A 57,347-nucleotide genomic window follows, 5' to 3' on the forward strand; every position below is an offset into this window, starting at 1 on the left:
GCGCTTACATAACCTTGGTGAACGGCTCCGTGACGAATCAACTGACGCTTGTGGAAGTGAAGGAACGGCTTCAGACGTATCGCGAACAGCTCGCGTTGACCGGCCGTCAATTAGGCTGGCCCTACGCAGAAGCGGCATTCCCGTACAGCATCGAGACCAAACCCGGCGAGGAAGACCGCTGGTTTTATTTGAAAGGCCAAGACCCGCTTTACCGGTATATCTTATTCGGCGTTGGCACCCGACATGGCGAAGACGCAACCGCATCCGGCGCGCATTACATCCAGATTACGTTGCCCGACGACGCCACGCACGGCGATAAAGCCAAGGGCAATGAGCTTTGCAAGCATCTGGCCAAGAGTCTAAAGGCTGAGCTGCGTCTCTTTAATGGACGAACGATCTATTATAATCCGCGCAAATAAACATGCCTTCACGCGTTCGTGAATGCATCTGCCGCAGCCAAACCAACGCAAAACACCGGAACCTCAAGGTCCCGGTGTTTGCTGTTGTATCGCTTATTAAGCCTGTCCGTTCTCGCGCGCCGCGATTTCGTCGTAGATGCGCGTAACGCGATCCCACTCCGCATCGTCTTCGATCCCTACGAGGAAGGCTTCGTCATTCTCTTCTTCAATACGGAAAATAACGCCGTCAGCCTCCGGATCATTGCGGTCAATCAGGACAGCATATGCTTGCTCTTCCGATTCAAACGTGTAGACCATAACCATCTCACGCTCGGTTCCTTCTTCGTCGGTTACAACGAAGACATGCTCCTCATGCTCGTGGTCTTCGCCACATCCGCAATTGTCGTCATGTTGATGCTCGCTCATGGTATACCCTCATTTCAAAGTCTGATTGCTTTCGTTCGTATCGTAACATGAGAGGTATTGCCCGGTCAAACAAAAGAGCCTTCGCGAAGGCTCCCGCCGAAGGCTTGAATACCGCGTTACTGCGCGGTAATGACTTTCTCCGAGACGAGCTTCCAATCGTCGCTCGCGTTCAGCTTCATATAGAAGCGCACCGCGTACTTCCCCGCTTGATCGAAATTGTACTTGACGTCCCCTGTCCGGAACCAGAAGTTGTCCTTCGAAATTTTCTCATTCTCCGATTGGATCACCTTCTCCGTGCCTCCTGGGTCGAAGATCGACACTTTCACGGCCGAGATGTCCGTCGTCAAGCTATCTACTTGGGCAAACACTTTGAATGTATACTTGTTGCCTTTGTTCACATTGCCGAATATCGTTGAGTCCTGAAAAAGGAACATATGCACATTCGGTTTAAAGATGGAAACCTTCTTCGCGCCTTCATCCCAAACGACGATCGACTGCAGCGTGTTCGCCAGCTGTCTGATGGCCAAGTACGTCTTGCCCTCCGCCATGATGCCCGCGTCGTCCAATTCCGTACCGTTGAGGATGACCCTTACCTTTTGTGCTGCCGAGTCGGCAAATATCATCGTACCGCCCCATAACGACATCACCAGCAGCAAGACGAGAAGCCTTCTGAACCTCATGATCGTAACCCTCCATCCCGTTTGTCTGGATGAAAGGTTATACTCCGGCGCGTCCCTAAAGTTGCGCTGGCGATCAAACTTTTTTATTGTAAAATACCGTAGTGGGGAGAAGAAAACACATGCTTATCAAAATGCCACGACTGCCCGTGCAGACCGCACTCGACCAGTCTTCCTATTGCCTAGCCCCTTTCCCTTGCCTATACGTAAGTGCGCGTTAGGATGCAGGGCACACCTTTGCCGACCGCCCCTGGCTGCTGCATGCTCTCCAGATAGCGCATGCCTCTGGCGCAGGGCGTTTTGCACACCTCGCACGTGCTGGACAATACAACTCTCAATACCGCTTGCTTGCGCTCATTGGCATGCTGATTTTTTTTCGCGGCTTTCGTGCCTTTTCCTTTTGCTTTGCTCATGACGCGTCGACCACCTGCCCCGGTTTCGATGAAAAGCTGATGTATTGTATGCCGCGGCGGGTGGTTGGGTACCGGAGCTAGGATATCGACACGATCATTTATTTCTCGACAATTAGCCTTTTCAATTTGCCGAGGAAATGATAAATTGGGTAATAATGCCCAACGCTCAAGGGGGAGCCATCGAAGTTGAACATCCAAATGCTCGGCACCGGATCGGCGTTTGCCAAACGCTACTATAATAACAATGCGCTTTTGTTTTCGGGTGGACAAACCGCCATGCTGGATTGCGGCATTACTGCGCCGCTGGCTCTCCATCAGCTTAGCAAGACGTTTAACGATATCGATGCGCTTGTAATCAGCCATATTCACGCCGACCATGTAGGCGGCATGGAGGAATTCGCGTTTCAACGAAAGTTCGTCTACCAACGGAGCTTACCCCTGTTCGTTCCCGCTCCACTGATCGAGCCGCTTTGGGAAACGACGTTGAAAGGCGGACTGATGCAGGAAGACCTCCGTTCTTTGGACGACTATTTCGATGTTCGCCCGCTTCAGGAAGGCGAAAGCTGTGAGATTATTCCCGGTCTCACCATTCGGCCGATTCGAACGAAACATATTGCGGGCAAGCCTAGTTATTCGTATGTTATGAACGGTTCCTTTTTCTATTCGGCCGACATGAAATTCGATGCGGAATTGCTGCATGCGCTCGTCGCGGAAGGCTGCGAAGTTATTTTTCACGATTGCCAGCTCAAGCCGCCCGGCGTCGTCCACACGACGCTTGAACAGCTGCTCAGTCTCCCGGTTGATTTGCAAGAGCGGATATGGCTGATGCATTATGACGATACGAGGCCGCATTACGAGGGAATGACAGGAGCCATGCGGTTCGTGGAACAGCACCATGTCTATTCGTTCTAGCCATGCCCCTACACGATTCTATATGAATGTCGAGAGCCCGCGCCAAAAAGGCGCGGGCTCTCTCTGCAGTCGGTTAGAACGTCGGCAAATTATCCAAATTATTAGACGGGTCGCCGTCCGCATCGCCGCGTATATACGTTTCGCCGTCGCGTCCCTTGAACGCGTTCACGCCCGCGATTCGGCCTGCCTGCACTTCCTGCAGCGCTTCGTTGTAGGCGAGCAATCTGCCGGACGAGGTCTGGAATGCGGTTAAATCGCCGTCCCCATTTTTTTGTACGGCCACGAAAGTTTCCCGATTGTCCACCGGAACCGCTCCCGCAGCCGCTTGAGGGAATGAGTTATCGTCTGCCGGCATCGCTGTCTCCTCCTTCGGCTCGCAGCTTCTTGTGCTGCCAAGCTCTCGCATGTTAGCATCCCCTCTCGGCGCTTCTCTTATCCGAGTAATTCAAGTATGATAAGAGGAACACCTCGCACGTGCGCAAGGAGATGAGAATCCGATGACGACCGTATATGTGCTGGCCATCGTCCTAGTTCTGGGCTTGACCGGCCTATTCCTTTGGGTCACCAGAAAAGCCTACTCCCGCAAATGGGAAGACGACGAATAAGTCAAAATCCGGCCCTCCTTCATGGACGCCGGATTTTTTCGTTGCAGCCAGTATAGACCAACCTGAATACAACTTTATTGCTGTATGAGCAAGCGTCCGTCTCGTTATATCGTCATCTACGTCACGGTCCATCGTGCTGAGATCTGAAATCTCGTTTCTATAGAAAAAGGAAGCCGGTAGATCATGTTATTTGCAGCTGAGAACCGCCTTATTTTCTTCGATGCTTGGTCTCTGACCTCGATACCTTTCGTCGCCAAACGAACGGTTCGTCATAAGAAAACGTGTCCTGAATGACCATCCTCGCCACGCACCAGCTAACCACCCCGACAATCCCGAACAGCGCAATAAGCCAAACTGCCAAATGGGCCGCTTCCATCGCCTTCACCAACCTGCCTCTCACCGCCGATAGTTATCTATACATATGAGGCGAGCGCGCGATTTAGTATCCGACCGGTCATTGTAGAACGTACATATTTGAACATTTTGCGACCATACTATGCGAAGAACCCATTCTTAAACAGCTGAGGAGGCTTTTTCGTGTTGGACCAATTAGAAAGCAATTATGATTGCGCGAATGCATCGAGCGATCTTCATCAACTGAAGCAGCAGCTGGATGCCCTATATGCCGCGGAGGACAGCAGCTCGACCGAGCAGCAGGAAGCGATCAACCGGCTCGAGAACCAAATTCGATTCATCGCCAACAAATGCGATATCCCAAGCGCTAAAGGCTAACAGATTGCAGCCAATGGGAGCACGGCAAACGCGACTCCAGTGACAGAACTATCTGTCGCCTGGAGTTTTTTATTTTTTTATTAAAAAGTGTTGACTTCCGCTTTCAGACTTGATATATTATTAATTGTCACTGCGGAACAAGCACAAAGAAATATACGAAATGATCTGTTAGCTCAGCTGGGAGAGCACCATCTTGACAGGGTGGGGGTCAGTGGTTCGAGCCCACTACAGATCACCATATTTGATCTGTTAGCTCAGCTGGGAGAGCACCATCTTGACAGGGTGGGGGTCAGTGGTTCGAGCCCACTACAGATCATACGTTTAGAAAACCCTTGGTAACAAGGGTTTTCTTTTTGTTATTGTTCCCTCGGCAGAAGGCCAAACCACGGCTTCTCGTTCTCGCGCTCTGCTGCCAACACACCTGCGACGATCTGCTCCATGTGCACAATATGCTGCGCGATCGTGTCCTCTTCGTCCTTGACCCGCCCTGTCGCTTCCCTTCTCCGCCACAGCATATTCGACGTATCGGCATCCAGCAGCTTCCGGGCAAGCATCCGTGCCGGATCACGCTTCGCCGCCACCAGATCATGAAGCAAATATCGATATTCAGGGATAACGCCGACGATGATCGCGTTCTCCTCCAGAGTCCAGTGGGTATTTCCAGGCATTGGCGTTACCTCCGTTTCGCTTATAGATGTATTATACGGCTTGCAGTGGGATTTGTCTTTAACACATGGCATGACCAAAAGCCGGTCCTTGGGGGACCGGCTTTCGGCGGTAAAGTACGTGCTTTAGATTTTAGGAGTAAGCAACGGCGCTGTCCCCTTCATGTCCATTCAGCAATTTGCATACAGCCTTGAAGTGTTTGTCCGACATGGTACAAAACTTGGAATTCGAACTTTTCGGCCATTCAAAATAAGCTAACCGGCTCGCTTGCTCCAAATAAACGATGCAATCAAGATTCACTACAATATTCCGGTCAACCGTACGAAAATTGTAACCGGTATTGTTCAGTACTTCTTCCCAATATTTGAGAGTCCCTGGGAGATAGCATTTTAAATCTCTAGTATGTACTATTATCGCATCGTTAAAACTATCTTTCTCAATGTACAAGATATATGTGATATCTATTGGTGGAGCAAGTCCTTTTTTTCCAGAAACGTCTAATGCGGCAGTTAGGTATTTATTACGCAGCACTTTTAACCACCCCTGGATAAGATATTACTTGAGAAGCTCATCTGGTGTTTCTGGTTGATGAACATATAACCAACTTGCTGTGTTCACAACCAACACCGCTATCCCCGCTAACACTGTTGCAAGAAAATGTAACGTTCTTCTTCTCAAACGCATTCACCCCCTCCAACGAATTAACGTTAGGGCTTGAACGAAGAATGAAGCTGTTACTACGGGGTTAAGCATCATGAAGCTGGATAATACTAGTAGTATACTCCCAATTTTAAACCATCGGAAGTACTTTGGAGAAATTCTTGTCTGTCTTTCGATAATTGAAGGCGAAAAAATAACGACCAGAAATAAAGAGATGCAATTTAATATCAAGCATTGTGTTTGATCCAATGAGGCAAAAGATAATAAAGTAATAAGTAAAGTCGAAACAATAATACATAAGACTCCTGATTTTAAGTGATACCCTCCCGAAACTTGGCGAAGTACCGCAAACGATACCAATGCTAAAAGAACCTCAATAAATCGACCATTTATTATGCCTAGTATCATTGTTGATATGAGAATACTTGCAGTATTAATAATTAGCTGTATCGAATAGGACAAGACTGCCTCGCTAGCGGGATGTTCGGACTTATCCTTCAATACTTTAGCCATCTTCAATGAAATGTTTTCGATCATTCGGACGAAGCCTCCTTCTTAATGGAATACACCAAAAAGATAATAAGCGCTACGACGAATCCGAATACATTGGCATAAATGTCTTGAAAATACATCATTGCCACCAACGCTAGAATAAAACCAATAATAATTATCGTAACGAAAAGCTGTTCACCTTTGAATCTCCACTTTTCAAAGTCAAAAGTAAAACCTAAACCTCTCTTATATAAATACCAACCTATACCGGTTCCAATGACACCAGTTAAGAATTGAAGTAAATACCCTTTAAACTGATTCGTGTTGACTTCCACAATAGTAAAATTACATATCAAGACAATTATTGTTTGCAATACAGCAAAACCCAAAAACCCAACAATAGTCATAAAAATAGATTGAATAAACGGGAGCCTCGCTATTGTTTTGAAGAATAGTAGAGTTATCACAATATTAACGATTGGAGCAATATAGGCTAAGCTCGATAACTCTTCTCTCGTGAGCAAGTTTTGCAAATTAATGATTTCAATAATGATTAACGAATGCATGAGATAATGTTTAAAGTTGTATCTGAATAAATATAGTGCCAATGCATACATTGAAACACCTTCAATAGTTGAAAACAGCATAAACCCTAAGAAATCCATAGCGCACCGTCCCTAGATTATATATCTCAGCTGTCGATTAGCAGAACGGAAAACCTACTATTGCTCTTACTTCCGCTAACTACTATTACTATTTTGCCTTCTATCATCGTCTCTTCAATCCAGAGAGGACGGTTTCTCGTTTCAGCAAATTCAATGCAGCTATTTTTTACCTCCAATGCTGGAGTTTCTTTGTTCCCAAGTTATTGCACAGCTTTTGATATATGTTACGAGCTCCTGTATGAAATGACTGATGCTCCCCCGAATTCCTCAGCGATTCCCACATACCTATAAAGCTTCAAATTATCACCTACCAATTACCTATAGCTGCTATTCCTAATATACGATAACGACGTGTATACATCAATAAGTTGTAAAGCCTGACTATAAATAACCCTATCTTTTCAGGAGGGGATTCACAGAACATGTCGAATAATCACGTTTTTTTTCCAAATCTCTCCAAAGTGTACTCAATCGAAGCCATTTGCGAACAAGCAACATTTTCGACCTCAAACACGTCTAACAGTTATTAAAGAAACTCACATATGAAGAGGTGACATTCATGAGAAAATTATTATTAGCCGCAAGCATTGCCCTGCTTGCCTTCACGACCGCTCAAAGCGCCTTCGCGTTCTCCGATACGAAACAGGACCCGAACGCGGCCAAAATTGAACAGCTCCAGCAACAAGGCATCGTATCCGGAAGTAAAGACGGCAAGTTTCTTCCGAAAGAAAGTCTTACCTTTGCTGCAGGACTGACATTGATTACAAAAGGCCTAAAACTTGATTTTGGCGACAAAGTATTCATTAAAGCGCCGCAAGCGACCGATTACTTCGATACGGTCAACGATAAAGCCTGGTACGCGAACGCCTTCGTCTTGGCAGGCATCAATGACCTCGGAGTGCCACGCAACGTGAACCCGGCAGCCATCATGACCCGGGAACAATTCGCACATTATCTGTTTCGGGCGATGATCGCCAAGCAAGAATTAGCTTTTATCGAAATCTACAAGGTCATCGGCGACGAGAAGGATGTTACAGCCGGCTATATGGGTAGCATTCAAAACTTGCTCATTGCAGACATCGTCAAGCTCGACGCCAGCCAGAACTTCAACCCGAAGCTGCCAATTACGCGCAGCGAAGCAGCCGCTTGGACGCACGATGCGATCGCTTATTTGAAAGCGCATGACGAGCCAAACGAAGAAGAGAGGCCGCAGTCGCCGTTGCACGATCTTGCACTCTCGACCAAAGCCGTGAACGAACGTATTAACGCAGTGACTATAACGGCACAAGTTCCTCATCCTGGATACGGCATCCGCATCGCATCGATCACGTTCGAAGGCAGCCGGGCGATTATTCACGTCGAACCGGTTCTGCCGAAGCAGGGTCAAATGTATCCTCAGGTCATCACCGATGTTAACGTCACGACCTATGTCGACGCTGTCTACAAACCCGAACTCGCTGGTGGTTCGAGTTCCTCATCTATCGCTGGTTCAGCAAGCAGCGAAGCTGCTGCCCAATAAACCAAGCCTACGTTATCCCCGGCCAACGAAAACGACCCCTGACGTCTGTAGAGCAGACTCAGGGGTCGTTCTCGTATACTTATAAGTCTCTTTAATTAACCCTCTTCCCCCACAGCCGCTTCCAGCTCCGCGAGCATTGGCAGGCACCAATCGATCTCCTCCTGCCCGTCCTCCCGCAGAAAAGCATTCGCGCGCGAGAAGGGACGGCTGCCAAAAAAACCGCGGTGCGCGGCAAACGGGCTTGGATGCGCCGATGCAATGACACAATGGCGGCTCGTATCGATTGAAGCCGCCTTATCTTGCGCGTGCTTCCCCCATAACAGGAAGACGAGCGGCTTCTCCCGCTTGTCCAGCGCGGCGATTACCGCATCAGTGAAGGCCTCCCATCCGATCCCTTGATGAGATGCCGGCTTGCCGGCTTCCACCGTGAGTACATTGTTGAGCAGCAGCACCCCTTGCTTTGCCCATGGCAGGAGATGGCCATGATCCGGAATCGCGCAGCCAAGATCGTCCTTCAGCTCTTTATAGATGTTCTGCAGCGATGGCGGCGTCCGTACGCCCGGTTGGACGGAGAAACTAAAGCCATGCGCTTGTCCGGGTCCATGATAAGGATCCTGCCCGATGATCACCACGCGCGCGTTCGAATAAGAGGTATAATGCAGCGCGTTGAAAATATCGTGCATGTTCGGATAGATGTTCTCCTTCCGATATTGCTCGGCTAGAAAACCTCGCAGTTTTTGATAGTACGGCTTGTCCAGCTCACCGTTCAACACGGAAGCCCAGTCGTTTTTGAAAATCACACTCATTCGGTATCTCCTTTCAACAAAAAACTCCTTCTCCTCTGAAGGCGTTCAGATCGGCGAAGGAGCAGCATAATTGGCTAGCATGGCGTATGTAACGATACCGGACTTATCCAAAAAAGTCAACCGGCGCGGTTACGGCCAGGCGAATTTAGAGGGAGTCCCACAGTACCCCGATTTGCTCCTTCTTCTGCTGAAGCGCAAAACGTTCGATGGTCTGGATGATACCTTTCGCCTTATCATGCAAAATGCCGTATTCTTGCATCGCGTGCGTTAACCGATCCGGGTAAGTAAGCGAAGAACGATATTGGATCGTCTCCTCGACAATGACAAAGTCGTGCGTCTCATGTCCGTACGTTTCGCCGTATCGTTCTCCGGGAAGTTGGAGCAGCTGATGCTTGGAGAAAACAGCCCCCAGTTTGCCGAGAATAATTTTGAACGGGTCCGCGAAAAACTCCGGTAACTTACTTAAATACGCCGGATACGTCTTGTCATTCTCGTTCAGATGCCACCACAACGAGGAACGGTTGAGGTGCGCGTCGACATGCATACCGCTGTTGGCCATTAATTGCCGCACGTCGTCTTTCACAGCCTTCAATTGCTCACCGGTCATGAGCGCCGCTGCATCCGGATTGTTCATTACGATCTGTCTCGCTTGTTTCTCATACCATTGCCTGGTGAACTCAGCAGCACTGCTTAAAAAGTACCGTTTGATATCCTCCATCTTGTTCTTTATGTCTTCCAGCTTTGCATTCTCTTGCTCGATCAACAACTCGTAATTCCTGTCAACTGCCGATGACCTCATGATGCTGTCCCCAATCTCTCTACGATTATCCATTCTCAATGGATATTTGTAGTTATTATAGACTAATTCACAAGACTTGGGAATGAGTGCAACCACTAGCAGATAATAAAAAACACCTAGATTCGCAGTATGCTTAACGCTCTTCAAGTTCGCCCCCTGCTGGGATAGACTTGGTAAAAACACAAAAAAAATAGAAACCTTGATTTCTCAAGGCTTCTATTCGTGATGCCACCGAGGACGGGGTCGAATAAGGAATGCGTATTATAGTCTGTTGACAAGCAGGTTCATTTGCTCAACCCTCTTTACCATCTCAGCTGTAGATGCCGCCGTCTGCTCTGCTCCAGCTGCTGTCTCCTCCGTCACTGCGGCGATGTTCTGAATGCTGCTTTGCACCTCAGAGCTTTGGGAGGCTTGTTCCTCACAAGCTGCTGCGATCTCCGAAATACGCTGCGAGGTGTCTTGAATCGTTTCCTTAATCTCCTCGAACGCTCTGCCAGCCTTATTCGATGCTTGGTTGCCGGCTTCCGCTGAAACGACAGCTTCCTTCGTATTCTTTTGAATTTCTTTAATCAGCGTGCTGATTTCCTTCGTCGCTACGCTGCTTCGTTCTGCAAGCTTACGTACTTCATTAGCAACAACCGCAAACCCTTTGCCTGCTTCGCCGGCGCGTGCCGCTTCTAACGCAGCGTTCAAGGCAAGCAGATTCGTCTGTGCGGCGATTTCATTAATGACACTGACAATGTCACCGATCTTCTCCGAGCTGTTAGCTAGGTCGTTAATTTTGCTTGAAATCTCTTTCATGCCGTCCAAGTTCTCCCGAATGACTTCATTCCCGTTCATCGCATGCTTGACGACCTGTTCAGATTCAAGGTTAACACGCTCGGTGTTCACCGCGATCAAATGAACGGCTGCCGACATCTCGTGGACCATGGCGTTCGACGTTTCGACCGATTGGGCTTGCAGCTGGTTGCCGCTTGCGATTTGTTCGGTGCTGGCCATAATCTCCTGCGAGCTGGACAGCAGGTCCGAGTTGAAGGCAACAATCTTCTTCACGATACTCAGAGTCGAACGATAGACTACCAAGCAAGTCAGGATCCCCAGCAGAATGGTAATGATCATAAGCACCGTTATCGTGCGAATATCCCTTGTAATTAGCGCATTCAGTTGGTCGACCTTATTACGCGCATTCTCATCTTGGTTCGTCGCAAGCTGGCTTGCAGCATCGATCGCAGCCGTGAGATGAACACGACCATTGATGGCCGCTTCCTTCGCTTTTGCTAAATTGTTTTGACTGCCAAGCTCCGCAATTTTATTGATGATCGCGGCATACTGTTCGCTTTCCGATTTGATTTGGTTATAAAGCTGCTTATTTTCCTCTAATACCAACAGCGTCCCCAACGTTTGCAGCGATTGAACTAATTCACTGTTCTTTTTTTGCGTGTCATCCATCAGCGTTTTGTCATCAAACAGGAGGTAACCACGCATCCCTGCACTAATTCCGAACAGCTCTGTTTTCACCCGCTGAGCCTCAATCTGCGAGCGTTGGATCCGATTTGTAATATCTCCCACGTCGTTCTGCATATGGACCAGTCGGATTAGAACCATAACGGACAATACCGTCAATAACACAAGAATTAAGGACATACCGACGATTAATTTTTTACGCACGTTAAGCTGATTAAACCATGCCATGTACCATTGTTACCTCCTATAAATAATCAGCTCGTTTGCTGTACTATTTATATCGTCGGATAAAATGGTCGGCATGACAGAGAAATATTGTAAAGAGTGCAGTCGGTTTTTCGTTTATGGATGAGGCATTTAAACAGCAAAAAAACCTTGATTTCTCAAGGTTTTCTCATGATGCCGAGGACGGGGGTCGAACCCGTACGGTGGTCACCCACCGCAGGATTTTAAGTCCTGTGCGTCTGCCAATTCCGCCACCCCGGCATATCGGGACATTCTCTAGATGGTGGGCCCTGAGGGACTCGAACCCCCGACCAATCGGTTATGAGCCGACCGCTCTAACCAACTGAGCTAAGGGCCCTCGCGATAATTTATCGAAAGGTTGGTTGCGGGGGCAGGATTTGAACCTGCGGCCTTCGGGTTATGAGCCCGACGAGCTACCGAGCTGCTCCACCCCGCGTCAGTACCAACAAACTAGAGCGCCATCAATGACGACAAGATTAAATATACAATAGGCGGACCTTGAAAGTCAACCCTTTTTTTATGGCAAGAAGCGGACGCCGTAACGCCCTTTGCGGGACTGAAACACTTCGACTTCTTTGGGACAATCGTACCCGTACACCCACCAGTCGTTCTCCATCCGCCGTACCAGACAGCCCGCTTGGAACTTCGTCTCGTATAACCTGACCCAATACACCCATCGCATCATGCGTGCATCCCTCCTCATCTTCATGAGCATAGATTACCCCAAGATGCGGAAAAACAAGCATATGCTAGCGGCAAATCACGACTTCGCACGCAAGCCCCCATGGCGGCTTGTAACGGCCCAAAATCCCCATCACTCTCCCCTTCCACGTTGAGAATAAAGGTGTAAAAGAGAAAAGACCGCGCCTGCGCGCGGTCTTCCAAGTCTTATCCCTCAACTGTCCGTTCTTACCTTAACCTAGCGGACGAACAACGCCGTCACCGGACGCGCCATCGTTCGTACGTTTAAGCGCCTCATTGCCTTTGGTCTCCCAATCCTTCAGCGCTTGCTGCACGTTCATCTTGCCTTCGATCACCTGTTGGATCGCTTGCGTGCCCATGTACTGCGCTTCATAGATGCCCGGCTTCTCGCGGGACAGCTTCTCCATGTCGAGATTGGTCGGCGGTACCGGCTTCAGCGTGTAGAAGGCCTCTACGTTGTAGTCCTGGCCATCGCGAGGCTTGAGCATCGATTTGCGCGCGATCAGCTCATACGTGCTGCGGGACTTAAGCTTCGCCCATTCCTTGCTGTTGTTGAACGCGATGAATTCCCATGCGTCATCCGGGTTGGCCGCTTTTGCGTTAATCCCCATCAGTGCGCTCAAGTTGATCGAACTGCCATAGCCCGGATTCTCGGTATGCTGCGGCATCATCACAACGCCCCAATCCACGGACGGCACTTTGCTGTTCTTCGCGTTCTGTTCCTTCGCTCTAGTCAGCTCCGTAATATACTCGTAACCGGCAACCATCATGCCGACGCGGCCGTTAATGAACAAGTCGCCTTGGTACGGGTTCCATGCCTGCTTGCCATCGGTCGTACCCGTGTCGTACAAGTCTTGGCCGGATGGAATAATTTTGTCCTTATACAGCGGCACGAACGTGTTAAAGACTTTCTCCCACTGCGGACCCGTTACCGACATCTTCTCGCCTTTGTCGTCGAAGACCTTCATCTGCAGCGCCGGCAGGTAGTACTGCTGCATGTCGTTGAATGCGTCGCCGCCCCAACGGTTCATTTGCAAGCCGAAAATCCGTTTGTTCCCCTCGCCTTTGGCTAGACGCTTCGCGCTGGCGAACACGTCGTCCCACATCATGCCGTCCTTCGGTACCTCGACGCCAGCGTCCGCGAAGATCTTCTTGTTGTAGTAGAGCGCCGACGAGTTGAACGTTGGTGTAAGCGCGTAGATCGCGTTGTCGCCCGCTTCCTTGATGCCGTCGATAACGGTCGGCACATAATCCTCGATATCGAATTCTTTCTCCTGAATGATCGGATCGAGCTGCTTCAGCATGTTGTCCTGAACGAGACGCTTCAGATAAGTTGTGCCCGAATCGAGAACGACGACATCCACCGGATTGGTCCCGTTCAGCAGCTCCTTCAGCTTGTCATACGGATCGGGCTGCGTGACCGGCTTGCTCGGGTCCGTCTGTTCTTGGAACCGCTGATCGTCGTAATTCATTGCGCTGACAATCTGAATGTCCAGCTCCGGATGCATCAGCTCGTAGCTGTCTGTATACTGCTGACGAAGATATTGCTCGCTGTCCGGACTGGAATAGATGAAGCCGATCCGCAGCACCCGTTTCTCCGCGCTCGTATCCGATCCGCTGCTGCACGCCGCGAGCGCCGATCCCATCAGCGTCAGCGACAAGCCCAGCACCGCCGTCTTGCGCATCCTTGCTCCCCATGTTGTGTACATATGCTTACCCCTCCAATGATTTTGGCGTCGTAATGATAATACGCTCGCCGTCGAATTCCATTGATGCTTTATCCGTAATGTTCAGCGCCGTCAAATAGTGCTTCGGGATCTGCAGTCTCCCGACGCGGTCAACGACCACGTATTCTTCGTGCACCTGACCGATGCCGCCGTGACCGACCATGCCGTGCGCCTCCGCCTCATCCAAGTTCGGATTGCGCTTAATAAACTCGGTGCTCGTGAGACCGTCGCGGATCGCCACGACGCGGTCCACCTTGCCGGCTAACGACAGGTCGTGCGTTACAATGACGATCGTGATGCCAAGCTCGCGATTAAGCCTGCGAAAAATATCCATGATCAAATCCGACGTCCGCGAGTCTACCGAACCCGTCGGCTCATCCGCCAGCACAAGCTGCGGCCGGTTCGACAAGGAAATCGCCATCGCGACCCGCTGCTGCTCCCCCCCGGAGAGCTGATGCAGCTTGTTGTGCATCCGCTCCTTGAGCCCGACCCACTCCAGAAGCTGGCGGGCGTACGCCCGATCCAGCTTGCCGGAGAGCATCATCGGCATCTCGACGTTCTCGATCGCCGTCAAATACGGCAGCAGATTGCGCGCGTTGTTCTGCCAAATGAAGCCGACCGTGTCGCGCTTGTATTCGACAAGCTGGTCATCCGTAATCTTGAGCAAATCCCACGGCCCAACCTTGACCGAACCGGCGGACGGCCGGTCCAGACCGCCCAGAATGTTCAGCAGCGTCGATTTGCCACTGCCGCTGTTGCCGATGATCGCCATCATCTCGCCATCCTGCACGGTCAGGTTCAAGCCTTGGAGCGCAACGACTTCAAGATCGTCTGATTTATAAATTTTAACGAGTCCTTCGCATTCAATCACTTCGTCTTAACGCTCCTCTCCCATCTTCACGGCCTGATGCACGCGAAGACGGCGGATATGAACGAGCAGCAGCGACGCGCCCATCACCATCATGCAGGCGACGACGATGTACAGTTGGTTCGTATCCTTCGAATCGAACACGACGCGGAACGGCGGCACCGAATTGGTCACGTTCTCCGCCGTCTGCAAGAAAGGCAGGAACAGCAAGCTCGTAATCTTCCCGATGACGATGCCAAGCACGATCGACAAGCCCGCGGTAAATATTTGTTCGAGCAGCAGCATGCCGGTCAATTGCTTCCGCGACAAGCCCATCGCCCGCAGCACGCCGAACTGCACGATCCGGCCCGATAGGTTGAAGAACCAATATAGAATGTAGCCGACGAGCGAGACGAGAATCGATACCAGGAAGCCCAGACTTAAGATTCCGAATACGCCGCCGCGCGTAGGCAGCTTCGACTGCGTCACCAGCTCGGTGCGCACATCCTGGACCGAAGCAAGCTCGATTCCTTTGTTTTGCAGCGCAGTGATAATCGGCGCGGTCTTCGCGCCCGGCTTCATCTTCAGCCAGACATCGTATTGAATAATCGGCACCTGGTCGTAAATATAATCCAAATTCGCGATGACGAACGGCGATTGATCCGGATACTGACTCGGCCAGTACGGTACGATACCGACGATGACGAATTCGAGCATCCCGTCGGTCAAGCCGACCGATACGCTATCGCCCAATTTGAGCTGGTACTTCTCCGCGACATTGGATGGCACGATAGCCGCCTGTTCGTACATGCCCAAGTAATTCAAATAGTTGAACGGATGGCGCTCGTACAGGTCATTGCGGAACCAAGCCACTTTGGCAAAGTCGACGTTGTCGATGCCGACCAATGTGCCTTGACCCACAGAACGGCCGGATACGACGACGTTGCCTTTGGTCTGCAAGACGCGGGCAGCTGCCTCAACGCCATCCAGCTCGCGGAATATCTCGAACGGCGGTTCGGAATAAATCGTGCGGGTCGGCACCACGCTGCCGCCTTTGCCGCCGCCCCCGCCGTTACCGCCTTGGCCTCCATTACCGCCCTGATTGCCGCCGTTGCCGCCTTGACCGCCATTACCACCTTGGCCGCCGTTGCCGCCTTGGTTGCCGCCGTTATTCACAAGCTCAGTCGTTCCTTCCCAGACAGTCTGAACGACAACGTCCGTGCCGAACTTATATAACGTGCGCTCCGTGGAGTTCAAGTCGATCGTACGCGCGGCAGATGCGTTGTAGACGCCGAGTCCGAGTGTAAGAATCAACAGAATCATGAGCGGATAATATCCTTTGGACGAACGCGACAGCTGCGTCAGCGTCAAGTATAGCGGGACCGGCAGCAGCCGACGACCGAGCCAGTTGAACAGCTTCAGCATCCAAGGGAACACGCGCAGGAAGAATAGTCCGAGCGCGAAGATCGCAATGGCCGGAACGAAGAACAGGAACGGCTGCACGTTGAGCTGATCGGTCGTCATGCCGCTCTTGAACGTAATCATCTGACGCTCGTTGAAGAGGTACCAGCCGTATGCGGCAACCCCTAGCAGCAGCACGTCGACGAACCAGCGCTGCCAGCCTGGCTTGCGGTCCGATCTTGCCAGCGCCTGCTTATAACCGACGATTGACGAACGCGCGTAGACTATGGCAGGGACGATTGTCGCCAGCATCGCGAGCACGACTGCACCCACGCCTGCCAGAATCGCTTCGATGCCAAAGCCGATCGGAATCGATTTGCGGTCGACGAACGCCAGGAAACCGTTCGCGGATCCGATGCTCTTAGCCATGAACCAGCCGAGCATAGGGCCGATCACGAGCGCGACCAAGCCGAGTATCAAACCTTCCAAGAAATAAATCCGGATGATCTGCCACGTGCCCGCTCCCCGGCTTCGCAGCACCGCGATGTCGCTGCGCTGTTTATCCAGCGATTGTCTGGCATTCATCGCGATGAAATAGAACACCATCGCGATCATCGGCGCAGCGAGCGTGAAGAGCAGCGCCTGCAGCTGCAAGCTTTGCGTCCGGAACTGACCGAGCAGCTTCGCGAAGGAAATCTCGACCTTCGTGTCCTTAAGCTTCTGGTACAACTCCACATTCAGCCGGTCAAGGGTACGGCCGAGCGGGGAAAGCTGACTGGTCTGGATTTCCTTCAGATCGAATGCATAATACCAGTTGGCGGTATGCACCGGAACTTTGCGCTCCGTCACCAGCCCTTTCGTAAAGGCGTTCTCCCCGATAATTAGTGTATTCATGATACCTTCGAGTCCTTGGTACCAATAAGCGCTCGTCTCGTCGAGCGGCTTGTAGGCGCCGACGATTTTGACTTTCAGGTTCAAGTTAAGCCCGCCATAGATCGGATAGTAGAACACGTCGCCGATATGGATATCGCTGCGGTACATGGCCTCTTCCATCATGACCGCCTCGATCATGTCGCCTTCGCCAATGGAATCGGCGAACCAGCGGCCCTGCGCCAGCTCCGCGTTCTTGTCAAGATCCGACATCGTCATGATCGACATCTGCCTAACGCGGCTCGCGTCTACTTTCTCGGGATCTTCCGGCGTAATCTCCGTGCTTCGGATCATCATGTTCTGCACGAAGGTGCTATGCGGGAACCCGATTTCCATCGGCACATCTTCCTTGATGTAGCGCGTTACCTCGGCCAGACTGGCCGGATCCGTCTTGCCGCCGCCTACCGACTGATAACGCATCAGCAGCGAGCCCGCGGGCAAGCCGCCGCCCTCCTGCTTCAGCGATTCGCCCACGACGCGCTTAAGCGCGCCGTCCGCGTACATCGGGATGCTCGTCGCGAACGCTACCGCGATGATGAGGCCGACAAGGGAACTAAGCGTCAGCCAACGGGTATTCCACATTTTGCGGAACAAAAATCGGATTAACGGCATCCCCATCAGCTATCGACCTACCACTTTCTGCCCTGGCGTCAAGCCTTTCACGATTTCGATTTCCGTCGCGGTCTGCTGGCCGACTTCCACATCGACTTCCCGTTTGCCTTCCGCTTCCACGACTTGCACATACGTGCGCGAGCCGATCGTACGCAGCGCGGAAGGCGGAATGACGATCGCGTTCTCCTTGCGCTTCGTGATGATGTTCAGCGACAGCAGACTGCCGCGCGTAACGCCGGCCGGGATTTTATCCAGCGAGACGAGCAGATATTTCTCCGGCCGTTCAATGTTCTGGCCGTTGTTGCCGCCGATCCCTCCGTTGCCATTGCCGTTCCCGTTGCCATTGTCTTCCGTGATGATCGGCAGCTGTTTCACTTTGCCCGTAACCGTGCCGCCGTTATTGATCTCGACGGACACCGGCATGCCAACGGTGACGCCCTTCAGCTCGTCCTGGGTCATGCTCGCGGCCGCCACGAGGTCGGAGCCGTCGGCGATGACGCAGATCGGGTCATAGGCTTTGATCTGATCGCCCTTCATGACGTTAAGCTGCACGATAGTTCCGGCGAACGGCGCAACCAAGGTCGCTTTGTTGATCTCTTCCTGCATGTCGGCGAGTTTCTGGCGATTCTCCTCGAAGTTAATGACCGCCATCTCGTACGCGATCGGATCCATGGTGTCGCGATCGCGAAGCGTCTTCTTCATGTCGACTTCGGCTTTCTTGAAGTTCAGCTGTTCGGTCCGGAGCGTCTTCCTTAAATCATCCACGTCCAGCGAACCGATGACCTGGCCCTTGGTTACTTTCTGGCCGGCCTTGACGTTAAGCTCCTTCAACCGTTTGGTGTCGAGCGTAAAGTAAAGCGTCTCTTCTTTCAGGGAAATCAGCTTGCCGCTGCCCAGCACCTTCGACTCCAGCGTCGTCGTCGTCACCTCGTACTCCGGTTTCTTGGCGATGGCCGGCGGGTTGATCTCAGGCAGTACCTCTTCCTCGGCCTCCTTCGGCAGCAGCGAGCAGCCGCTGGCAAACAGCATGGACGCGCTGAGCAGCACCGCGGCCGAACGCTTAAATGAACTTTCCGTCAACCATTTCGTAAACATGATCGGCAACCTCCAAAATCGTGGGATCGTGCGTAGTCATACAAATCGTAACCTGCTCCGTCTGGATGATCGTCCGAAATACGTTCATCACCTGCGCGGCCATCTGAGAATCCAGCTCGGCTGTCGGCTCGTCGGCCAGCAGCAGCTTCGGCTTGTGCGCGATGGCCTTAGCGATCGCCACGCGCTGCTGCTCGCCCCCGGACAGCTCGAAGGGCCGATGGTGCATCCGCTTGCCCAAGCCGACCAGCTCCAAGCATTCCGTCACCCGCCCCTTCCACTGGTTCCCCGGTACGCCTGCCATGCGAAGCGACAACTCGACATTCTCGTAAGCGGACAAGAGCGGCATCAGCGCGAATGCCTGGAAAATAAACCCCATCTGCTTGCGCCTGACGACCGTCCGATTGTCATCGCTCATGTCATGGAACGGCAATCCGCGAAAAAATATATGCCCCTTCGACGGCTGATCCAGCCCGCCGATCATGTTCAGCAGCGTCGTCTTGCCCGACCCGGAGCGTCCGCGCAGCATAACCAGCTGCTTCGGTTGAAGCTCCATATCGATTCCCTTCAACACATGCAGCGGCGATCCGCCAACTTGGAAGGTACGCTCGACCGCTTCTACGGTCAAGATCGGCCCTTTCTCGACGGGCGTCTCCGCAAGCTCGGACGGCATCGCCGTCGCCGCAGTCTCCAAAGCCGCGGTGGCCGCCACTTCAGTTGTGTTCGCGTTCTGGGCATCCGCCATTTGCGACTTGCTTTTTTTGAACCATGCCATGGCCGTATCCCAGGACTCCCTTCGCATTAAAATTTTTTCATATAATGAAAACTATCTTTTAGACGGTACGTCCGGCGAAAAAGTTACGCTCCCAGGCGAAAGAAATCATAAATATTTGCTAAAGCAAACTTATCACGTCCAAACCGCCTTTTTTCGACATAATACGATACAGCTGTCAGCCAATTTGGACGCAGCAAACCCCGGCAGAGCGGAACATCTTTCACATTCGACTCCACCGGGGCTAGGGCGTGCGTTGATTATTTCACCTTGAACGAGGATACGGAATCCGTCAGCTGCATAACGATCTGTTGGAGCTGGTCAGCAGCAGAGCTGATGTCTTCCATGAGTGCCAATTGCTCTTCGGTTGCTGCAGCCACACTGCGCGTGCTATCGAGCGTATGCTGCGCGGTATGGGCGGACTGCTCCATCGTGGCGCTCACTTGCTCGGAGCTGGCCGACATTTGTTCGGTAATTGCCGAATTGTCGTGGATCTGAGACGCAATGCTCTGGATCGAACCGCGGATTTGCGTGAAGCTCTCCGTCACGTTCGCAAGCAGCTTGCTGCCCTGCTCCACTTCCGCCAGCGTCTTGGTCATGACACCGGTCGCATTCGAGACTTCGCCTTGCGTTGCCGCGACCAGTTCATTAATGGTAGAGGCGGACTGCAACGAGGCTGCCGCAAGATTGCGAATTTCGCCAGCCACGACGGTGAAACCACGGCCATGCTCGCCCGCTCGCGCCGCTTCGATCGAAGCGTTAAGCGACAAAATGTTCGTTTGATTCGAGAACGACGTAATTTGTTCGGCAATCTGACCAATTTCCCGCGAGCGTTCGTTCAAGCCGTCGACGATGCCCGAGAGGCTTTGAATGACGTTTTTAATGCCTTGCATTTGACTGACGAGCTGGTCAATTTGCTGCTGCCCCTGCTCCGCTTTCTGCGAGGTTGCGGTGGAATACTCCGATATCGAAGATGTATTCTCAGCGACGCGCGCGATGCCCACGGCCATCTCGACGATCGCCCGAGCGGATTCTTCGGCTCCCCGCGTCTGCGATTCCATGCCGTCGCTTACGCTCTGAATGTCGACCGCGACGCTGGATGCGGCTTCCGTCGATTGCTTCGACGCCAATTGCATCTGTTTCGAGGAGTCGCTTACTTGTGCGGCATTCTCGGAGATCGTGCCGATCAGACCCCGCAAGCTGCCTGCCATCGTTTCGATCGAGTCAGCGATCTTGCCCAATTCGTCATTGCCCCGTTTAAAGGCGGGTCGTGGACTCAAATCGCCTTCGGCCACCGAGCGCGTAAGCTTGATCATGTAATCGACGACACGATACAAGTTGCGGATCATAAAGTAGCTGAAAATACTGATCAAGATGACGCAGCACGCGATCCCGAGATAGGTTTGCAGTTTGAAATCGTCCAGCTGCTTCTGAGATGCAGCGGACTGCACGCTTGTGTACTCCTCCAAAATTTGGCTGATCGAATCCAACCTTCCCCGCATCTCGGTGAATTGGTTCATGAAGGCACCGCTCGGCGTGTTGCCGTCTTGCACGGCAAGCGAGCTGCCCAGCGAATCCACCCAGACTTTAAAATCTGCGCGGAAAGAAGTAATAATTTCTTTGACCGTGGTATCGCCGTCGCTTTTCTTCAGATCCATCATGTTTGCGGCTTGCGCAATCTCTTCCGCCTTCTGCAATCGTTCGGATGCCTGCTTCACGTTGGCCAGCATATCCTCCTGCGCGCTCGCGGCTTGTTCCTGGCTCAGCCCACCGGATTTCAACAGCTGGAACGCCGACAAGGACTGATACAAATCGCGGTCGGCATTCAGTACGTTAGTCGTAATGTCGTTCGTCTTCTCGAATAAGGTGTTCGCGCTCGACATATCCGCATCGTACTTACTCAAAATGTAGACGTTGCTGCCCGCATACATCAATATCGGGATTGAAATCAGGAGAAGCAGCTTGGCCCTCAAGGAGAGAGAAATACGTCTTTTCATCATGGCGGACCATCCTCTACGTTAGCGTCTGGCTGTTAAATAAGCCTATTTATTATTAACATCGGCTTATTAAATAGGAATAATAATAGTTTTTGTAGAACGTTGATAAAACTTGTCGAAGCTCATCGATGTCCTTAATAAAAAACTCCTCTTCCGCGCGAGCAGAAAAGGAGTATACATTACTCGGCTAGCCGATGCATCTACATTACGCGATCGCCATAGCGGTGATAATCTCCGCTTATTGACCGAAAGCTTGCGGGTTCTCGCGCCACTTGCGAAGCAGCGCCACGTCCGCCTCTTCGATTTTGCCTGCGGCGAGCGCCGCATCGATCAACGCCGAATAATTCGAAAGCGTGAAGAGCGGAATGTGCTGCTCCGCGAACGCTGCGGCCGCCTGCGGGAATTCGTAGGTGAAGATTGCGACGGTGCCAAGCACCTCGCAGCCAGCTTCGCGAACGGCAACCGCCGCCTTCAGCGAGCTGCCGCCCGTCGACACGAGATCCTCAATCAGAACGACCTTCTGGCCCGCATTGTAATGACCTTCGATTTGGTTCGTTTTGCCATGGCCCTTCGCTTTATCGCGCACGTATAGCATCGGGAGATTCAGCTTCTGCGCAACCCACGCTGCATGCGGAATCCCGCCAGTCGCAATGCCCGCTACGGCTTCGCAATTCGGAAATTGTTCGCGGATTACGGTCGCGAATCCTTCCGCGATGGCATCACGTACGGCCGGGTAAGACATCGTCAGCCGATTGTCGCAGTAGATTGGCGATTTCATGCCGGACGACCAGGTGAATGGATCATTCGGACGAAGCGCGACCGCTCCGATTTCAAGCAAATTGTGCGCGATATGTTGGGGTAATTGTTCCAGTGTGATCGTTGTCATTAGCGAATCAGCTCCTCAATAATCGATTCGATGGATGCCCGCGGGTCTGCGGCGGCGGTTATCGGACGTCCAATCACCATGTAATCCGTTCCTTGATCCAGCGCCTGGCGCGGTGTCAGAATGCGCGACTGATCGTTCAGCTCTGCCCCGACTGGCCGAATGCCCGGCGTCACCGTCTTGAACGCTTCCCCGCATGCCGATTTGATGATTTGTACTTCTTGCGGCGACGACACGACTCCGTCCAGCCCGGCGGCGTGAGCTTGCTTCGCATACCGAATAACCGCCTCTTCCACGCTGCCGGCGATGCCGATTTCGTCGTTTAACACGGATTGGTTCGTGCTCGTCAGCTGCGTGACTGCGATGACCAGCGGTCGTGTGCTCCCCGCGCCGAGCGTGATGTCAACACCCTCCAGAGCCGCCTCCATCATGTGGCGTCCACCCGCTGCGTGCACGTTGAACATATCGACGCCAAGGCGCGCGATGCTGCTGGCTCCGCCTTTGACGGTATTCGGGATATCGTGCATCTTCACATCGAGAAACACGCGATAGCCGCGCTCCTTCAGACTCGTCACGAACGCGGGGCCAGCTGCATAAAACAACTGCATGCCCACCTTCATGTAACAAGGAATGCCTTCGAGCGCATCGAGCATTCGTTCGGCAGCGGACGCGTCCGGATAATCCAGCGCGACCATGATTTTGCCTGCCGCTTCATTTCGTGTAAGGCCGCCCATGGTTACCTCCCAAAGTGAAAATGTCCATAAAAAAGGCGTCCCGTAGCGGGCGCTGCCGGTTGGCAGAAGCCCGCGGCCAGGACGGCCCGTTGATTGTTCAAACCTCGGTTCTTATGGTTGCAGCACCGGCATCGGACGCGAGGAGAAGTTGATCGCCACCAGCATATCGAGCAATGCGCGGACCGTATCCAGGCTCGTCATGCAGACAACGCCGTTCTCGACCGCCTCGCGGCGGATGCGGAAGCCGTCGCGTTCTGGCGTTTTGCCTTTCGTCAGCGTATTGACGACGAAGTGCGCTTGACCGTCGCGAATCAGATCCAGGATGTTCGGCGTGCCTTCGGTCAGCTTGTTGACGCGCTTCACGCGAAGTCCCGCGCCTTCCAGCGCATCGGCCGTGCCGCCCGTTGCGATAATATTGTAGCCAAGTTCGTAGAATCCGCGCAGAATTTCGATGGCTTCCGGTTTGTCCTTATCGGATACCGTGGCAATGATCGCCCCTGTTGGCGGGATGCGCATGCCCGCGCCGATCAGACCTTTGTACAGCGCCTTCGCATACTGCTGGTCGCGGCCCATGACTTCGCCCGTCGACTTCATCTCCGGCGTCAGCGTCGGGTCTACGCGGCGCAGCTTCGCGAAGGAGAAGACCGGTACTTTGACCGAGACGTAATCCGCTTCAGGCGCCAAGCCTTCTTGGTAGCCCAGGTCGGCCAGCTTCTGACCGAGAATCGCTTTGGTGGCCAGATTCGCCATCGGAATGTTCGTCACTTTGCTGAGGAAAGGTACCGTACGCGACGAGCGCGGGTTCACCTCGATGACGTACACTTGATCCTGGAAGATGACGAACTGAATGTTGACCAGACCGATAACGCGCAGCTCTTTGGCGATCTTGATCGTGATGTCGATCATCTGCTGCTTCAGCTTATCGGACAAATGCTGCGGCGGGTACACCGCGATGGAATCGCCGGAGTGAACGCCCGCGCGCTCAACGTGCTCCATGATGCCCGGGATCAGTACAGTCTCCCCGTCGCAGATCGCGTCGACTTCCGCTTCCTTGCCCAGCATGTAACGGTCGATCAGTACCGGATGTTCCGGATTGATCTTCACCGCTTCGACCATGTAGTTCAGCAGCTCCTCGTCGGAGTAGACGATTTCCATCGCGCGGCCGCCAAGGACGTAGGATGGACGAACGAGCACCGGATAACCGAGCTTCTGCGCCGTGCCTACCGCTTCATCGACCGACGTGACCGTGCTGCCTTCCGGCTGCGCGATGTTCAGCTTGCGGAGCAGTGCTTCGAATTTCTTCCGATCTTCTGCCGCATCAATGCTCTCCAGGTCGGAGCCGAGGATGCGTACGCCGGCTTTAGTCAGCGGAGCCGCAAGGTTGATCGCCGTTTGGCCGCCGAACTGGACGATGACGCCGATCGGCTTCTCTTGTTCGATGACGTTCATGACGTCTTCGAAGAAGAGCGGTTCGAAATAAAGGCGGTCGCTCGTCGAGAAGTCCGTCGAGACCGTCTCTGGGTTGTTATTGATGATAACGGCTTCGTAGCCCGCGTTCTGGATGGCCCATACCGCGTGAACCGTCGAGTAGTCGAACTCGATGCCTTGGCCGATACGGATCGGACCGGAGCCGAGCACAAGCACTTTCTCTTTCGTCGTCTCGGTCACTTCGTTCTCGGTCTCGTAAGTCGAGTAATAATAAGGCGTCGTCGCTTCGAACTCGGCCGCGCACGTGTCAACCATCTTGTACACGGGCTTGAGGCCTTGGGACAGACGAAGAGCGCGAATATCGTGTTCATTAACCGCGTTGCCGCCTTCCGTGCGGATCTCGGCGATCGAACGGTCGGAGAAGCCTTTGCGCTTCGCTTGGTACAGCAATTCCGGCGTCAAGGCCGCCGCTGCGCGAAGCTCGTCCTCGAACTTCACGATGCCTTCAAGCTTGTCGAGGAACCACCAGTCGATCTTGGTCAGGTCTTGAATGTCTTGCAGCGGATAGCCGCGGCGGAACGCTTCCGCCACCAGGAACATCCGCTCGTCGTCCGGCTTCTGCAGACGGGTGCGAAGCACGTCGTCCGACAGCTCGTGCGCTTCTTTCAGGTGAATGCGGTGCACGCCGATCTCGAGCGAGCGTACCGCCTTGTGCATCGACTCTTCGAACGTGCGGCCGATCGCCATGACTTCGCCTGTCGCTTTCATCTGCGTGCCGAGCTTCCGGTTCGCGGATGTGAACTTATCGAACGGCCAGCGCGGAATCTTCGATACGATGTAATCGAGCGTTGGCTCGAAGCAAGCGTAAGTTTGGCCTGTTACCGGGTTAACAATCTCGTCAAGCGTATAGCCGATTGCGATCTTCGCCGCCATCTTCGCGATCGGGTATCCCGTTGCCTTCGACGCCAGCGCGGAGGACCGGCTTACGCGCGGATTCACTTCGATGACGTAGTACTGGTAGCTGAATGGATCAAGCGCGAACTGTACGTTACAGCCGCCCTCGATGTTCAGGGCACGGATAATCTTGAGCGATGCCGAACGGAGCATTTGGTACTCGCGGTCGGACAGCGTCTGGCTTGGTGCCACGACGATCGAGTCGCCCGTATGCACGCCTACCGGGTCGAAGTTTTCCATGTTACAGACGACGATACAGTTATCGTTCGCATCGCGCATAACTTCATATTCGACTTCCTTCATACCCGCGATCGATTTCTCGATCAGACATTGGTTGATCGGGCTGTAACGAATACCTGAAGCAACCGTCTCCAACAGTTCCTCTTCGTTGGCGCAGATGCCGCCGCCCGTACCGCCGAGTGTATAGGCTGGACGGACAATGATCGGGTAACCGATTTCGTTCGCGAATTCAACCGCCGCTTCGACCGTCGTGACGATCGTGCTCTCCGGTACCGGCTGTTCCAGCTCCCGCATCAGCTCGCGGAACAGGTCACGGTCTTCGGCTTTCTCGATCGCGGTCAGCTGCGTACCGAGCAGCTTCACGTTCTCCCGCTCCAGCACGCCGGCGCGCGCAAGCTCCACGGCCATGTTGAGGCCGGTCTGGCCGCCGAGCGTCGGCAGCAAGCCGTCCGGACGCTCTTGGCGAATGATTTGGGTGACGAATTCGAGCGTGATCGGCTCGATATATACTTTGTCGGCCATGTTCGTGTCGGTCATGATCGTCGCCGGGTTGCTGTTGATCAAGACGACTTCATAGCCTTCTTCTTTCAGCGCTTGGCAAGCTTGCGTGCCGGCATAATCGAACTCGGCCGCTTGACCGATGACGATCGGACCGGAGCCGATAACGAGAATTTTTTTGAGTTCATTATTTTTGGGCATATTGCAGTTCTCCTCTCAATGCCTGTGCAAGCTGTGCTTGGCGCGGTTGTTGCGGGTTGTTCTTCTTATGGTCGCGAATCATATCCAGGAATTGATCGAACAGGTAGCTGGAATCGAAAGGTCCAGGCGCCGCCTCGGGATGATATTGCACCGAGAACGCCGGGAATTCCGCATGCTTCAAGCCTTCGATCGTCCGGTCATTGTTGTTGATGTGCGTTACTTCCAGTTCGGTGCCCGCGATCGTATCGTCAAGAACCGTGTAGCCATGGTTCTGCGAAGTAATGAAGCAGCGGTTGGTCGCCAGCTCCTTCACCGGATGGTTGCCGCCGCGGTGGCCGAACTTCAGCTTCGACGTATCGGCGCCGCATGCGAGCGCGAACAGCTGATGGCCAAGACAGATGCCGAAGATTGGATATTCGCCTAGCAGATCTTGGATCATCTTCACCGCGTATGGAACGTCCTTCGGGTCGCCAGGTCCGTTCGACAGCTGGATACCATCCGGATTGAGGCGGCGAATCTCGTCAGCCGTCGTGTCATGCGGTACGACCACGACGTCGCATCCGCGCTTCGTTAGTTCGCGCAGGATGCCGCTCTTCGCGCCGAAGTCGACCAGCACGATGCGCTCGCGGTCGCCAGGGCTCGAGAATACGCTCTTCGTCGACGTGCGTGCCACTTGATCGCGCATCAGCGTTGTGCCGAGCAGGCGCTCTTGGAGCTCTTCAATGCGTTCGTTGCCCGTGGTAAGCAGGCCTCTCATCGTACCGAAGTGCCGCAGTTTGCGTGTCAGCATGCGCGTGTCGATCTCGCTAATACCGGGAATGCCGTACTCTTTCAACAGGCTTCCTAGCGAGTATTCCGCGCGCCAGTTGCTTGGCACTTCTTCGTGGCGTCGTACGACAAAGCCGTGGATGAACGGGCGAACCGCTTCGAAATCATCGCGCGTAATGCCGTAGTTGCCGATGAGCGGGTACGTCATCGTCACGATTTGACCACAGTAGGACGGATCGGACAATACCTCCTGGTAGCCTGTAATTCCCGTATTGAATACAACCTCGCCTGCGGATTGCGCCTCGGCGCCAAACGAAGTGCCTGTGAACAGCGTTCCGTCTTCGAGCAGCAGTCTTGCTTGCATGCATATCACTCCTTCTGAATTCTGTGCCTGTATGTTTCGGTCTTTATCTATTAGAATCGTTATATTTCGTTATGGCTTACTCCGACCAGACCAGCTTCCCGTTCACGATCGTAGCTGTCGGCCAGCCTTGCAGCTTCCATCCGCCGAACGGCGTATTCTTCCCTTTCGAGAGGAACGTCTCCGGCTGCACTTCGCGCTCGCTCTTCAGATCGACAATCGTCAAGTCCGCCGGCGCTCCTACAGCAAGATTGCCTTCCGCCAAGCCGAATACGCGAGCCGGTTCTTGCGTCATTCGCTTCAACAGGAAGCCGAGCGTCCATTTGCCCGTCGCGACGAACTTCGTGTAGAGCAGCGGAAATGCCGTCTCGAAGCCGGTGATACCGAATGGCGCGAGCTGCATGCCTCGTGCCTTCTCTTCGGCGCTGTGGGGCGCGTGGTCGGTGACGACGATGTCGAGCGTGCCGTCCTCCAAGCCTTCAATAACCGCTTGCACGTCGCGCGGCGAGCGAAGCGGAGGGTTCATCTTCCAATTGGCGTCCATGCTCGGGATGTCCTCGTCCGACAGAATCAGGTGATGCGGACAAACCTCTGCCGTGACGTTGATGCCGATCGCTTTGGCCTGACGAATCAGACGGACCGACTGCTCCGTGCTGACGTGGCAGACATGGTAGTGAACGCCCGTAGCCTCAGAGAGCAGAATATCGCGTCCGACGTGAATCGCTTCAGATTCATTCGGGATCCCTTTCAAGCCGTGCTTCTCGGCGAATTTGCCTTCTGTAACCGCGGCGCCTTCCACCAGTGAATCGTCTTCGCAGTGTGCGATGACCGGCATGCCCATCGAGTGAGCCAGCTTCATGGCGTTCTTCATCATTTGAGCGTTCTGCACGCCTACGCCGTCGTCCGTGAAGCCGATCGCGCCCGCTTCTTTCAGCGCGGCGAAATCCGTCAGTTCGCGCCCAAGCTCGTTCTTCGTGATCGCCGCGTAAGGCAGCACTTTGACGATTCCTTCGCTCTTCGCTTTATCCAATATGTAGCGAATCGTCTCTGGCGTGTCGATCACCGGCCGCGTATTCGGCATGCAGGCGATCGTGGTGAATCCGCCTTTCGCCGCGGAGCGCGTACCGCTCGCGATATCTTCTTTATATTCAAAGCCAGGTTCGCGCAGATGGACGTGCATATCGATAAAACCGGCGGATACGAGCTTGCCGCTCGCGTCGATCGTTTCGTGCCCGCTCGTATCCGGAGCTGTGTCCGCGTCCACGATCGCTTCGATCATGCCGCCTTCGATGCGCACATGTTTCTTCACCAATTTCGCTTCGTTCTCGTCCCAAATGCTTCCGTTCAATACCCAAAGTGCCATGCTATGTCTATCTCCCTTCCTTAATTAGCTAAGCGCCCGTTCAATGACAGCCATTCGGATCGGAACACCGTTCTGCATTTGCGGGAAGATCCGCGACTGCGGCGATTCGACCAGCTCGTCGTCGATTTCGACGCCGCGGTTGATCGGTGCCGGGTGCATGATAATCGCATGTGGAGCGATGCGTCGCGCGCGTTCGACCGTCAGGCCATACTGCTGCCGGTATTCTTCCGCGGACTTGATCAAGCCGTTCTCGTGTCGCTCCAACTGTACGCGAAGCATCATGATAACATCTGCCTTGAGCGCTTCGTCGATGGAGATATGCGGCGCTCCAAGCTCTGCGGCCGTCATGCCTTCCGGTGCGCAGAAGGAGACGTTGGCGCCGAACTTGCGCAGGGCCCACAGATTCGAGCGCGCTACGCGGCTGTGCTGCACATCGCCGATGATCGAGACGTTCAGCCCGCGAAGCTCGCCGAACTGCTTGCGCATCGTATAGAGATCGAGCAGCGCCTGCGTCGGGTGCTCGTTATTGCCGTCGCCTGCATTGATTAGAGGGATGCGAATCTTCGTTGCCAGTTCGGCGAGAACGCCGATTGGCTTCAACCGGATCACGCCTGCGTCGATGCCCATCGATTCGAGCGTCCGCACCGTGTCATAGATGGATTCGCCCTTCTGTACGCTCGATACCGCTGCGGAGAAATTCAGCACCTCTGTGCCCAATCGCTTCTCGGCTACTTCGAAGGAAAAGCGCGTTCTCGTGCTATTCTCGAAGAACATGTTCGCGACGAATTTCCCGGGCAATACTGGCTTCACTTTCTCCTGCTGCGCCTCCCAATAAGCGGCGCGGTCGAGGATGGAGCGAATTTCTTCCTGATCAAGCTCTTTCAAACCGAGTAAGCTGCGCTGTTTCAAAGTTGTCATGGTCATCTTAAGCTTGCCCCCTTTAGTGCAGTATCGTTACTTTATCTTCATGATCGATTTCCATCAGTGACACTTCGATTTCTTCTTGTTTGGAGGTAGGTACGTTCTTCCCGACATAATCCGGTCTGATCGGCAATTCCCGGTGCCCCCGGTCCACCAATACAGCCAATTGAATCGTCTGCGGTCGGCCGCAATCCATGACCGCATCCATCGCGGCTCTAATCGTCCGTCCTGTGTACAGTACGTCGTCGAACAGGATGACCCGCTTGTCCTGCACATGCGTATGCCGCATGCCTTGCTCGGAAGCTGCGGCCGGCACCACCGATCCGACATTCTCGTTGCCCGATTTGCGGTCATCGCGGTAAGAGGTAATGTCCAGCTCACATACTTCAATCGGAAGGCCTTCGATCTCGTGGATCCGTTCCGCAATCCGCTGGGCCAGATAAATGCCTCTCGTGCGAATGCCGACCAGCACGCAGCCTTCAATGCCTTTGTTCTTCTCCACGATCTCATGGGCAATGCGCGTCAGCGCGCGCCGGATTGCCGTCTCGTCCATTAGAATGCGTTCGTTGCTCAATGCATTCCCATCCTTCCGTTCTTCTGCTTGCCTTGGATATTTAACCAACAAAAAACTCCTTGCCGCAACGGCAAGGAGTGTGTTAGTTAAATCTGAGCATGCGAGGGCAGACGGAAGATGCCATTGTTCGAAGGTTCAACAAAGGAATCTGCCATGTCGCCGCAGTGGCTCAACTATTCACGCTACCTTGCCAGCCTCTCTGGACTGATCTTAAAGGTACTGAAGTTCATTACAGGAATTATGCCATGGTTCGTTAGGGATGTCAATAATAACATCCCCTTTATTTCGACAAAGCACTCGGTGGCAAGCGATTTGAGCTTCGCGAAAATAAAAAAGCCCTCTTCGACCAATATGGTTCGATTAAGGGCTTCGCGTTCTTACTTGTCTCGTATTCGTGTAACCTTATCGCTTGCGGAGAACTTCCAGCTCATGTTCCATGTCGGCCGGCACTGGCGCTTCGAAAATCATTTCCTCGCCTGTGCGCGGATGGACGAATCCCAATACTGCCGCATGAAGCGCTTGACCTTTAAGCCCGATCGTCTTGCTGCGGCCGTACACCGGATCGCCCGCCAGCGGATGACCGATATACTTCATATGGACACGGATTTGGTGGGTACGTCCCGTCTCGAGCTGCAGCTCCATCAACGTATAATCGCCAAACCGTTCCACAACCATGAAATGCGTCACCGCGTGCTTGCTGCCCTTCTCCGTAACCGTGAACAGTTTGCGGTCCTTCGGATCGCGGCCGATCGGCGCGTCTACGGTCCCTTGATCATGCGGCACGTTGCCGTGCACAAGCGCGATATACTTCCTCGTCACCGAGTGTTCCTTCAATTGAGCCGCAAGCGACGCATGCGCCAGATCGTTCTTCGCCACCATGAGCAGACCGGACGTGTCTTTATCGATGCGATGTACAATCCCTGGCCGCAAGACGCCGTTAATGCCGGATAAGTCCTTGCAATGGTGCATCAGCGCATTGACTACCGTTCCGGAGGAATGGCCCGGCGCGGGATGGACAACCATGCCCCGAGGCTTGTTGATGACGATAACGTCGCTATCTTCGAAGACAACGTCCATCGGAATCGCTTCGGGTTCAATGACCGCGCTCTGCGGTTCCGGAACGGTCACGACGATTATGTCCGCATCCGCGATCTTGTAGTTCGGCTTCACGGTGCGGCCGTTCACGAGCACGTCTGCGTTCTTGATCCAATCCTGCACCTGCGTGCGGGAGATGGAGTCATCGTACATGTTCTCCGTTACGAATTTATCCAGGCGTTCTCCCGCTTCGTCGCCGCGAACGACGAACTCGATCGGTTCTTCGCCGACGATTTCTTCTTCATTATTGAATTGGCTGTTGTCCATCATGTTCACGCGTGTCACTCGTTTCTTGTTTCTCATTCTTCATCGACAGGAACGAATCGAGCAAGATCAAGCCGACGCCAACGCAAATGCCGGTGTCCGCGAGATTGAAGATCGGAAATACGTAACTGCCGAACGTAAATTGCAAAAAGTCCACGACTTCGCCATAAATCGCGCGATCCAGAAAATTGCCAACCGCACCGCCTAGGACTAGCCCTAGTCCGACCAGCAGCAGCGGCCGTCCGTTCCGATTCCGGTGAATATACCAGACGATCGCGCCCACGACGATAAGGGTTATCGCAATAAAGAAAAATCTCTGTTCCTGAAGGATCCCGAACGCCGCGCCCCGGTTGCGGATCGAGGTAACGACGAAGAAGTCGCCGATTACCGGAATGATCTCATGGAGTTCCAGTTTGCTTTCGATCACTTTCTTGGAAACGTAGTCAATAACAAATACGAACAATGCGATCCAGTAGTAATAAAACCGCAAGACACCACTCCCCCTCGTCCCAAACATTGTAGCATAATCTCCTATCCATCGACCAGCGATTACCGAGTCGTGCCTGCCAAAACGGGCTTGTTTTCGCGGGTGCCGGCAAAATCCCCCTGTCATCCCTTCAATTGATGGCGCCCTCGCCTTCTAAAACCATCCGTCAAAGACCAGACTAAGCAGCGTAACGCGTTCCGCTATGCTCGATGAAAGGAAGTGCTTCGATTGACGGATTTGACGCCTGCTCAGATTAGCGAACTTAGAGCCCGGCTGGAAACGGAGAAACGCCGGATCGAAGAGAGGCTCGCGAATAATGAACATTACGGGCTCGCCGGCTCGCAGCGCGACGAAAGCGGCGAGCTATCGACCATCGATAATCACCCCGCCGACGTGGCAACCGAAACGTTCGAACGCGCCAAAGACATTGCCCTGCTGGAGCAGGAGGACCTTCGACTCGCCCGGATTACCGCTGCTCTGACCGCAATGGACAACGGCACGTACGGCATTTGCCAAGCTTCAGGCCAACGCATTCCATTCGAGCGTCTGCAGGCGATACCCGAGACGCTATATAGCGTGGAACATGCGCCGCGTCAGGAGCTATCATCCAATCGTCCAGTCGAAGAGGAGTTTCTTCACCCGCCGTTCGGCCGCTCAAGTCTCGACGAACATGAATACAACGGCTTCGATGGCGAGGACGCCTGGCAGATCGTGGAGAGCTGGGGCAACTCCGATTCGCCAGCCTATTCCGAGAACCGCGACGTCGACTCGTACGATTACGTCGGCATCGAAGCCGGCGAGCCGGACGGCTATGTCGAGGCGATCGAGAGCTTCTTGGCGACAGATATTACGGGCAGCCAAGTGAGCGTCATCCGCAACCGCGAGTACTACAATTACATGGAGAACGAGGAAGGCGATCACGGACTTGAATATTCATGACGCTAGGCCGGGCGCGCAGCCCGGCCTAGTATGTTTTGACATCCAGTTGATGTTGAACGATCCGCACGATATCCGCGATGTAGTCCCCGATAATCGGCAAATTTAACGCGCCGAGCACCTGCAGCACATAGACGATCGTGGCGGCGAAGAACGTAAATCCGATCGCGATGCCGACGCCTCTCGCCGTCCCTGCCAGCAGATTCCGCCAAATGAGCGAAAAGGGCCGGTTCAGCAAATCCACGTATTCCGCCATCTGCGAGCGCTCCATGTCTTCGGCGACCTTCATCAGTCTCCGATCCAGCAAATCCATCGAGCGCCGTATCGCGCTCATATCCTTTACTTCGTCGGTCAAGCCAAGCGCCTCCTCATCCGCACGCCTCTACTCGGCGAGCCGCATGCATTCTCCTCCAAAAAGACGAACGCCCATGCACGACATGCCGCCGACGGCCTTTCGCCGCGGGCAGGCATCGTTGCATGGGCGTTGCGCTTATCCCGAGCTTCCGATTATCGTCGTATAACGGGCGCCGAGAGCATGGTTGTCACAGCTTACTATGCCCGGGTTAGCCGATTTGAATCCCGATCTCTTTGTCGCCGAGCTGAACACGCTCCATCGCGTCCGACTTCTCGTAACGAACGCTGTTCAACAGCACGTTGTCGAACAGCACCGATTCGAACGCTTCCAGCGCGGCGCGCAGCTCGCCGTCCACGTCCAAAACGAGGTCGATTCGCTTCTCGATCGGCAGGTCCAGCTTCTTGCGCGTATCTTGAACGGCGCGAATGACTTCGCGAACATGACCCTCCTGCACCAGCTCCGGCGTAATATCCGTGTTCAACGCAACGGTCAGCTGGTACCCCGAAGCCGATGCAAAGCCGGCCTTCGCCTGCTTCTCCACAAGCATCTCGTCAAGCGCGATCGTCAGCGTCTCGCCTTCAGCCGTCGTGAACGACAGTTCTCCGGCACGAACCGCCGCGGACGTTTGCTCCGAAATCAGCGATTTCAAGTAAGCTTGAATTGGACCGACATGCTTGCCGTATTTTTTACCCGCGACTTTCAAGTTCAGCTTGAAGGCGAAGTCTACGAAGCCGCTGTCGCCGCTTGCGATCGTAATCGTCTTCACATTGATCTCGTCTTTGATGATCGCCTCGTATTCCGCAAGCGCGAAGTCGCGATCAAGAGCGACGATCAGCTCGGAGAGCGGCTGGCGCGTCTTGAGTCCTGTCTCGTTGCGGACGTTGCGCGCTAATTCAACGATTTGGCGCGCGGTCTCCATGTCCTGCTCGAGCGCAGCGTCGATCGCCGACTCATCGGCTTTCGGATAGTCGGCCAAATGGACGCTGCCTCCGCCGACCAGGTTCGTGTATACGTCATCCGCTACGAGCGGCGCGAACGGCGCGATCAGCTTCGCGAGCGTCACAAGCACGTGCTGCAGGGTCGCGTAAGCATCCAGTTTCTCGTCCGTCAGGCCGCTGCCCCAGAAGCGGTCGCGTGAGCGGCGAATGTACCAGTTGCTAAGTTCGTCGACATACGCTTCGATCGCCTTGGCCGGATTCAGGAAGTCGTTCACGGCCAAACCTTTCTCGACGGTAAGAATCAGGCTGTTGAGACGCGAGACGATCCAACGGTCTAGCTTCGCGTTCGACACGCGAGGAGCGGCGGTCGCCGGGTCATAACCGTCGATCGACGCGTACAACGCGAAGAACGCGTGCGTGTTCACGATCGTATCGATGACTTTGGATTTGGCCTCCCCAACGATGCCGCGCGAGAAACGCTTGCTGTTCCATGGCGCGCTGTCGGCGAGGAGCGCCCAGCGGAACGCATCCGTGCCGTATTCTTCGATGATCTCCCAAGGATCGATGACATTCCCTTTGGATTTGGACATCTTCTGTCCGTTCTCGTCGAGGATATGCCCCGTGGAGAGAACCGCTTTATACGGCGCCTTGCCGTTGAACAGCGTGGATACCGCCAGCAAGCTGAAGAACCAGCCGCGCGTCTGGTCGATGCCTTCGCAGATAATGTCCGCCGGATACTGCTCCTCGAACTTCGACGCGTCGCCGAACGGGTAATGCTGCTGGGCGAACGGCATCGAGCCGCTGTCGAACCAGACGTCGATCACTTCGGACGTGCGCGTCATGACGCCCCCGTCGCAATGCGGGCAGTTCAGCTTCACTTCGTCCACGTACGGCTTATGCAGTTCGATATCCTCGGAGATCGGATTAACCGAACGCGTCACCAGATCGGCCCGGCTGTTCGGCGCGTGCTCTTGGCCGCAGCTATCGCACACCCATACGTTAAGCGGCGTACCCCAGTAGCGGTTGCGGCTGATGTTCCAATCCACCAAGTCTTCGAGGAACTTGCCGAACCGGCCTTCACGCAGGTGGCCTGGGTACCAGTCGACCGTGTTGTTGTTAGCAATCAGCTGATCGCGCACGGCCGTCGTCTTGATGAACCAGCTCTCCGTCGCATAGTAGATAAGCGGCGTTTTGCAGCGCCAGCAGAACGGGTAGCTGTGCTCGTAACGCTCTTTGGAGAACAGCAGACCGCGCTCGCTGAGCATTTTGACGATTTCGATGTCCGTGTTCGGATCCTTGACGAAGCGACCTGCGAGGTCTGCCACGACATCCATGTACTTGCCCGCGTTGTCGACCACATTCAGGAAGCCGACTTCGTTCTGACGCGCGACCTTGTAGTCATCGTCGCCGTGCGCCGGCGCGATGTGAACGATCCCCGTACCGCTCGATTCGGTTACGAAATCGCCCGGAATAATACGATGGCCATTCTCAACCGTCGCGTATGTGAATGGAGGCTGATAAGCAAGACCGACCAGTTCGGCGCCTTTCACCGCGCCCAGCACTTCATGCTCGCCTTTAAATACGCTCTCGACCAATCCCTTCGCCACGATATACGTCTCGCCATTCGCCTGGACGCGCACGTAATCCAAGGCCGGATTGACGGCAAGCGCCACGTTAGCCGGAAGCGTCCACGGCGTCGTCGTCCATGCAAGCACGAATGCATCTTCGTCGACCAGCTTGAACTTTGCAGTGGCGCTGAGATCTTTCACGTCTTCATAGCCTTGTGCGACCTCGTGCGAGCTAAGCGTCGTTTGGCAGCACGGACAGTACGGGCTAACGCGGTGACCGCGGTACAGCAAGCCTTTGCCGTGAATCGTCGAGAGGATATTCCACACGCTCTCGATATAGTTGTTGTCGAGAGTGATGTACGGATCGTCCATATTCGTCCAGTAGCCGATCGCTTCAGTCAACTCGCGCCATTGACGCTCATACTCGAAGACACTGTCTTTGCACTTCTTAATGAACGCTTCCACGCCGTAATTCTCGATCTCTTGTTTGCCTGAGATGCCGAGCTGCTTCTCGACGCCAAGCTCGACAGGCAGGCCGTGCGTATCCCAGCCGGCTTTGCGGACGACCCGGTAACCGGACATCGTTTTGTAACGGCAGATGAAATCCTTGATGACGCGGCCCAGCACGTGCCCAATATGCGGCTTGCCGTTCGCTGTCGGCGGTCCTTCATAGAATACGAAATTCGGCCGTCCCTCGCGGTTATCCACCGATTTCTTGAATGTATCGTCTCTCTTCCACTGCTCCAGCACCCGAAGCTCGCGGGCTCTGGCTTTCTCTTTCACGTCTACACGCTGCATACTGCACAACTCCTTTGAACATTTTGCTTTCCAGGCATAAAAAAAAGCCCATCCCGAAAGGGACGAGGCTCTGCTCGCGTTACCACCCTTGTTCCGCTGCCGCCTGCATTCGTTATTCCTACGACGAAAGCAAGCGCGCAAGGCACCTTAGCAAGAAGACCGCAGTCTTCCGTTCCTTGTAACGGCGGACACCCGGCACCGCTTACTCCCATACCCATCGCATGGCTTAGGCGGCGCGTCTCGGAGAGGATATTCGGCCAAGGCCTGAACGCCGGCTCACAGCAGCTGCCGGCTCTCTGGGGAACAAACCTATTGGCGTACTCGTTCTCGTCATCGACGATAATTATTATTGTTATTTATACGTTATTCTTCGGCAAAAGTCAATGCGGATTAGCCGCGAGTCAATTCGCTCGCACCGGCTGAAGGACCTGCGTCCAGCGTGTCCCAGCCCTCTTGGCTGAGCAAGTCCAGCTGCGCTTCGACGAGCGTGCGGAATCTCGCGCGGTAAATCGAAGCTTGCTTCTTCAGCTCGTCGACTTCCAGCGAAACCTTGCGCGACTTGGAGAGCGATTCGTTGATGATCCGGTCGGCGTTCTTCTCCGCTTCCTTCACGATCAGCTGCGCTTCCTTCTTCGCGTTGTTCTTGACTTCGTCGGCCGCTTCCTGCGCCACGATGATCGTTTTGCTGAGCGTCTCTTCGATGTTGCTGAAGTGATTCAGTTTCTCTTGCAGCGCGAGCGCTTGATTCTGCAATTCTTTGTTCTCGCGAATGAGCGCTTCGTAATCTTTAATGACCAAATCGAGGAATTCGTTCACTTCGTCTTCGTCGTATCCGCGAAAACTTCTGCTGAATTCCTTGTTATGTATGTCCAACGGCGTAAGCGGCATTGGCGCACCTCCAGAATGTGATGGGCATAAAATCCGAATTTTACTTGTAGGATTCGACAGATTCATTCAAATTCCTGCATCTGTCCTATAGATATTTGCCCACGACGACGCGCTGACGGCCCTTCTTCGTGACTCCTTCGACGGCGAGTACTTTGAATCGGCCTAAGCCCTGCATCGAGACGACGTCGCCCTCCTTGAGCGGCGCCGACGGATCCTCTTCCACCTTCCAGTTCACGCGGCAGCGTCCCGCTCGGATCGGATCGACGATCTTCGTGCGGCTGATCCGGTGAACATCGCTCGCGATTCCATCAAGCCGCATCGATGCGACGGACAAACTCATCGTCTCCAGCTGCGTCTGCGCTGGCTGCAGCCGCGCGAGCGGGATTAGCTCCGTCAAGACGTGGACCCGATGCACCTGGCGCAAATGAATATTGACGTATTCCGCGATAGCTTCATCCAGCAAGCAGTGACAAAACTCCGGATGCACGTGAAGATCGCCGACCCGGTCTCGTTTAATGCCGAGTCCGAGCAGCGCCCCCAGGTAATCGCCATGATCCAATTCCAAATGTCCATGCGTATCGCTTGTGATCTCAAGAAGCGCGATTCCTTCCGGCTCATCGTCCAGAAACCGGTAATCCGGCGCGATCAACGCCCTGCGGCGTTCCGCCTCTTCGTAGCCGCCGGAAAGTCTGACATTCACGTCATAGCGGTTCGCGATGGAGATCACGATCTCGATCTGACGCGGGTCGAGAAAATCCGTCCGTTTCAGCTCGTGGCCGTGTGCGGCCCGTTCCATCCATTCAACGACACGATCCACGAACGGGCGCTCGTCGGGATGAAAATGTACGTAGGCTTCCTGCTTCATACGAACAGGTTGGCGATAAACTGCACGATCGCGATAATGCCGTATGTCACGAAATGAAGCGCGAACAGCGCGACGATCGGCGATATATCGAGCATGCCGCCAATCGGCGGGATAATGCGTCTGAACGGCGTCAAATATGGTTCTACGAGTTTCGCCAACCATTCGCCGATAAAGCTCTCGCGAGCGTTAGGGAGCCAGGAAAGCAGAATATAGCCGATGATCATGTATCGATAAATCGTTTCCAAATAATAAATCGTCGATATGACTTGATCCAATCCAAGGTCACCTCATTTTTTTGTAGTCGGCCTCTTCCGTCAGCATTTCCGATATGGTGCCTTGAATATCAACCGAATCCGGCGTGCACAGAAAAATATTCGGACCCAGCTTCGACATGTTGCCGCCGAGCGCATACACGGTACCGCCGAGAAAATCAACGATCCTCACCGCAATGTCCATCCGAACGCGCTGCAAATTCACGACGACGGAACGACGGCTCTTCAGATGATCCGCGATATCCTGCGCTTCGTCGTACGACCGCGGTTCGTTCAGCACGACGCGGACGTTCTTCTGCGAATGGATGCTGACGACGTTGTTCGCCTTTGGTGTATGTCTACGCGCTTCGAACGGCGTGGTTTCATGTTCCGGCTCATCCTGCTCCGCGCGCGTGTCGATTCGCTCCTTCTCGATGATCTCCTCTTCTTCCTGAAGTCCGAGAAAATTCATAAATCTATTGATCATGCTCATTCACGCTCCTCCTCCGGTTCGACGGAAGTTTCGTAGTCCCTGATTCCTCTTACCCGTTCTTGCCTACCAATACCGTACCGAGCCTTAACCAATTCGCGCCTTCTTCGACCGCGACCTCGAAGTCGCCAGACATCCCCATCGACAGCCCGTGTATGGGCTCGCGGAGCAAAGCCTGTCCGTTCAACGAATCCCGCAGTTCCCGGAGTGCACGGAAGTGCGGACGCGCTTGCTCCGCCTCCGCATCCAGCGGCGCCATCGTCATCAGTCCAACTGGCTGGATATGATGGTAGTCAGCCAATTGCCGGGCGAAATTGGGAAGCGCTTCAGGGACGAGTCCATGCTTGCTTTCTTCACCGGAGACATTCACCTGGATGAAGCAGGGCACAATGATGCCCAGCTGCTGCGCCCGTTTGTCGATCGCCTCCGCCAAGGATGCGCGGTCCAGGGAATGTATGTATGTGAACTTGCCTATGACGTCCTTTACTTTATTCGTCTGGAGTGAGCCGATAAAATGCCAAATCGCCTGCTTGCCGGCAACGTCGTATTCGGCGGAACGCTCTTCCGCTCCACTGATCGCATGCCACTTCTCAGATGCGTCCTGCCAACGATTCTCACCCAAATGGCGAAGTCCCTGCTGCAGCGCTTCCCGGGTCGTCTCAACGCCTACGTATTTCGTGACGGCGATCACTTGGATCTCCTCGCGGTTCCGGCCGCTTCTGCGGCAAGCCTCGGCGATCCGTAACTCTACCGATTCGATCCGCTCTGCCATTGTCATGCCTGTGCTGCACCTCTTCCTAATCCAATCCAACTGGCCATCCGGCCGGTCTGCCCCCGCTCCGTTCGATGAGAAAAGAACAGGTCCGTCCTACAGCCGGTACACCACTGTGTTATTTCGATATGCGTCGGCAAAATTCCTGCTTTTATCATAATCTGTCGGTTTATTTCTTTCAAGTCGATGCGCGCTCTACCCGGTGACGTCGGAATGATGATGGGCGACTCGCCGCCCGCCTGCGCCATGCCGAGCGATTCCGTCCCATCCAGCAGGAGGCGGACATGGCGCAGCACGTTCTCGTCCACTTCGTAGCAGCAACCGCCGATGGAAGGCCCGATCGCGGCACGAATGTCGGCCGGCTGACTGCCGTATGCTTCGTTCATCGCTTCCACGGTACGAGCGGCGATCGCCGCCACTGTACCTTTCCAGCCTGCATGCGCCAGCGCGACGGCCTCCTGCCTCGGGTCCCAGAAATAGAGCGGCACGCAATCCGCATAGAACGAGGCGAGCAATACGTCCTTCTCGTTGGTCATGAGCGCATCTGTGTCAGCGATCGCGCTCTCGCGGCTGTCCCGGCCGCGTCCGCGATCTTCGGCCGTTACGCGGCGCACTCGGCTGCCGTGCACCTGCTCCGCGCACGTCCATGCCTCGAACGGCCATCCAAGCGCTTCGGCGAGCAGCTCTCGGTTGCGCACGACGTCCTCAGGGCGATCGCCTACATGAAGTCCAAGGTTAAGTCCGCTCCACGGCGAAGCGCTGACACCCCCTAGACGGCTGCTAAAGCCTACTGTCAAACGATCATCCCGCCCCATCCAGGAGGGCAATAAAAAAAGCGAAGGCGACTTCGCTGCATTTGTCGATACGAACGGTTCCATCTCTCCCACCTCTTGCCCAGTGTACCACAGCGCCCGCATCTTCCGCGAGCGCGCCCTCTTACCGTGCTTCCTTCTCTTCTTCGTCGCCCCGGTGCGCCTTCGCGTCGTCGATCCGCACGAGCACGACGTCCGTCCCGATCTTAACGATATTGCGCCAAGGGATAATCATGTCCGTCCCACCGCCGCCGAACAAGCCGAAGAACTTCGTGTAATTCGGCACGACGATGGAATCGATTCGGCCCTGCCGAAGATCCAGCTCCAAATCGCTGATTTGGCCGAGCTTGCGCCCGTCCACGATATTAATGACGTCCTTCGTTTGAAAGTCGGATATTTTCACGCGCCCGTCACCACGCTTCCATGGGGAATATCAGCTTGCGCCCGCTTTCTATTATCATATGTGCCATTTGGGCAATATGTCCTCCTCGCAAGACAAAAAGAAAAGGCGGCACCCTCTCGGATGCCGCCCCTTCCGCAGTTCGCTTTGCCAGGGCGATTCACGTTTTGACATGCTTTTGCATTTGCTGGATGGCCGATTTCTCGAGCCTCGATACTTGCGCCTGCGATATGCCGATCTCGTCGGCAACTTCCATTTGGGTCTTCCCTTCGAAAAAGCGCATCGATAAAATCATCTTCTCGCGTTCGTTCAGCTTATGCATCGCTTCGCGGAGCGCAATTTCCTCGATCCATGACACGTCCTTGTTTTTGTCGTCGCTGATTTGATCCATGACATAGATCGGGTCGCCCCCGTCGTGATAAATCGGTTCGAACAATGAGACCGGGTCTTGAATGGCGTCAAGCGCAAACACGACATCTTCCTTCGGGACGTTGAGCGCTTCGGATATTTCGAAGATCGTCGGCTCGCGGGAGTTTTTGTTCGTCAAGCTGTCGCGGACCTGCAGCGCCTTGTACGCGATGTCCCGCAAGCTTCGCGAGACGCGGATCGGGTTGTTGTCGCGCAGATAACGGCGGATTTCGCCGATAATCATCGGTACCGCATACGTGGAGAACTTAACGTTCTGGCTTAGGTCAAAGTTGTCGATCGCCTTCATTAAGCCGATGCAGCCGACCTGGAACAAATCATCGACGAATTCACCGCGGTTGTTGAAACGTTGGATGACGCTGAGCACCAGTCTCAGATTGCCATTGACCAATTTCTCTCTTGCTGCCCATTCGTTGTTCGTTTGAAGCGCGGTAAACAGCTCGCGCATTTCGGCATTGGTTAGAACAGGCAGTTTCGCGGTATCCACTCCACAAATCTCGACTTTGTTTCGGGTCAACGTGATTACCTCCCAAGGAGAAACATTACTGTTCATTATCTCCCCGCCCCCCCAATTTATTCCGAACGCCAAACGGCCTCCCGTCCATCCGAGCGATGGCGGAAAGCCGTGTGAACACTGTCATTGGCAGGCATTGACCGTCTTGGCAGGCTGTCTTTCTTGACAAAATATTTTCGCTTGTTCTCGCGATTCGAACCGTCGTTACACCATTTTGTTGAACTCCTTGCGAAGCCGCTTGATGATCCGCTTCTCCAGTCGCGAAATGTACGATTGCGAGATCCCAAGCAGATCGGCCACGTCCTTCTGCGTCTTCTCCTCGCCATCGGCGAGGCCGAAGCGCAGCTCCATAATAATCCGTTCCCGCTCGGTCAGCTTGTCGAGCGCTTTGTGCAGCAGTTTGCGGTCGACCTCTTCCTCGATACCTCGGTAGATCGTATCATTCTCCGTGCCGAGCACGTCGGAGAGCAGCAGTTCGTTGCCGTCCCAGTCAATGTTGAGCGGCTCGTCGAAAGATACTTCCGTTCTTGTCTTGCTGTTGCGGCGCAAGTACATCAGAATTTCGTTCTCGATGCACCGGGAAGCGTAAGTCGCCAGTTTGATTTTTTTCTCCGGATCGAACGTATTGACCGCCTTGATGAGACCGATGGCGCCGATGGATACAAGATCCTCGATGTGAATGCCGGTATTCTCGAACTTCCTCGCGATGTAGACGACCAGCCGAAGATTACGCTCGATCAGCATGGCGCGGATGGCCGTATCGCCCGAAGGCAGTTTCTCCAGCAGATATTCCTCTTCTTCCCGGGTTAGCGGCGGAGGCAGCGCCTCGCTTCCGCCGATATAATAAATTTCTTCGCTCTTGAGGCCGAATAAAAACAAAACGCGATAATAATATAACTGCAGGATCAATTTCCATTTGACGAGCATGGTGCTCCATCCCTCCCCGAAGAACTGTGGCTAAAGTATAGACGCGCTCGGTTATCCGAGCAGTGACGGATGGATAATTGCCTGGTAGGCCCCATCTGCGACTAATTTCCCGGCGTCCAGGCCGACTAACACCTTGGTCGATTCAAAGGTTTCTCCTTCACGTTCGATGACGACGAGATCGGGTTTGAGCGCCAGCATGAATTGCGCCCCTCGGTTCACGCCGCGGAAAGGAACAAGCCGGAGCCGGTCCTGCCATTCGAACGTTTCGCCGCTCATCCGGGCGATCAGTCTATCCACCTGCGCTTCCCGAATGCCCTTCATCCAGGAGGCCGGCAATTCGTCCTGCCACAGCGATGCTTCCATGATCATGACCGGCGTCCGGGTTAGCGGCTCGTAGAGCTGGTTGCCCGTATCGATCAATCCCGTGCATTGATGCTGGCACCCGCCGATCGTGACCGTGACACTTGCAAGATGCTGCTGAACAAGCGTCCGTTCTTTGCGGAAAGTGATCACCGATCGCAACACGTACAGCGACACGCAAGCTGCGCTGAACACGAAGACCGTGGCAACTTTGATCTCCGGCTGCGCCGAGCCTGCCAGAAAACCTAGCACATTACGGTAACTGCTCCCGGCATCCATCAATAAATAGTGAAGCCCGTATACTGCACCGCCCGCCGCGAAATTCACCATATAAAACGAGCCGATCAGCCGCATGAACGTCTGCAAGCTGCCGAAGCCGAACCCGATGAGCAGCATGGCGATCGAGAACAGTACCTTCACGGGAACCGATAGCATTAAATCCAGCTGCGGGAACAGCGCGACAGCTGCATACAGTGCACCGCACGACGCGCCAAGCAAAATCCGCTGCCACGGTGCCTTTATCCCTCTTATCCAGGCCGTCATCAGCAAAGCTCCGCCGTTAAACAACAGGTTGATCATGAAGTAGACGTCGATATAAACAGGAGCCAGGGCGTTCACCTTCCTACCGCAAAGGCTCTTGATTGCCGCTTCTACGTCTCGCTTGGGATGTGGGGCGGCTTGTGTCTAGTATAGTTAAAGCCTATTACAATGTCTGTCTAAACATGCCGTCAGGAGCGATCTTTTTTTGTCGAGGTAGAAGCCGACAACTCAGGCGCGAACCGGACAAGCAGTGCCGGCTCACCCTTCCCGCAACTCGGCGAATTGCCCGCATCTGCAGGCGATTCGCGCGTTATCCAGCCGTACTCGGATCGTGTCTGCCCCTCCCGAAAACATGCGGCTTCCCCTCTGTAAATCTGACAGCCGGCCGCGCGAAAAGGAACGAGACATGCAGCTCAAACCGATGTCCCCTCGCTTGTCTTGCTAGAGTCTCTTAGCAGCAGACGTCCAACCCGAGGCACAAAAAAAACGCTCCCTCTTAAGAGGGAGCGTTCCTTCTATCGCACGATCCGAACGTCTGCTTCACTTGACCTTCTTAGCGGTCGTTGTTGCGGCGGTTACGCAGGAATGCCGGAATGTCAAGCTGATCGCTCGATACAGTGCCGCCGCTATTGCCATACGGCTTCGGTGCAGCCGAGCCAGCGGACGCGCCGCGGGAATCCGCCGCAGGTTCAGCTGCAGGCTGGGCGCCAGGAGCCCGGCGCAGCGGGGCTGCGTTGCGATGCTCAAAACCGGTCGCGATAACCGTTACTTTGATATCTTCCTTCAAGCTCTCATCGATGCTTGCGCCGAAGATCATGTTGACTTCCGGATCGGAAGCCGAGATAACGATTTCTGCTGCTTCGTTCACTTCATACAGCGAGAGGTTCGCGCCGCCAGTGATGTTCATGATAATTCCGCGCGCGCCATCGATCGATGTTTCGAGCAGCGGGCTCTGAATCGCTTTGCGCGCCGCTTCCGCCGCGCGGTTCTCGCCGGTAGCCGAGCCGATACCCATCAGCGCTGAGCCGCGTTCGGTCATGATCGTCTTGACGTCCGCGAAGTCCAGGTTGATTAGACCCGGGACGGCGATCAGATCGGAAATGCCTTGCACCGCTTGACGAAGCACGTTGTCCGCTTCGCGGAACGCCTCGAGCATCGGGGTCTTCTTATCGACGATTTCGAGCAGCCGGTCGTTCGGAATGACGATCAGCGTATCGACTTTCTCCTTAAGCGCTTCGATGCCAAGTTCGGCTTGTCCGGAGCGCTTACGGCCCTCGAACGTGAACGGACGCGTGACGACGCCGACCGTAAGAGCGCCGCACTCGCGGGCGATCTCGGCGATTACCGGAGCCGCGCCTGTACCCGTTCCGCCGCCCATGCCTGCCGTTACGAAGACCATGTCCGCGCCTTTCAGCGTATTGCTGATCGCTTCACGGGATTCCTCGGCTGCTTTCTTGCCCACTTCCGGATTCGCGCCTGCGCCGAGACCGCGAGTCAGCTTGTCGCCGATCTGCAGCTTCTGCTCGGAACGCGCCATATGCAGCGCCTGCGCGTCCGTATTCACCGTAATGAATTCCACGCCCTTGACGCCGTTCTCGATCATGCGGTTTACGGCGTTGCTGCCGCCGCCGCCAACACCAATGACTTTAATCTGCGCAAGCGTTTCATTCTCAAAATCAAACTCCAACATTCTATAATTTCCCCCGATCAAATGAATTCGCTAAACATGTTTTTCAGTCGTTCGATCAATCCAGGCTTGGACGATGTCGCGGCAGCCGCCTTGCGGGGCGCGCTCTTCTTAGAGGCACCCGAAGCGCGTATCCCCATATATTTGGAGACGTATTGGATAATGCCTACGCCGCTTGTGTACGCGGGGTCTCGAACGCCGATGAAATCGGGGACTGCAATACGGACCGATGATTCCAGCTCGCTTTGCGCAAGCGCCAGTGTGCCGGGCATCGTGACGGAACCTCCCGTCAGCACATAGCCGTTCACTTTATCGCCATAACCCAGCCGTCTCACTTCCATGCGGATGAGGTGAAAAATCTCCTGCATCCTCGGCTCGATAATATTCGCCAAATCAACCTGCGTAAATTCTTTCTCGACGTTGCTGCCCATGCGCATCACTTTGAACTTCTGATCCTCAGCCGCGTCGCCAACCATGGCGCAACCGAATTTCAGCTTGATCTTCTCCGCATGTTCGGTCTGCGTGCGCAACCCGTACGAAATATCGCTCGTCACGTATTCGCCGCCGATCGGAAGCGTTGACGTCGCCGCTAGACTGCCGCCGTCGAAGATGGCGATCGTACAGGAGCCCGCGCCGATGTCGGCCAGCACCGTACCCATCATTTTCTCGTCTTTCGTCAACGCCATCTGTCCAGATGCCAGCGACATCAGTACGATGCCGGCAATTTTCAAATCGGCTTTCTCAATGCAGCGCACGAGATTGTGAAGCGCCGTCTTAGCGCCCGTCACGACGGTTGCTTCCACTTCCAGCCGAACGCCGATCATGCCGCTCGGATCCGAGATGCCTTCGAGCCCGTCCACCAAAAACTGTTTCGGCACGAGATTGATGATTTCGCGTTCGGGAGGAAGCGCTACGACCTTCGCGGCTTGAAGCACCCGCTCGATGTCGTCTTCGCCAATTTCCCGATCCTCATTCGACACCGCTACAACGCCATGGTTCGTCTGAAGTCCGATATGATTCCCTTGAATGCCAACGTATACGTCGCTTATCTCAATACCGACCATGCGCTCGGCATGTTCAATCGCGTTGCGGATCGATTGCACGGTCTGGTCAATATCAACGATTGCGCCTTTTCGAATACCTTCCGAGTCAGCAGATCCAACTCCGATGATATTAATGGAACCGTTCGTCACTTCCCCAATAATAGCACGAACCTTGGATGTACCGATGTCCAAACTGACGATGATGTCGTTGCTGCTCAACCCGCGGCACCTCCGTTTCAACTAATAAATTTCTTTGCCTGTTCATTCGTATTGTTAAGTTTATATGAGCGCATTGCGATCTACTTTCAACCATATTCAACGCGTTTTATATTTTCCCTCTTTTTTCTACATTTTTTTCGGCACGCGTAAATATTTCCAGTCCGGAAAACCTCTCTCCCGGCGGGTTGAAAACGAATGCACATTCAGGTCAGGCTAAACTTGCATAACTAAAATTCTATCATTCTTTAGGATTATTGAGTAGTCTCTTTTTGGTCCGAATGCTCATTTTCCGGCGTTTCCGGATCGAAAGAGACGTAACTGTCCGCCAGCAGCATCGTCACGACGCCGGGATTCTGCGACTCCACGACCGCGTTCAGCGTGCCGATCTTATCTTGCAGCAGCGATACGGCCGTAATGACTTCGAAGCGGCTCCGCGTATAGATCTTGATCCGGTCCGGATACGCTTTCGAAGGAAGCGGAACGATCTCCGAGAGATCGGTCAACTGCTCGGCCGGTATTTGCGCCAGCGCCAGCCCCAATTTGCCCTTAATCGGATCATCGGCCTTCCATCCCGTCAGCACAGGCTTATCGACAACGTTGTCGGATCCTGCCGGAATGCTTGTCCCATTCGACAAAATCGCGGTTAGTTCACCCTTGGCGGACAGCTCGTAGGCGACAGCTGGATATTCCGTCACCGAAATGCGAACGCTGCCCGGGAAGGACTTCGTGACCACGGCGTCTTTGACGGACGACAGCCCCTTCACGCGATTTGCGATCGTGCCCTCCCGGGTGCCGAAGAACGCGTCGCCAACCTTCACGCCGGCCGCCTCCAGTATGGCCGCCGGCGCGTTGAAGCGCTCGCCTTCCACGGTGACTTCCGATATTTTGCTAATGGAGGAATTAAAGAATAGTACGCTTAATATAACAATAAAAAGCAGCAATAGCACGGCCAAAAGCTTCTTGCCGCCGCCGCGCCTGCGGATGGGCTCTTTCAAAACCGGCATTTTCTCTTGCATGGCTCGTCCTCTTCTCGCGGAAAACGGGAAACGGACGGAAGCGCCACCGCCGCCCTCCCGTCCTTCGAGAGGCGACGGCGGCGACTTCCCCGCCGACCGTGATTATTCGTTTAGTAAACGGACTGCTTAGGGCAGTACCGGGTTATTCGCAATTGCACTCGCGCGTGTAATCCGGGCTCCGAGCTGCTGTAACATCGTCTCGATGCCATCATAACCCCGGTCAATATGATGGACCTGCTCGACGACCGTTCTGCCTTGCGCGGCCAGCCCCGCAATGACAAGCGCAGCTCCGGCTCTGAGATCGGTCGCCTCCACCGTAGCCCCGTACAGCCGCGGCACCCCTCGGATAATCGCCGAATTCAGATCGACGCGAATATCCGCTCCCATACGGGCGAGCTCGTCAACGTGCTTGAAACGGCCTTCGAAGATCGTCTCTTTCATCACGCTGACGCCTTCGGCCAGCGCCAAGAGCACCATGACCTGGGACTGCAGATCGGTCGGGAATGCCGGATACGGGCTCGTCACGACCCGGTCGATCGACTTTGGCCGACTCGCGCTTCCGACCTTAATTATATCACCGTCGACCGCGATTTGAACACCTGCGCGCCGGAGCACGTGTATAAGCGAGGTCAGATGAGCCGGGTAGGTGTTACGCAGCACCACGCTGCCCTTTGTCGCCGCTGCGGCCACCATGAGGGTGCCTGTGACGATCCGATCGGGTATAACGGTATACCGGCATGGCGTCAGCTTATCCACGCCTTCTACCGTAATGGTATCCGTGCCAGCCCCGATCACTTTGGCGCCCAGCGCGTTCAGGAAACGCTGCAAATCCTGAATTTCCGGCTCGCGCGCGGCATTCGTAATCGTCGTCACGCCTTCGGCCAGTACGGCGGCCATCATAATATTCTCCGTCGCCCCGACGCTCGGAAAGTCCAGATGCACGTCGGCTCCCTTCAGACGCTTGGCATAGCATACGATTCGGCTGCCTTCTTCTTCGATTTCGGCGCCGAGCGCCGCTAGCCCCTGCAGATGCAGGTCTATTTTGCGTTCGCCGATCGCGCAGCCCCCAGGCTGATAGATCGTCACTTCTCCATAGCGGGCTAGCAGCGGGCCCATTAGAAAGATAGAAGAGCGCATCTGCCGCATTAATGTCTCCGGAATATGCGAGGAGTTCGCTCCTGTCGTATCCAATATGACCGTCTGGTCTTCGTGCTCCGCCCTGCATCCGAGATCGCGCAAAATATTAAGCATCACTTCGATATCGAGCAACCGCGGTACTTGATCGATCGTTACTTTTCCCTCTACCAGCATGCTGGCAGCCAAAATCGGCAAAGCGGCATTCTTCGCCCCTTGGATTGCAATGGATCCTGACAGGGGTCTCCCGCCTTCAATCACCAATTTGTCCAATTTATCACCTCCGAGTTACCGCTCACCCACCACCAATACTTCAGGTTTGAGTTGAATGCCAAAGCGCGCTTCAACCGTGGACTGAACTTGCGCGATGAGGGTGAGAACGTCCTCAGCCGTCGCCTTCCCGATGTTGACGATGAAATTGGCATGCTGCGTGGATACTTCGGCCCCGCCGACGCGGCAGCCCTTAAGCCCTGCCTCCTCGATCAGCCTTGCCGCGTGATCGCCCGGCGGGTTGCGGAATACGCTCCCAGCACTAGGCAGCTGCAGTGGCTGCGTGCGCCGCCTGCGATCCTTGTGCGCCGCCAGCGCAGCGGCGATCTCCTTGCGGTCGCCGTGCGCCAGCTCGAATGTCGCCGATACGACGATTCCCGGGCGCTCCTGAAGCACCGTGTGGCGATAGGAGAACTTCATGTCCTCCGCTCCGTAATGCACCAATTCCCCAGTCTCGAGCACGATCTCGGCTGATTGAAAGATACGTGACACATCCGACCCGTGTGCTCCCGCATTCATATAGACGGCGCCGCCGACCGACCCTGGAATCCCCCCTGCAAATTCCAGGCCCGACAATCCCTCTTTGCCCGCCAGGACGGACAGCTTGATAAAGGAAAAGGCGGCTCCCGCATGAACCCGCGTTCCATCGAATTTCGCATAATCGAATTCTTTGCCCGGCTGGATGACGACCCCGCGGATCCCCTTATCGCTGACGAGCATGTTGGAGCCTCTTCCGAGGTTGGTCCATGTCATGTCGTATTTGCGCAGCAGCTTGATGACCCGAATCAGCTGCTCCGTCGTATGCGGAACGATAAGTACGTCGGCCGGACCGCCGATTTTCCACGTGGTATAGCTGGCCAGCGGTTTATTGAAATACACGTCACCGGCTTCCGTCTGCCCAAGTTCCGTTATGAACTGCTCCATCTGTCGTACCTCCTTATGCTCCGGCGATTGTCGCGAGGACTTCGCGAATCGTCCACCCAAGGCGAGAGGCGCCAAGCTTGCCGATGCGGCATCTTGCCGGGTGACGGTCACGATTATGGAGTATTCTATGCCCTCTCACACGCGTGTGTGACAATCGCCCATATCTGTTGCTATCATCGTTTGCCCGCTAGCTTGCGAATCTCGCGGGCGAGGAGCGCGGCCGAACGCGGCTCGCCCATATCCAGCGATGCCGCCCCCATGCGCGCGAGCCTATCGCCGTTCTCCAGTAAGGCATGCAAACGGTCGAACAGGACCGCCCCTGTCAACTCCCGTTCGACGATCATCTCGGCGGCCCCCGCCTCGACCAGGGTGCTGGCATTCGCTTCTTGGCGCCGGTTCGCCGTATTCGGCGAAGGAATCAGAATGGACGGAATGCCGAGCGCCGTCAGCTCCGCCAGCGCAGAAGCGCCCGATCGGCTAACGGCAACCGTCGTCGCCGCCAGCACGTCGGGCATATTATGCAAATACGGCAGCACATGGATATAATTGGAAAGGACGGGCAACACCTTCTTCATACGCCCCATCGTGCCGTCGTAATAGCTTTCTCCCGTTACAAATACAAAATGGACGTTCGGCAGCCGCGTAACCAGCGGTGCCATGTCCACCATCGCGTCGTTCATCGCTTTCGATCCCCGTCGCCCTCCGTAAACCAGCGCGATCACGCTGCCCGAAGGGATGCCGAGCGAAGCGTATCCTCTGACCCGGCTTGCGCGCAGCACGTCCGCCGCACAGGGATTGCCGGTGGCGAGCACCCTCCGCGCGCGCTTGAACGAATCTGCCGAGCCTTTGAAGCTGACCGCCACCACGTCCGCATACCGGGACAAAATGGCGTTCGCCCGTCCCGGCTCGGCGTTCTGCTCGTGTATAAGAATTGGAATGCCTAGCTTGGCTGCCGCATAGATTACCGGGCCGCTCACGAAGCCGCCCGTGCCGACGACGACGTCGGGCTTGAAGTCGCGCAGCAGGCTTCTTGAACGCCTGACACCGCGGAGAAACCTGATTACGCCTCGCGCATGATCGAACGAAAGCTTTCGTCCGAGACGAACGTCATCTACCGATTCGAACCGCATGGGCGCAGGCGGCACGATGGCGGCCTCCGCGCCCGTCTTCGAGCCTATGTATAAAATCTCGCTGCCCCGCTCTTCTTCCAGCAGCAGTCTGCCGATGGCCAGCGCCGGATAAACATGACCACCCGTCCCCCCGCCAGTCAGTACGATTCGCATGCGCTTTTCGTCACCTCGAGTATCGGGAAATATTGAGCAAAATGCCCAGCGCCGTGAGCAGCAGCGTCAGCGAGGAACCGCCATAGCTGACGAGCGGCAGCGTAATGCCGGTAACTGGCATCATACCTATGACGACGCCCACGTTAATAAAGACTTGCACCGCGATGATGCCGACGATGCCGACGGCGAGCAGGCTGCCGAACGAATCGGGCGCGGCCATAGCCGTGCGCATCCCCCGCCAGACGAGAATTGCGAAGAGCAGAATAATCGTCGCGCCTCCTAGGAAGCCCAGCTCCTCGGCTACGATCGCGAAGATGAAGTCCGTCTGCGGTTCGGGCAAATAACTGAATTTCTGCCGGCTCATCCCGAGTCCCAGGCCGACTAATCCGCCGGGACCAATCGCATACAAGGATTGAATGATTTGGTATCCGGTTCCGAGCGGATCCGACCAAGGATCAAGGAAGCCGGTTATCCGCTTCATCCGATACGGCGCGGCCAGGATTAGCCCGACCAGACCGACGACACCGATCATCGCGAGCGATCCCAAGTGCCGCGTCCGCGCGCCCGAAGTATAAATAACAATCAGCGTCGCGCCGACCATTACTGCGGCCGATCCCAAGTCCGGCTGCATCATGATTAGACCGAACGCAAGGCCGAGAATGCCGAGCGGCGGAAGCAGCCCTTTGGTGAAACTTGTGACCATCTGCTGCCGTTCCGACAACAGCTTCGCCATAAACAGCACCATCGCGAGTTTCATGAATTCCGATGGCTGAATGCCGAATGAGCTGATGCCGAGCCAACTTCGCGCGCCGCCGCGCACGACGCCGACGCCTGGAATGAGGACGATGACAAGCAAGCCGAAGCAGATAATCAGACCGAGCTTCGCCCACTTCTTCCACACCCAGTAATCGGCATTCATCGTCAGGAACATAGCCCCGATGCCAAGAGCGGCGAATAGCGACTGCCGCTTGACATAGTAGAACCGGTCGCCGAACTCATGAAAGGCGAGCACGGCGCTCGCGCTGTAGACCATGATGAGTCCCAGCGCAAGAATAAGAAAAATGGAGACGATCATCCAGACGTCCGGTGCGGACCTGGCTTTTGCCATAGCGCAAACACCTCTGCATGCGTGAGTAGGGACAAGCCCCCTACTTACAACGTATGCGCCGTTTGTTTAAAAATGCGCCCCCGGGTCTCGTAGGATTGAAACATATCCCAGCTGGCGCAGGCCGGAGATAGCAGCACGATATCCCCCGGCTCCGCCATGGAGGCGGCCTCGCGCACCGCTAGGCGCAGCGTGGCTTCGGCGTCCTCCTCAGGTTCGACGATTTTGATCGCCGCTAAACCCGCCAGCTCTGCGGCATGCGCGATTTTGCCCCGCGTCTGGCCTAGCGCGACAACGCCCTTCACCTGCGTCTTCAAGTGCGGCACGAGCTCCTCATAGTCAGATCCGCGATCGAGCCCGCCGGCTATCAAGACGATATTTCCCGGGAAGGAGTGCAAGGAGATGATCGTCGCGGCCGCGTTGGTTGCCTTCGCATTATTGTAGAACTTCACGCCGTCCTTCTCGCGGACGAATTCAAGCCGGTGTTCGACGCCCCGGAAACCGCGCAGCGGTGACGCTAGAAGGTCCGGCTCCGCGCCGGCCGCGATGCAAGCGGCCACGGCCGCTGCCGCGTTAGCGGCGTTGTGGCGGCCAGGTATACCCAACTCGTCGACGCCGACGATCGTCTGGTCGCCGCCGCTTTGGTCTATGTACCGAATGCTGCGCTTCTGATCTCCCGCAGGCTCGGCAAGATCGGCCGGGAACGGGGGATCGACGAATACGCCGTAATCAAGCCGCTGCGTCACCGAGAACGGCAGCACCCTTGCACGCAGCGTTCCGCTCTCCATCAATTGACGGCATAACGGATCATCCGCGTTCAGCACGGCCGTATCCTTGAACGTCTGGTTGGCGAACAGTTTGGTTTTGGATGCCACGTAGTCGTCCATGCCGCCATGATAATCCAGATGCGTCTCCGAGACGTTAAGCAGCACCGCGACGTGTGGACGGAACGCCTGCGTCCCTTTCAGCTGGAACGAACTTAGCTCGGCGACTATCCAGTCGTCAGGCCGCGCGGACAGCGCAACCTCGCTGAGCGGCGTACCGATATTGCCCGCGACGATGGCATTCATGTCGCATGCCTCCAGCATTTCGCCGATCCACGTCGTCGTCGTTGTCTTGCCATTCGAGCCGGTAATGCCGATCAGCTGCGCGGAAGAGAGCAGATACGCGACTTCCACCTCGGTCACCACGTCCAATCCAAGGGCAAGCGCCTGCTTGACGGGCGGCGCGGTATACGGGATTCCCGGGTTCTTGACGACCAAAGCCGTCTCCGCCGTAATCAGGTCAACGGGATGTCCCCCGCAGATAACAGAAACGCCCAAAGCGTCCAGCTCGTCCGCTTCGGGGCATAATTGACGTTCTTTTTGATCATTGACCGTGACAATTGCGCCTAGTTTATGGAATAGCTTGGCGACGCTAACGCCGCTCTTGGCCAGGCCCAGCACGACGACGCGCCGGCCTTTGTATGCGGAAGGATGTTCCATGATGTACCCCCGATTTCTATGACATCGTTTATGTTTGGCACGTAAAAGCAAAGAGGCTGCAGGTTCGTAAAGGACAGTTTCCTTTACCTATTCACCCGCCGCGCCTCTTCGCGAAACAGCTTAAACCCATTATCTGCCGAGCAGGACGCCAATAACCGCGAGCACAATGCCAACCGCCCAGAACGTCGTCACGACCCGCCACTCATTCCAGCCCGAGAGTTCGAAATGATGATGGATAGGGCTCATTTTGAAGATACGCTTACCGCGCAGCTTGAACGAGCCGACCTGCAGAATAACCGACAGCATCTCGATGACGAACACACCGCCGATAATGACGAGCAGTAATTCGGTCTTGGTCAAAATAGCCACGGCCGCCATGCCGCCTCCAATGCCAAGCGATCCGGTGTCGCCCATGAATACTTTAGCCGGATGGGCATTGAAGACAAGGAAGCCGAGCAACCCCCCGATCATCGCCGCCGAGAACACGGCCGATTCGTGCTCGCTGGCATGCATGGCAAGCAGCGTGAAAGCGCCGAACGCCACGGCGCCGGTGCCGGACAACAACCCGTCAACGCCGTCTGTGAAGTTCACGGCATTGGTCGTACCGAACAGCATGATGACGACGAGCACATAATACAGCCAGCCCAGTTCGATTACCGTGCCGGTTCCCGGTATCGACACCGCCGTGCTGTGATGCATTTGGATCAGCAGGACGCATACGATAATGGCGAATACAAGCTGTCCGATCAGCTTCTGCAGCGCGGTCAGGCCGAGCGAGCGTTTGAATACGATCTTAATATAGTCGTCGAGAAAACCGACGAGCCCGAAACCGAGCGAGGAGACGAGCAGCACCCAGAACTCCGCGGTCTTATCGGAAAACTTCAAGAAAGCGAGCAGAACGGCCAACATGATGATGATGCCGCCCATCGTCGGCGTTCCCTTCTTCTTCAAGTGGCTCTGGGGGCCGTCCGTCCGGATTTGCTGGCCGAATTTCATTCTGCGCAGCAGCGGGATGAACAAAGGTCCGAGCAGAACCGCAAGCAAAAAGGAAGCGCCGATTGACAGTAGAATGACCTTGATGTCCATGACCTGATTCTCACCTCTTATCCGCGCTGGAGCGCATGAACGACTTCTTCCATGCGCATGCCGCGCGACCCTTTCACTAATACCAGATCTTCCGGCTCAAGTCTTGCAAGCAGCCATCCGATCAGTTCGTCCTTCGCTTCGAAGGCGCGCACCGCGCCGTCATCCGCAAGGTTGCGCGAAGCGGCCGCCGCCGTATGCTTCGACAGCGGGCCGAACGTCAGCAACCGGTCGGCCTTAGCCGCCGTGACGTAATCGCCGATGCCGGCGTGAAGCCCTTCTTCCTCCGGTCCAAGCTCGAGCATATCGCCGAGCACGAGCCACTTCCGGCGGTATCCAGACAGCTGGGCGACCAGATCGATAGCTGCCCGCACGGCCGTCGGATTGGCGTTGTAAGCGTCGCTGAGCACCAGGGCATTGTTATAGGCGCGCACGGGCTCGATCCGCATTCCCGTAAGCGATAAGGCTGCTAAGCTACCCGCGATACGCCCGATAGGTACGCCCAGTCGAAGACCTGCGGCAATGGCTGCCAGCGCGTTCGACACGTTGTGCCGGCCCGGCACCGGAATCGAGATGTCCGGAATGCCGACGCCATTCTTCCCGTGCGCGTCGAACGCGGAGGAAACAGCATCCACGTCCACGTTATCCGCCCGCCAATCGTTCGCCTCCCCGAGTCCGAACGTCTCCTTCTCGAAGGTCGACGGCAAAGCCGCCACTCCCGCATGGAGCAGCGGCTCGTCGCCATTGAACAGCAGCAGGCCGCCTTCGCGAATACCCGCCGCAATTTCGAGCTTGGCCTTCGCGATGCCTTCGCGGGATCCCAGCTGAAGCAGGTGAGCATCCCCGATATTCGTAATAATCGCCACGTCAGGTCGGCCGATTCGGGTCAGCAGATCGATCTCGCCGAAGCCGCTCATCCCCATCTCAAGCACGGCGGCCTCGACGTCCTCTTCCATGTCTAGTACCGTCAGCGGCAAACCAATGTGGTTATTGTAATTGCCGGCCGTCTTATGTACCTTGAACGTGCTCGCGAGCACGGCCGCGATCATATCTTTGGTCGTCGTCTTGCCGTTGCTGCCCGTTACGCCTACGACGCGCACGTTCAGCTGCTCGCGGTAGGCGGAGGCTAGACGCTGCAGCGCTTCGAGCGTGTCGTCCACGAGCACGAGCGTCGCGTCCGCTAGTTCGGACGGTATCGGCCTGGATGCTTGCCAGAAGGCGGCGTTCGCGCCGGCGGCGAGCGCGCCGAGGACGTAATCATGTCCGTCGAAGTTCTCGCCGGCAAGCGGCACGAATAATTGCCCCGCGCCGACCTTCCGGGAATCCGTGGTCACCCCGGCAATCTCCTCGCCTTGGCGGCTCTCATGCCGCAGCGTCCCGCCGCTCATGGCCGCTATATCGGCTAACGTTCGTTTTATCACTATGCAAGACTCCTTATCGCTTCTTTGGCTACTTCCCGGTCGTCGAAATCATAATTGACGGTCCCGATCGTCTGATAGGTCTCATGGCCCTTCCCCGCAATCAATACTACATCGTCGGGGCTGGCCATTTCAACCGCTTTTTGGATCGCTTCGCGGCGGTCCTCGATGAGCTCATAACGCTCGGTAGACACGGAATCCGCGTGTAAGCCCGCCTCGATATCGGCCAATATCTGCAGCGGCTCCTCCGTCCTCGGGTTGTCCGACGTGACGAAGGAATAATCCGCGTATCTCGCCGAAATTTGCCCCATAATCGGCCGTTTCGTCCGGTCGCGGTCGCCACCGCAGCCGAACACGCAAATCACTTTGCCCGCGGCGAATTCCTTCACCGCCTTCAGCACATTCTCCAAGCCGTCCGGCGTATGCGCGTAATCGACGATGACCGCGAATGGCTGTCCCGCCTGCACGGCTTCGACGCGTCCGGGTACGCCCGGCAGCGATTCGAGGCTT

56 protein-coding genes, 5 tRNA genes and 1 other annotated feature (2 of these 62 cut by a window edge) are annotated in these 57,347 nt (G+C 55.1%); of the genes, 7 read left to right on the forward strand and 54 right to left on the reverse strand.

Annotation, left to right across the window (positions count from 1 at the left end):
• A protein-coding gene (locus ACFFSY_RS05465; protein ID WP_377491066.1) for a DUF1885 family protein crosses the window boundary here: on the forward strand, positions 1–419 show its 3' portion. Its footprint begins 10 nt before the window's first position; only the last 419 of its 429 coding nucleotides appear in the window; the start codon falls outside the window, past its left edge; its stop codon occupies positions 417–419.
• A gap of 96 nt (positions 420–515) precedes the next feature.
• On the opposite strand, the gene ACFFSY_RS05470 is transcribed toward ACFFSY_RS05465, so the two are convergent.
• The 3 genes from ACFFSY_RS05470 to ACFFSY_RS05480 form a co-directional block, all read right to left on the reverse strand.
• Positions 516–824, reverse strand: coding sequence for a DUF1292 domain-containing protein (locus tag ACFFSY_RS05470; protein WP_377491069.1), 309 nt, complete (start codon positions 822–824; stop codon positions 516–518).
• Positions 825–940: 116 nt separating this feature from the next.
• On the reverse strand, positions 941–1,504 hold the full coding sequence (locus ACFFSY_RS05475) for a stalk domain-containing protein (RefSeq protein ID WP_377491072.1): 564 nt from the start codon (positions 1,502–1,504) through the stop codon (positions 941–943).
• A 197-nt stretch (positions 1,505–1,701) separates the two neighbouring features.
• Entirely contained in the window at positions 1,702–1,914 is a 213-nt protein-coding gene (locus ACFFSY_RS05480) for a hypothetical protein (RefSeq protein WP_377491075.1), read from the reverse strand.
• Between the two features lie 186 nt (positions 1,915–2,100).
• On the opposite strand from ACFFSY_RS05480, the gene ACFFSY_RS05485 reads away from it, so the two are divergent.
• Positions 2,101–2,826: an MBL fold metallo-hydrolase gene (locus ACFFSY_RS05485; protein WP_377491078.1), complete on the forward strand. Its 726-nt coding sequence runs from the start codon at positions 2,101–2,103 to the stop codon at positions 2,824–2,826.
• 73 nt (positions 2,827–2,899) lie between these two features.
• Here the strand turns inward: ACFFSY_RS05485 and ACFFSY_RS05490 are convergent, their stop codons facing one another.
• Complete coding sequence (locus ACFFSY_RS05490; protein WP_377491081.1) at positions 2,900–3,181, reverse strand: DUF3892 domain-containing protein; 282 nt, start codon at positions 3,179–3,181, stop codon at positions 2,900–2,902.
• A 787-nt stretch (positions 3,182–3,968) separates the two neighbouring features.
• Here ACFFSY_RS05490 and ACFFSY_RS05495 point away from each other — a divergent pair.
• From ACFFSY_RS05495 to ACFFSY_RS05505, 3 genes are all read left to right on the forward strand, one after another.
• The gene (locus ACFFSY_RS05495) at positions 3,969–4,163 is read left to right on the forward strand and encodes a DUF2524 domain-containing protein (RefSeq protein WP_377491084.1); all 195 of its coding nucleotides are present in this window, start codon (positions 3,969–3,971) and stop codon (positions 4,161–4,163) included.
• Positions 4,164–4,325: 162 nt separating this feature from the next.
• A tRNA-Val gene (locus tag ACFFSY_RS05500) sits at positions 4,326–4,401 on the forward strand.
• 5 nt (positions 4,402–4,406) lie between these two features.
• Positions 4,407–4,479: transfer RNA gene (locus ACFFSY_RS05505), tRNA-Val, on the forward strand.
• Positions 4,480–4,519: 40 nt separating this feature from the next.
• On the opposite strand, the gene ACFFSY_RS05510 is transcribed toward ACFFSY_RS05505, so the two are convergent.
• From ACFFSY_RS05510 to ACFFSY_RS05530, 5 genes are all read right to left on the reverse strand, one after another.
• Complete coding sequence (locus ACFFSY_RS05510) at positions 4,520–4,831, reverse strand: hypothetical protein (RefSeq protein ID WP_377491087.1); 312 nt, start codon at positions 4,829–4,831, stop codon at positions 4,520–4,522.
• 130 nt (positions 4,832–4,961) lie between these two features.
• The gene (locus ACFFSY_RS05515) at positions 4,962–5,360 is read right to left on the reverse strand and encodes a LytTR family transcriptional regulator DNA-binding domain-containing protein (RefSeq protein ID WP_377491090.1); all 399 of its coding nucleotides are present in this window, start codon (positions 5,358–5,360) and stop codon (positions 4,962–4,964) included.
• A 24-nt stretch (positions 5,361–5,384) separates the two neighbouring features.
• Positions 5,385–5,513, reverse strand: coding sequence for a cyclic lactone autoinducer peptide (locus ACFFSY_RS05520; RefSeq protein ID WP_377491093.1), 129 nt, complete (start codon positions 5,511–5,513; stop codon positions 5,385–5,387).
• The gene (locus ACFFSY_RS05525; RefSeq protein WP_377491096.1) at positions 5,514–6,026 is read right to left on the reverse strand and encodes an accessory gene regulator ArgB-like protein; all 513 of its coding nucleotides are present in this window, start codon (positions 6,024–6,026) and stop codon (positions 5,514–5,516) included.
• On the reverse strand, positions 6,023–6,646 hold the full coding sequence (locus tag ACFFSY_RS05530; RefSeq protein ID WP_377491099.1) for a hypothetical protein: 624 nt from the start codon (positions 6,644–6,646) through the stop codon (positions 6,023–6,025). Before ACFFSY_RS05530 ends, ACFFSY_RS05525 begins: the two co-directional genes overlap by 4 nt.
• 559 nt (positions 6,647–7,205) lie before the next feature.
• Between ACFFSY_RS05530 and ACFFSY_RS05535 the strand changes: the two genes are divergently transcribed.
• Positions 7,206–8,165, forward strand: coding sequence for an S-layer homology domain-containing protein (locus ACFFSY_RS05535; RefSeq protein ID WP_377491102.1), 960 nt, complete (start codon positions 7,206–7,208; stop codon positions 8,163–8,165).
• A 95-nt stretch (positions 8,166–8,260) separates the two neighbouring features.
• Here ACFFSY_RS05535 and ACFFSY_RS05540 read toward each other — a convergent pair whose 3' ends face one another.
• The 22 genes from ACFFSY_RS05540 to lspA all read right to left on the reverse strand — a co-directional run bounded on the left by ACFFSY_RS05540 (position 8,261) and on the right by lspA (position 32,334).
• On the reverse strand, positions 8,261–8,971 hold the full coding sequence (locus tag ACFFSY_RS05540) for a uracil-DNA glycosylase (RefSeq protein WP_377491105.1): 711 nt from the start codon (positions 8,969–8,971) through the stop codon (positions 8,261–8,263).
• 145 nt (positions 8,972–9,116) lie between these two features.
• Complete coding sequence (locus tag ACFFSY_RS05545) at positions 9,117–9,770, reverse strand: hypothetical protein (protein WP_377491108.1); 654 nt, start codon at positions 9,768–9,770, stop codon at positions 9,117–9,119.
• 261 nt (positions 9,771–10,031) lie between these two features.
• Positions 10,032–11,462 carry a HAMP domain-containing methyl-accepting chemotaxis protein gene (locus ACFFSY_RS05550; RefSeq protein ID WP_377491111.1) on the reverse strand — a complete coding sequence of 477 codons (1,431 nt, stop codon included), beginning with the start codon at positions 11,460–11,462 and terminating at the stop codon, positions 10,032–10,034.
• A gap of 172 nt (positions 11,463–11,634) precedes the next feature.
• Positions 11,635–11,720, reverse strand: a tRNA-Leu gene (locus ACFFSY_RS05555).
• 20 nt (positions 11,721–11,740) lie between these two features.
• Positions 11,741–11,817 (reverse strand) — tRNA-Ile (locus ACFFSY_RS05560).
• Positions 11,818–11,839: 22 nt separating this feature from the next.
• Positions 11,840–11,916, reverse strand: a tRNA-Met gene (locus tag ACFFSY_RS05565).
• An 81-nt stretch (positions 11,917–11,997) separates the two neighbouring features.
• On the reverse strand, positions 11,998–12,165 hold the full coding sequence (locus tag ACFFSY_RS05570; protein WP_377491615.1) for a hypothetical protein: 168 nt from the start codon (positions 12,163–12,165) through the stop codon (positions 11,998–12,000).
• A 229-nt stretch (positions 12,166–12,394) separates the two neighbouring features.
• Complete coding sequence (locus tag ACFFSY_RS05575; protein WP_377491114.1) at positions 12,395–13,891, reverse strand: ABC transporter substrate-binding protein; 1,497 nt, start codon at positions 13,889–13,891, stop codon at positions 12,395–12,397.
• 4 nt (positions 13,892–13,895) lie between these two features.
• Positions 13,896–14,780, reverse strand: a complete 885-nt coding sequence (locus ACFFSY_RS05580) for an ABC transporter ATP-binding protein (protein ID WP_377491117.1) — start codon at positions 14,778–14,780, stop codon at positions 13,896–13,898.
• A gap of 6 nt (positions 14,781–14,786) precedes the next feature.
• A complete protein-coding gene (locus tag ACFFSY_RS05585; protein WP_377491120.1) occupies positions 14,787–17,705 on the reverse strand; it encodes an FtsX-like permease family protein in 2,919 nt (972 codons plus the stop codon).
• 3 nt (positions 17,706–17,708) lie between these two features.
• The gene (locus ACFFSY_RS05590; RefSeq protein ID WP_377491123.1) at positions 17,709–18,794 is read right to left on the reverse strand and encodes an efflux RND transporter periplasmic adaptor subunit; all 1,086 of its coding nucleotides are present in this window, start codon (positions 18,792–18,794) and stop codon (positions 17,709–17,711) included.
• Positions 18,760–19,566 carry an ABC transporter ATP-binding protein gene (locus ACFFSY_RS05595; protein ID WP_377491126.1) on the reverse strand — a complete coding sequence of 269 codons (807 nt, stop codon included), beginning with the start codon at positions 19,564–19,566 and terminating at the stop codon, positions 18,760–18,762. Before ACFFSY_RS05595 ends, ACFFSY_RS05590 begins: the two co-directional genes overlap by 35 nt.
• A gap of 257 nt (positions 19,567–19,823) precedes the next feature.
• Positions 19,824–21,563, reverse strand: coding sequence for a methyl-accepting chemotaxis protein (locus tag ACFFSY_RS05600; RefSeq protein WP_377491129.1), 1,740 nt, complete (start codon positions 21,561–21,563; stop codon positions 19,824–19,826).
• A gap of 235 nt (positions 21,564–21,798) precedes the next feature.
• Positions 21,799–22,446 (reverse strand): orotate phosphoribosyltransferase, encoded by a 648-nt coding sequence (pyrE, locus tag ACFFSY_RS05605; RefSeq protein WP_377491132.1) that lies wholly within the window; start codon positions 22,444–22,446, stop codon positions 21,799–21,801.
• Positions 22,446–23,177 carry an orotidine-5'-phosphate decarboxylase gene (gene pyrF, locus ACFFSY_RS05610; RefSeq protein ID WP_377491135.1) on the reverse strand — a complete coding sequence of 244 codons (732 nt, stop codon included), beginning with the start codon at positions 23,175–23,177 and terminating at the stop codon, positions 22,446–22,448. Before pyrF ends, pyrE begins: the two co-directional genes overlap by 1 nt.
• Before the next feature lie 111 nt (positions 23,178–23,288).
• Complete coding sequence (gene carB / locus ACFFSY_RS05615) at positions 23,289–26,498, reverse strand: carbamoyl-phosphate synthase large subunit (RefSeq protein ID WP_377491138.1); 3,210 nt, start codon at positions 26,496–26,498, stop codon at positions 23,289–23,291.
• Positions 26,485–27,630: a carbamoyl phosphate synthase small subunit gene (locus ACFFSY_RS05620; RefSeq protein ID WP_377491141.1), complete on the reverse strand. Its 1,146-nt coding sequence runs from the start codon at positions 27,628–27,630 to the stop codon at positions 26,485–26,487. Before ACFFSY_RS05620 ends, carB begins: the two co-directional genes overlap by 14 nt.
• Positions 27,631–27,706: 76 nt before the next feature.
• Positions 27,707–28,990 carry a dihydroorotase gene (gene pyrC, locus ACFFSY_RS05625; RefSeq protein ID WP_377491144.1) on the reverse strand — a complete coding sequence of 428 codons (1,284 nt, stop codon included), beginning with the start codon at positions 28,988–28,990 and terminating at the stop codon, positions 27,707–27,709.
• A gap of 24 nt (positions 28,991–29,014) precedes the next feature.
• Positions 29,015–29,914 carry an aspartate carbamoyltransferase catalytic subunit gene (locus tag ACFFSY_RS05630; RefSeq protein ID WP_377491147.1) on the reverse strand — a complete coding sequence of 300 codons (900 nt, stop codon included), beginning with the start codon at positions 29,912–29,914 and terminating at the stop codon, positions 29,015–29,017.
• Positions 29,915–29,930: 16 nt separating this feature from the next.
• Entirely contained in the window at positions 29,931–30,485 is a 555-nt protein-coding gene (pyrR, locus tag ACFFSY_RS05635; protein ID WP_377491150.1) for a bifunctional pyr operon transcriptional regulator/uracil phosphoribosyltransferase PyrR, read from the reverse strand.
• Between the two features lie 402 nt (positions 30,486–30,887).
• Positions 30,888–31,850, reverse strand: a complete 963-nt coding sequence (locus tag ACFFSY_RS05640) for an RluA family pseudouridine synthase (RefSeq protein ID WP_377491591.1) — start codon at positions 31,848–31,850, stop codon at positions 30,888–30,890.
• Positions 31,825–32,334 carry a signal peptidase II gene (gene lspA, locus ACFFSY_RS05645; RefSeq protein ID WP_377491153.1) on the reverse strand — a complete coding sequence of 170 codons (510 nt, stop codon included), beginning with the start codon at positions 32,332–32,334 and terminating at the stop codon, positions 31,825–31,827. Before lspA ends, ACFFSY_RS05640 begins: the two co-directional genes overlap by 26 nt.
• A gap of 225 nt (positions 32,335–32,559) precedes the next feature.
• On the opposite strand from lspA, the gene ACFFSY_RS05650 reads away from it, so the two are divergent.
• Positions 32,560–33,270 (forward strand): TraR/DksA C4-type zinc finger protein, encoded by a 711-nt coding sequence (locus ACFFSY_RS05650; RefSeq protein ID WP_377491156.1) that lies wholly within the window; start codon positions 32,560–32,562, stop codon positions 33,268–33,270.
• A gap of 25 nt (positions 33,271–33,295) precedes the next feature.
• Here the strand turns inward: ACFFSY_RS05650 and ACFFSY_RS05655 are convergent, their stop codons facing one another.
• From ACFFSY_RS05655 to ACFFSY_RS05765, 23 genes are all read right to left on the reverse strand, one after another.
• Positions 33,296–33,580, reverse strand: a complete 285-nt coding sequence (locus tag ACFFSY_RS05655) for a DUF5665 domain-containing protein (protein ID WP_377491594.1) — start codon at positions 33,578–33,580, stop codon at positions 33,296–33,298.
• Between the two features lie 250 nt (positions 33,581–33,830).
• Positions 33,831–36,926 (reverse strand): isoleucine--tRNA ligase, encoded by a 3,096-nt coding sequence (gene ileS, locus ACFFSY_RS05660; RefSeq protein WP_377491159.1) that lies wholly within the window; start codon positions 36,924–36,926, stop codon positions 33,831–33,833.
• A gap of 55 nt (positions 36,927–36,981) precedes the next feature.
• Positions 36,982–37,269, reverse strand: a binding site (T-box leader).
• 47 nt (positions 37,270–37,316) lie between these two features.
• Positions 37,317–37,814, reverse strand: coding sequence for a DivIVA domain-containing protein (locus ACFFSY_RS05665; protein WP_377491162.1), 498 nt, complete (start codon positions 37,812–37,814; stop codon positions 37,317–37,319).
• Positions 37,815–37,899: 85 nt separating this feature from the next.
• Entirely contained in the window at positions 37,900–38,679 is a 780-nt protein-coding gene (locus tag ACFFSY_RS05670; protein ID WP_377491165.1) for a YlmH family RNA-binding protein, read from the reverse strand.
• Entirely contained in the window at positions 38,676–38,954 is a 279-nt protein-coding gene (locus ACFFSY_RS05675) for a YggT family protein (RefSeq protein WP_377491168.1), read from the reverse strand. The genes ACFFSY_RS05670 and ACFFSY_RS05675 overlap by 4 nt, the downstream gene beginning before the upstream one ends.
• 7 nt (positions 38,955–38,961) lie before the next feature.
• Positions 38,962–39,423 (reverse strand): cell division protein SepF, encoded by a 462-nt coding sequence (locus ACFFSY_RS05680; protein WP_377491171.1) that lies wholly within the window; start codon positions 39,421–39,423, stop codon positions 38,962–38,964.
• Between the two features lie 49 nt (positions 39,424–39,472).
• Positions 39,473–40,198 carry a YggS family pyridoxal phosphate-dependent enzyme gene (locus ACFFSY_RS05685; protein ID WP_377491174.1) on the reverse strand — a complete coding sequence of 242 codons (726 nt, stop codon included), beginning with the start codon at positions 40,196–40,198 and terminating at the stop codon, positions 39,473–39,475.
• Positions 40,195–41,070: a peptidoglycan editing factor PgeF gene (gene pgeF / locus ACFFSY_RS05690; RefSeq protein ID WP_377491177.1), complete on the reverse strand. Its 876-nt coding sequence runs from the start codon at positions 41,068–41,070 to the stop codon at positions 40,195–40,197. Before pgeF ends, ACFFSY_RS05685 begins: the two co-directional genes overlap by 4 nt.
• 58 nt (positions 41,071–41,128) lie before the next feature.
• Positions 41,129–41,407 carry a PRC-barrel domain-containing protein gene (locus tag ACFFSY_RS05695; RefSeq protein ID WP_377491179.1) on the reverse strand — a complete coding sequence of 93 codons (279 nt, stop codon included), beginning with the start codon at positions 41,405–41,407 and terminating at the stop codon, positions 41,129–41,131.
• Between the two features lie 157 nt (positions 41,408–41,564).
• Positions 41,565–42,347 carry an RNA polymerase sporulation sigma factor SigG gene (gene sigG / locus ACFFSY_RS05700; RefSeq protein ID WP_183597804.1) on the reverse strand — a complete coding sequence of 261 codons (783 nt, stop codon included), beginning with the start codon at positions 42,345–42,347 and terminating at the stop codon, positions 41,565–41,567.
• A gap of 201 nt (positions 42,348–42,548) precedes the next feature.
• On the reverse strand, positions 42,549–43,271 hold the full coding sequence (gene sigE, locus ACFFSY_RS05705; RefSeq protein WP_377491182.1) for an RNA polymerase sporulation sigma factor SigE: 723 nt from the start codon (positions 43,269–43,271) through the stop codon (positions 42,549–42,551).
• A gap of 51 nt (positions 43,272–43,322) precedes the next feature.
• Positions 43,323–44,249: a sigma-E processing peptidase SpoIIGA gene (spoIIGA, locus tag ACFFSY_RS05710; protein ID WP_377491185.1), complete on the reverse strand. Its 927-nt coding sequence runs from the start codon at positions 44,247–44,249 to the stop codon at positions 43,323–43,325.
• 475 nt (positions 44,250–44,724) lie between these two features.
• Positions 44,725–45,861, reverse strand: coding sequence for a cell division protein FtsZ (gene ftsZ, locus ACFFSY_RS05715; RefSeq protein ID WP_377491188.1), 1,137 nt, complete (start codon positions 45,859–45,861; stop codon positions 44,725–44,727).
• Between the two features lie 17 nt (positions 45,862–45,878).
• Complete coding sequence (gene ftsA, locus ACFFSY_RS05720; RefSeq protein ID WP_377491191.1) at positions 45,879–47,120, reverse strand: cell division protein FtsA; 1,242 nt, start codon at positions 47,118–47,120, stop codon at positions 45,879–45,881.
• A 251-nt stretch (positions 47,121–47,371) separates the two neighbouring features.
• The gene (locus tag ACFFSY_RS05725; protein WP_377491194.1) at positions 47,372–48,136 is read right to left on the reverse strand and encodes a cell division protein FtsQ/DivIB; all 765 of its coding nucleotides are present in this window, start codon (positions 48,134–48,136) and stop codon (positions 47,372–47,374) included.
• Between the two features lie 126 nt (positions 48,137–48,262).
• On the reverse strand, positions 48,263–49,543 hold the full coding sequence (gene murA / locus ACFFSY_RS05730) for a UDP-N-acetylglucosamine 1-carboxyvinyltransferase (RefSeq protein ID WP_377491197.1): 1,281 nt from the start codon (positions 49,541–49,543) through the stop codon (positions 48,263–48,265).
• Between the two features lie 15 nt (positions 49,544–49,558).
• The gene (murB, locus tag ACFFSY_RS05735; protein WP_377491200.1) at positions 49,559–50,464 is read right to left on the reverse strand and encodes a UDP-N-acetylmuramate dehydrogenase; all 906 of its coding nucleotides are present in this window, start codon (positions 50,462–50,464) and stop codon (positions 49,559–49,561) included.
• Between the two features lie 173 nt (positions 50,465–50,637).
• Positions 50,638–51,747: an undecaprenyldiphospho-muramoylpentapeptide beta-N-acetylglucosaminyltransferase gene (gene murG / locus ACFFSY_RS05740; protein WP_377491203.1), complete on the reverse strand. Its 1,110-nt coding sequence runs from the start codon at positions 51,745–51,747 to the stop codon at positions 50,638–50,640.
• Between the two features lie 10 nt (positions 51,748–51,757).
• Entirely contained in the window at positions 51,758–52,855 is a 1,098-nt protein-coding gene (spoVE, locus tag ACFFSY_RS05745; RefSeq protein WP_377491206.1) for a stage V sporulation protein E, read from the reverse strand.
• A 44-nt stretch (positions 52,856–52,899) separates the two neighbouring features.
• Positions 52,900–54,336: a UDP-N-acetylmuramoyl-L-alanine--D-glutamate ligase gene (murD, locus tag ACFFSY_RS05750; RefSeq protein ID WP_377491210.1), complete on the reverse strand. Its 1,437-nt coding sequence runs from the start codon at positions 54,334–54,336 to the stop codon at positions 52,900–52,902.
• 129 nt (positions 54,337–54,465) lie between these two features.
• Positions 54,466–55,422, reverse strand: coding sequence for a phospho-N-acetylmuramoyl-pentapeptide-transferase (gene mraY / locus ACFFSY_RS05755; protein WP_377491213.1), 957 nt, complete (start codon positions 55,420–55,422; stop codon positions 54,466–54,468).
• Between the two features lie 17 nt (positions 55,423–55,439).
• Positions 55,440–56,840: a UDP-N-acetylmuramoyl-tripeptide--D-alanyl-D-alanine ligase gene (locus ACFFSY_RS05760; RefSeq protein ID WP_377491216.1), complete on the reverse strand. Its 1,401-nt coding sequence runs from the start codon at positions 56,838–56,840 to the stop codon at positions 55,440–55,442.
• Positions 56,840–57,347, reverse strand: the 3' portion of a protein-coding gene (locus ACFFSY_RS05765) for a UDP-N-acetylmuramoyl-L-alanyl-D-glutamate--2,6-diaminopimelate ligase (RefSeq protein ID WP_377491219.1). Its footprint extends 977 nt past the window's final position; 508 of the gene's 1,485 nt are visible here — the last part of the coding sequence; its start codon lies off the right edge, out of view; the stop codon is at positions 56,840–56,842. Before ACFFSY_RS05765 ends, ACFFSY_RS05760 begins: the two co-directional genes overlap by 1 nt.

This window comes from Paenibacillus aurantiacus (assembly GCF_042431225.1).
Taxonomy (GTDB): domain Bacteria; phylum Bacillota; class Bacilli; order Paenibacillales; family Paenibacillaceae; genus Paenibacillus_Z; species Paenibacillus_Z aurantiacus.

Coding starts and splice junctions, on each gene's coding strand:
- ACFFSY_RS05470 (WP_377491069.1), bottom strand. CDS start 824: ATGAGCGAGCATCAACATGACGACAATTGCGGATGTGGCGAAGACCAC.
- ACFFSY_RS05475 (WP_377491072.1), bottom strand. CDS start 1,504: ATGAGGTTCAGAAGGCTTCTCGTCTTGCTGCTGGTGATGTCGTTATGG.
- ACFFSY_RS05480 (WP_377491075.1), bottom strand. CDS start 1,914: ATGAGCAAAGCAAAAGGAAAAGGCACGAAAGCCGCGAAAAAAAATCAG.
- ACFFSY_RS05490 (WP_377491081.1), bottom strand. CDS start 3,181: ATGCCGGCAGACGATAACTCATTCCCTCAAGCGGCTGCGGGAGCGGTT.
- ACFFSY_RS05510 (WP_377491087.1), bottom strand. CDS start 4,831: ATGCCTGGAAATACCCACTGGACTCTGGAGGAGAACGCGATCATCGTC.
- ACFFSY_RS05520 (WP_377491093.1), bottom strand. CDS start 5,513: ATGCGTTTGAGAAGAAGAACGTTACATTTTCTTGCAACAGTGTTAGCG.
- ACFFSY_RS05525 (WP_377491096.1), bottom strand. CDS start 6,026: ATGATCGAAAACATTTCATTGAAGATGGCTAAAGTATTGAAGGATAAG.
- ACFFSY_RS05530 (WP_377491099.1), bottom strand. CDS start 6,646: ATGGATTTCTTAGGGTTTATGCTGTTTTCAACTATTGAAGGTGTTTCA.
- ACFFSY_RS05535 (WP_377491102.1), top strand. CDS start 7,206: ATGAGAAAATTATTATTAGCCGCAAGCATTGCCCTGCTTGCCTTCACG.
- ACFFSY_RS05540 (WP_377491105.1), bottom strand. CDS start 8,971: ATGAGTGTGATTTTCAAAAACGACTGGGCTTCCGTGTTGAACGGTGAG.
- ACFFSY_RS05545 (WP_377491108.1), bottom strand. CDS start 9,770: ATGAGGTCATCGGCAGTTGACAGGAATTACGAGTTGTTGATCGAGCAA.
- ACFFSY_RS05550 (WP_377491111.1), bottom strand. CDS start 11,462: ATGGCATGGTTTAATCAGCTTAACGTGCGTAAAAAATTAATCGTCGGT.
- ACFFSY_RS05570 (WP_377491615.1), bottom strand. CDS start 12,165: ATGATGCGATGGGTGTATTGGGTCAGGTTATACGAGACGAAGTTCCAA.
- ACFFSY_RS05575 (WP_377491114.1), bottom strand. CDS start 13,891: ATGTACACAACATGGGGAGCAAGGATGCGCAAGACGGCGGTGCTGGGC.
- ACFFSY_RS05585 (WP_377491120.1), bottom strand. CDS start 17,705: ATGGGGATGCCGTTAATCCGATTTTTGTTCCGCAAAATGTGGAATACC.
- ACFFSY_RS05590 (WP_377491123.1), bottom strand. CDS start 18,794: ATGTTTACGAAATGGTTGACGGAAAGTTCATTTAAGCGTTCGGCCGCG.
- ACFFSY_RS05595 (WP_377491126.1), bottom strand. CDS start 19,566: ATGGCATGGTTCAAAAAAAGCAAGTCGCAAATGGCGGATGCCCAGAAC.
- ACFFSY_RS05600 (WP_377491129.1), bottom strand. CDS start 21,563: ATGATGAAAAGACGTATTTCTCTCTCCTTGAGGGCCAAGCTGCTTCTC.
- pyrE (WP_377491132.1), bottom strand. CDS start 22,446: ATGACAACGATCACACTGGAACAATTACCCCAACATATCGCGCACAAT.
- pyrF (WP_377491135.1), bottom strand. CDS start 23,177: ATGGGCGGCCTTACACGAAATGAAGCGGCAGGCAAAATCATGGTCGCG.
- carB (WP_377491138.1), bottom strand. CDS start 26,498: ATGCCCAAAAATAATGAACTCAAAAAAATTCTCGTTATCGGCTCCGGT.
- ACFFSY_RS05620 (WP_377491141.1), bottom strand. CDS start 27,630: ATGCAAGCAAGACTGCTGCTCGAAGACGGAACGCTGTTCACAGGCACT.
- pyrC (WP_377491144.1), bottom strand. CDS start 28,990: ATGGCACTTTGGGTATTGAACGGAAGCATTTGGGACGAGAACGAAGCG.
- ACFFSY_RS05630 (WP_377491147.1), bottom strand. CDS start 29,914: ATGACCATGACAACTTTGAAACAGCGCAGCTTACTCGGTTTGAAAGAG.
- ACFFSY_RS05640 (WP_377491591.1), bottom strand. CDS start 31,850: ATGATGGACAACAGCCAATTCAATAATGAAGAAGAAATCGTCGGCGAA.
- ACFFSY_RS05655 (WP_377491594.1), bottom strand. CDS start 33,580: ATGGATTTGCTGGATCGGAGACTGATGAAGGTCGCCGAAGACATGGAG.
- ileS (WP_377491159.1), bottom strand. CDS start 36,926: ATGCAGCGTGTAGACGTGAAAGAGAAAGCCAGAGCCCGCGAGCTTCGG.
- ACFFSY_RS05665 (WP_377491162.1), bottom strand. CDS start 37,814: ATGCCGCTTACGCCGTTGGACATACATAACAAGGAATTCAGCAGAAGT.
- ACFFSY_RS05670 (WP_377491165.1), bottom strand. CDS start 38,679: ATGAAGCAGGAAGCCTACGTACATTTTCATCCCGACGAGCGCCCGTTC.
- ACFFSY_RS05680 (WP_377491171.1), bottom strand. CDS start 39,423: ATGAGCATGATCAATAGATTTATGAATTTTCTCGGACTTCAGGAAGAA.
- ACFFSY_RS05685 (WP_377491174.1), bottom strand. CDS start 40,198: ATGACAATGGCAGAGCGGATCGAATCGGTAGAGTTACGGATCGCCGAG.
- pgeF (WP_377491177.1), bottom strand. CDS start 41,070: ATGGAACCGTTCGTATCGACAAATGCAGCGAAGTCGCCTTCGCTTTTT.
- sigE (WP_377491182.1), bottom strand. CDS start 43,271: ATGCTCGTCAAATGGAAATTGATCCTGCAGTTATATTATTATCGCGTT.
- ftsZ (WP_377491188.1), bottom strand. CDS start 45,861: ATGTTGGAGTTTGATTTTGAGAATGAAACGCTTGCGCAGATTAAAGTC.
- ACFFSY_RS05725 (WP_377491194.1), bottom strand. CDS start 48,136: ATGCAAGAGAAAATGCCGGTTTTGAAAGAGCCCATCCGCAGGCGCGGC.
- murB (WP_377491200.1), bottom strand. CDS start 50,464: ATGGAGCAGTTCATAACGGAACTTGGGCAGACGGAAGCCGGTGACGTG.
- murG (WP_377491203.1), bottom strand. CDS start 51,747: ATGCGAATCGTACTGACTGGCGGGGGGACGGGTGGTCATGTTTATCCG.
- spoVE (WP_377491206.1), bottom strand. CDS start 52,855: ATGGCAAAAGCCAGGTCCGCACCGGACGTCTGGATGATCGTCTCCATT.
- murD (WP_377491210.1), bottom strand. CDS start 54,336: ATGGAACATCCTTCCGCATACAAAGGCCGGCGCGTCGTCGTGCTGGGC.
- mraY (WP_377491213.1), bottom strand. CDS start 55,422: ATGGACATCAAGGTCATTCTACTGTCAATCGGCGCTTCCTTTTTGCTT.